Source organism: [Clostridium] aerotolerans DSM 5434 (assembly GCF_000687555.1).
Taxonomy (GTDB): domain Bacteria; phylum Bacillota; class Clostridia; order Lachnospirales; family Lachnospiraceae; genus Lacrimispora; species Lacrimispora aerotolerans.
Genome location: NZ_JHWJ01000002.1, coordinates 57,672 through 115,342 on the forward strand (window position 1 = coordinate 57,672; position 57,671 = coordinate 115,342).

Genomic DNA, 57,671 nt, shown 5'->3' on the forward strand with positions numbered 1-57,671 from the left:
ATTATATTAATACATGAAAAGGTGTGTGTCAATATCTTTTTCATATTTTTTTAAAGTTCTGCTATGGCAGCCTTCAGCTTATCAAGAGCCAGCTTTAAGGTTGACTTCGGACATGCAATGTTAATCCGCTCAAACCCTTCTCCAGCTTCTCCGAAAATAGCACCGCTATCCAGCCAGAGACCCGCTTTTGTTACAATCATTGACTCCCGCTCTTCTTCTGTGAGTCCAAGTCCCCGAAAATCAAGCCATATAAGATAAGTACCCTCCGGCTCAATCAGCTTGATCTGAGGCAGATGTTCCTTTAGATACTCCCTTACAAAGGAAAGATTTTCTTTTAAGTACTCCATCAGCTCCTCATGCCACGCTTCTCCATGGCGGTATGCTGCTTCACAAGCCGTAAGTCCCAGGGTGTTTAGCTGACTGTAGCCTGCGGCTGCGATTTCTTTTTTAAACCTTCTTCTGATATCAGCATTTGAAATAAAAATATTGGAGACCTGAAGACCGGCCAGGTTAAAGGTCTTGCTGGGAGCCGTACAGGTGATCGTTCTGTTTCTAAGCTCGTCTCCAATGTTTGCAAATACCTGATGCTTTCCGTCGTAAATAAAATCCTGATGGATCTCATCGCTGATGACAAGAATGTCGTGGCGGATGCAGATTTCACCCAGCTTTTCTAATTCCTCTCTGGAATAGACTCTTCCCACCGGATTGTGGGGATTGCATAAGAGGAATAATTTCACCTTGTTTTCCACAGCCTTTTTTTCAAAGTCTGCCAGGTCCATTCTGTAAATACCGTCTTCTGAAAGGACCAGGGTATTGTCCACGATCCTTCTGTCATTGTCCTCAATCACTTCGCTGAAGGGATAATAAACCGGCTGCTGGATCATAACTCCGTCTCCCGGCTTTGTAAAGGCCCTCACAGCCATTGCCAGGGCGAACACGACGCCAGGAGTCTTAACAAGCCATCTCCGCTCCACAGACCAGTCATGCCGCTCTTTCATCCAGTCCCTTACTGCTTCAAAATAATCCTCCTGTACCTCGCTGTAGCCGAAAATACCATGGGAAACCCGTTCCGTTATGGCATCTAAAATCTCCTGAGAGACTCTAAAATCCATATCTGCGACCCACAAGGGCAGTACATGCTCCGGTTTTCCTCTGCGCAGGGCAAAGTCGTATTTCAGACAGTTGGTATTCCTTCTCTCTATTAATTCATCAAAATCGTAATTTCTCTTACTCATGAAATACCTGCTCCAATTCTTTGATTAAATCTTCTGCATCTTCAATTCCTACGGATAACCGTAAAATCCGGTCCGTAACTCCATTAGCAGCCAGAACCTCTTTCGGTACATCGGCATGGGTCTGGGTGATGGGATAAGTAATCAGAGTTTCTACCCCTCCCAGGCTCTCCGCAAAACGGATCAACCGGACCTCCTTTAAAATCTTATGGGCCAGTTCCTTTGATTCCACCTCAAAGGTGACCATACAGCCAAAGCCTCTCGCCTGCTTTTTACAGACCTCATGTCCCGGATGATCTTTAAGCCCCGGGTAACAGACCTTTGTTACCTTCTTTTCGTTACAAAGAAAGGAAACCAGCTGCTCTGCATTTTTCTCTGCCCGGTCCATTCTAAGGGCCAGTGTCTTAATTCCTCTTAAGATCAGCCAGCTGTCAAATGGAGCAAGTCCTGAGCCCACTGTCTTAATAAGGAAGCGCAGCTTTTCAGAAAGCTCTTCGGTTGAGGCTACTAAAAATCCAGCTATGGTATCGTTATGTCCTCCCAGATATTTGGTTCCGCTGTGAACCACAATATCTGCCCCCAGCTTTAAGGGATTCTGAAAATAAGGAGACATAAATGTATTATCAACAATAAGGAGAAGTCCATGTCTTTTTGATATCTCTGCCAGCCTTTCAATGTCAATGACATTCATCATTGGATTGGTGGGCGTCTCAATAAAGATAGCTTTTGTATTTTCTCCTACCAGCTTCTCAAATTCTTCGGGAGAACATTTTGCGCAGTCCACGTTGCTGAATAAGATTCCATTTTTCTTGCTCACGTTGTCAAAAAGACGAATGCTTCCTCCATATAAATCGCAATCCGTAATGATATGGTCACCTGGACGGAATAATTCCATCAAAGCCGTAATAGCTGCCATTCCACTGGAAAATGCCAGGGCATCCACGCCATTTTCCAAAGCTGCCACTACCTTTTCCAGCTGTTCTCTTGTTGGGTTTTGGAGACGGCTGTAATCGTACCCGGTGCTTTCTCCCACACCTCTATGTGCGAAGGTAGCTGTCTGATAAATAGGGAAGCTGATTGCCCCTGAACGATCTACCGTTTCCTCTGTTCCATTGCCGTATAAACACTTTGTTGATATTCCATATTCCATACTTATCCACCGCTTTCTCATTTTATTTTCTCTTATAAGTATACCCATATGGTAGGTTGAACCGCTAATACTAAAAAACGATAGCCTGCTATAGTTTCTTTCTATGGTTCAATATCTTCTTACAATAGCTGGGCTTCATACTTTTTTAGCTCGTCAATATATTTCGTTCCAAGAACACTTAAAGGCATTTTTTTCTTTTTAATATACCCAATTCTCATCTTATCCTCTGTATCAAGAGGAATGGCACGATATTCGCCTCCGTTTAAATCCTCACAGATGATACCGCAGCAAAGAGTGTAGCCATTTAACCCCACCATGAGATTTAATAAGGTAGCCCTGTCATCTGCCTTAATGATCTGCTTATATTCATAGGTGCTGAATACTTCTTCTGCCAGATAAAAGGAATTGTTATTCCCCTGTTCAAAGGAAAGACAGGGATAATTTTTAAGGTCTTCAAATCCGATCCGGTCCATGGCTGCAAGGGGATTTCCTTTCCAAAGATACACATAGATCCCGCATCGAAACAGATCGATGAACTCTAAGTCATTGTCAGCAAGAAGTTTTTCCATGGCTTTCTGGTTAAAATCATTTAAATAAAGGATTCCCACTTCGCTCTTCTGGTTTTTTACATTTAATATAACTTCATAGGTCTTTGTTTCATGGACGGCAAACTCATAATCATCCATACCAAACTCTTTTGCCATATGAATGAAAGCCTGAACCGCAAAGGTATAATGCTGCATGGAAACACTGAACTTCTTTTTAAACTTTTCCTTTTTAACAAACCGTTCTTCCATCTGACGGTACTGCTCTAACATCTGTCTGGCATATCCTAAAAATTCTTCCCCATCCGGTGTGATCACAATGCCACGGTTGGAACGAAGAAATATGGTCAGACCTATCTCCTCCTCTAAATCCCTTATGGTGCTGGACAGGCTCGGCTGGGTGATGAATAGCTCCGCGGCGGCCTTGTTCATGGATTTCTGGTTGGCAATGCAGACGGCGTACCGTAACTGTTGTAATGTCATAGTTTCTCCTTTCCTGACACGCGCTCAACAGGCTGCCATATGGTAATGGCAGCCTGCGTGCGGTTATGTACTCCTATTCCACTGCTTTGAATGCTTCTGCTAAATCTTCAATGATATCTGCTGCATGCTCCGTACCAATGGAAAGACGAATGGTGTTTGGCTTAATTCCAGAGCCTAAAAGCTCCTCTTCCGTCATCTGGGAATGTGTGGTGGAAGCCGGATGAATTACCAGGGATTTTACGTCAGCAACATTTGCCAGTAAGGAAAACAGCTCCAGCTGGTCAATGAAATCTTTTGCTTTCTTTGCATCTCCTTTAATCTCAAAGGTGAAGATGGAACCGCCTCCATTTGGGAAATACTTCTTATAAAGCTCCTGCTGCTCTGCATCCTCTGAAATAGATGGGTGATGCACCTTCTCTACCTGAGGATGATTCTTTAAGAAGTCCACTACCTTAATGGCATTTTCTACATGGCGCTCGACTCTTAAGGATAAGGTCTCAAGTCCCTGTAAGAAAATAAAGGAATGGATGGGGGAAATGGATGCCCCTGTGTCACGAAGTAAAATAGCCCGGATCTTTGTAATATAGGCTGCAGCTCCTGCTGCCTTTGTAAAGCAGATTCCGTGATAGCTTGGATTCGGCTCTGTTAAAGTCTCAAATTTACCGGAGGCTTCCCAGTCAAATTTTCCGCTGTCAACAATCACGCCGCCAATGGTGGTTCCGTGGCCACCGATGAATTTGGTTGCTGAATGCACTACGATATCCGCACCGTATTCAATAGGTCTTACCAGATAAGGAGTCGCAAAGGTATTATCCACGATTAACGGAATTTTATGTGCATGAGCGATATGAGCAATTTTCTCAATATCCACTACGTCGGAGTTAGGATTTCCAAGAGTCTCGATTAAGATGAGCTTTGTATTCTCCTGAACCGCCTTGTCTAAAGCATCGTAATCAAAAGGATCCACGAATGTGGTCTCAATGCCATATTCCGGCAGAGTGTGTGCCAGCAGATTATAGGTACCGCCGTAAATATTGTTTGCAGCAACAACATGATCTCCATTTTTTGCAATATTCTCAACAGAATAAGCTACGGCTGCTGCTCCAGAGGCAACAGCAAGAGCTGCGAGTCCGCCCTCCAGTGCTGCAATTCTCCGTTCAAATACATCCTGGGTAGGATTTGTAAGTCTTCCGTAAATATTGCCTGCATCCGTCAGATTAAACCTTGCTGCGGCATGCTCGCTGTTATGAAATACATAAGAGGATGTCTGGTAAATAGGGACTGCTCTGGCATCGGTAACAGAATCTGCCTGTTCCTGACCAACGTGTAACTGTAATGTTTCAAACTTAAATTCTCTCTCTGCTCTATTCTTCTTTGCCATGGGAAATTCCTCCTGTTTACATCTTCTCTGGTTTGTTTGATTTCTATCTTGATCATATTATACCGTGTTTGAACCGTTAGTGTTAATATGTATAATTACTATCTGGTTATAGGCAAAATCTATAACAAACACCCAGAGCTGGCTCCTTGACCATTTACTGTTTCTTTATTATACAACACTCTTAAACAGCTTACACTATTTTTTTCTTCCTTGCTTATCCATCATATATCAGACTTACTTGAATATACATATACAAAAATGCAAAAGGATAACAGCCCATGAACGAACATTACCCATTTGTGAATCCTCCGCTTCCGTACGCCTATGACGCTCTGGAGCCTTATATTGACACACAAACCATGTATCTTCATCATGACAGGCATTTACAGAGGTATGTGGTTGAGCTCAATACAATTTTAAGAGATTATCCGGAACTGCAGAACTTATCCCTTCCGGAGCTGATTTCAAACCCGGAAAACCTTCCTGAAGAAATACGCCAAGGCATTATCAATTATGGAGGAGGCGTTTATAATCATATTCTTTATTTTAACGGCATGACCAATTCCCAGAACCGTGCCCAGGCCGAAACTCTCTATCCAGCCATTGTTCAGGATTTTGGTAGTCTGGAAGAGTTCTTTAACGAATATAAACGAAAAGCCTTATCTGTATTTGGATCAGGATTTGCCTGGCTCGTAGTCGCTCCCAATGGAAGCCTTGAATTAGTCACCACCCGGAATCAGGATACTCCACTGGCCGATGGATATTGCGTGGTAACGGGCATGGATGTGTGGGAGCATGCATATTATCTGAAACGATTTAACGACCGTGCGGCATACATCGAAGACTGGTTCCATGTAGTCAACTGGGAAATGGCAGACGAGCTTTATAAACAGTGTATGAATAACCTGGAAAATCAGCGGGCGAATGCTCCCCAACCGCCAGCTAATACGTTAGGTGCACCTACTGCTGAAGAAGAGCCTGTGCCAGCTCCTGAGACTTATACAGGACCAGGTTCCGGACTGGAAGATCTTCCGGCTGCAGGGCCAGAGACACCTGCTACTCCAGAAGAGGAAGTTGTTCCTACGGTTTGATACATAGCTTACATAGCGGTTTATGGGATTTACTTAATAAATCTAGTTGATTGTAAACGTTCGTTCAGCATGTTTCTTTTGTATATTCGTAAGAAATACGGAGCCGATATTACGGTTCCTTTTCTTTTGGTTTTTAAGCTATATTTTTCTGGTAATAAGTCCATGATATAGATGGAGATGTACTGTTTGAAAGGTATTACTTATTTTATACTTTTGTGGTAATATGAAATAAAAATAATGGAAGGAGAAACTATGGACAAGTTTTTGAAAAGTGAATGGAGCTATCTTGAAAAGAAGCTGATTGTATCAACCTTTTTCTTATCAGGAGTCGTAATTGGTTTTTTATTTGCTCCCATTAAAAAAGGGATTTATTGCGGGAACAATAACGGGGCTACTATCCATACAAAAAAGGGGGGTAAGAAGGAGCATAAATGATTTGATTTATTGGAAGCCTTTTCTATTTTGGAACTTATAATATAGACTTGCAGTTGTACAATGATCTGTTTTTTTCCAGGTTCATTAAAATTGTGAACACAGCCATTCAAGCGTCTATATTTTAAAAACTCTGTAATGGTTGACTGATTTTCAGAGATAATAAAACTGGAATTTGAAAACCACACTCATTCCGGTTGTAATCGAGAAAATCAATAAAAATATGGACTGGCTTTCTAGGAGCCAGAGGCGTTCCCGTAGCTGCGTTATTGAGTAGCCTTTCATAAAGGAAATAACAGTTCCCACGGTTTATGATACCAATAATGCTCACGGGAATGCCGAATATTTCAAAATTCCTTAAAAAAGTCTATTATTTCTCATGTGGTATTCAACTCCAGTGAATATAACCCTTTGCTTCAAAAACATTACATTCATGTACTAAATTGATCCGTAGCCTCCTCGGAAGTAAAGTCACCTACGATATAATAGTAATCAAAAACCTTATTCCATTTATTCATGGCTTTATTTTTCACCTATACTAATATAATTTTCCCACCCGTTTCTAAAAAAAGTCCATGTATCCGCCTTTATAAAAAATAAATATTGAAATCAATTTTATTAAATATTGTTTTTATGTAAGCGGGAGTTAAAGTTTTAAAATTCAACTCCCAACCAACATTTTAAATTACATAATTTGTAATCCAATCAAATGGTATACATACATAGCAATAAGAATTATACGTTACAAAACAGCCCCATACAAATCCATTTCTATCAATTCTGTCAACATACAGCCAATAGTCTCCATAAATTGTCCAAAAATATGTCCAATAATGTCTATATCTTAATAAATCATCATATGTTGGTGTCTGTGGAACAATAGGAGGGGATGGTTTTCCATTCTGCGGAAAGCCAACATTATTACATGGGTTACGATGATCACCATGCTGTCCATCTCTATTACCACGTTGAAAATATATTTCATTTTCATTTTCGTTGCCTATCATTTTTAACTCCTAGTTAATTATAATACAATGTAATATATTCAAATTTTTTTTATATGTTATATATTTTAATAAATTTTTTTATATATTAATTTAGTCCAAAAATATATTCAAAACAAAAATTACCCAAATAAATTAATAACAATGACCTTTCTATATTCTCTATAAAGTCTAAAAAAATCATACCTCCAGATCTGCTAAAAATAACTTGTGGTCTCCTACTGTGGCAACCTCTACCTTACCAGGTGATGGTAACAGAAATAACATAATGGCCAAAGGCATCATATACCATATTAACTGCTTCGCATAATCCGACGTGTACATTCTTATCTATTTACAATATAAAATGAATGTTTTTCATTTAGCACTCGTGTAACATCTTATAGCATTTATAGAATATACTTTATGATCACTTGCTATCATTTGGTTTATTTCGTATAATATATGAAATATTATATTACTGAAATAAGGGGGAACGAGATTTGTCAACATATTTTATCATGGGTGCACTTTATTTAGGAATAGGTCTATATCTTAAATCTGTTGAAAAAAGAAGGCATGTTCGCAGAAAAAACATCTCTGGTGAAGAGGAATTCAAATCCCATAGGGATTCTAAAATACAAGGCGCAATTGATTGTATAATTGGTATTGCTAGCATTTTCTTTGTTATAGGTGGTGTCACTTCTTTAATGTGTTGGTTTATGATGGTATTTCATATATTCTACAATTAAATAGATTTTTTCTCTCCAATACACGATACTGCCTTCTAATCTGTTACATATAAAATACACACCAGATACTCAATAAAATCTAAAAATAATCATATCCCCAGTTCTGCTAAAACTAACTTGTCAATGGGTGAACAATAAATACCCCCCTAGGGATTTGGTTACAAGTTTTTTTAGTTGGGTACATAGGGCCTTAGCTCAAACTATTTAATACCTTAACAAAAGGTAGCATCCCCATGAATGCTACCTTTTGTCAAAGTATTAATTATTACACAATTAATCTGAACCTTTTTTCTTGGTACTAAATTGAGCAGCCAGCATTAAACACCCAAAATCTGCTGCTAATAATATAAAGTATATAGTTCCAAGAGATGTTGAAGTTTTTGCACTGGCTAAGTCATAATAGATTTCATCATTATAAAGCAATGCATTAAACTTGTGTCCCTTTAGTCTTACAAATTTGTCGTAACCTACCGCACCCTTTACTTCATACTCCTTATTTTGATAGGCAGCGGTGACCTTTATGAATTCTTTCGCTTTTTTTCTAGAAATCTTTTTTGCAACGATATTTTTACTTACATCTAAAATTTCTACTTCTACCTTCTCGCAGTCCTCTTCCCTTACTCCGTTATTTACTTTCAGGTTTAACACTACACAAGCTACAGTTATTATTACAAATAATACCAAAAAAATATTTCTTAATTTCTTTCTCTTTGCATTGTTCAATGACTCGATCCCCTGTTCGTATTCCAAACTATCACCTGGCAGTTAAATAGATTAGATAGTACGCATACAACCATCAATTTATTGCATCTCTTTCCAGTATTTTGATAAAAAACAAAATGTAATGATAGGATTTACCAGCCCCACCATTGATGATATAATTCCCACATTATGTATTGCCACATTTAGAACCATTATTATGATTGTACAAACAACAATGGCGTAAAAAGCAATCTTCGTTTTCTTAATTAACAGCAGTACATAAGCGACACAACCAGCTGCACCAATAACAGCCAAATCAAAAAATCCTACTGTACAATTGACAATTGCAGCAAGTGCACTTAAAACGATGCAAATAATGCTCCAAATCTTAATTCCTTTTCCAAATACTAATACTTCTTCATTCATCTCATTCCCTCGCTTTTCTGTTATATTGTTACATATAGATTATCGTCCTTAATAGTTACATCTTAAATGTTTATAATGAAATATATTATATAATTGTAATTGCCTTACATTTTATACTGGAAAATGAAGACGCAAAAATGGCCACAGGGGTACCTACCATTGGGATATTACCCAATTGCAACCTGGAATTATGCGTCACACCACCTACTCATTTATTAAGAAATATGTATACTCCTTTTTGACGCATTTTCTTCCAAAGATTATCAAAAGTAATCGTGATCGTGCCTTATATCTTAAATTCAATATCCAAAATATTCTAGTTTACTTTTAGAACATATGTTCGTATAATGTATTTTGGAGGTGATCTTATGGTCGGAAAATGTATCCTGGCACCAGATATAAACAAATGCTCCTTTTTTATTGTAGAAAAAGAGGGCTGTAATAACAAGAATAAGGTATGCGGATTTTACAGAGATATTGTTCATGAAAAAGAAACGCCAAACGTTAAGGAACCCAAGTGGTTTGAAAAGTATTATAAGTAAAGAGTGATTTTGAAGAGTGGCATAAAAGAAAATTAGTTAGCAGGTCGGGAGTTGAATATTGAAGGTGTAATTACTACTATTTCATAATAAATTAAAACTACTCTGTACTTCGCCTTGTAGAAAATTTGTATGCGACATGCACAGATTATTAAGATATATTGAATTACCGTTGAAAGTTATTACATAGATTGCTTTGAGTGTGTTGTCAATTATATTCATTGGGCTATCTTTTCTGCCACTCTACGTTCCTGTATTACCATAATCAATTGAATATGGATAATATTTTTAAAGCAAGCATTGAGATTTAGATATACGCCTCTTTTTTAGTGTATACAGATAATCCCTTTGACATCTAAAATCATGTGATTTATAATGACATAATATCAAAGTAAAACAAGTATGTTACTGGAATTATACAGGAAAGGAAAAACAAGATGGGTAAATTTGAAAGTGCAACAGCAGTTGGATTAAGAAACAAAGAAACAGATAAATTAATTGCAGTATATCCTTTTAAAGCAGAAGGAAGCGATGAAGAAATTACGAAAAAAGTTTCAGATTGGTATTATATGCAGAATTGTTCCGCAGAGGAAGAACTTAGAAATGCATATGTAGATATTTTGACTGAAGCTGAAGCTAAATCTGCAAAATAAAGAATTAAAATACAATTCCAAACATTTTACACAGAAAAAGGAGCCGCAAAAACGGCTCCTCTTCTTATGATTACTTATGCGTATTTTTTCGTCTATTTATTACAATCCCTAATAAAATCAAGCTTATTTCTTAAAACTTACCAGCAGTAGCACTCTCTTCAATGCCGACAGCTACAGCCACAGTAGCGCCAACCATAGGGTTATTACCCATACCGATAAGGCCCATCATCTCAACGTGAGCTGGTACGGAAGAGGAACCTGCGAACTGAGCGTCAGAGTGCATACGACCCATGGTATCAGTCATACCGTAGGAAGCTGGGCCTGCGCCCATGTTATCTGGGTGAAGGGTACGGCCTGTACCGCCGCCGGAAGCTACGGAGAAGTACTGTTTGCCTTTCTCGTTGCATTCCTTTTTATAGGTACCTGCTACTGGATGCTGGAATCTGGTTGGGTTTGTGGAGTTACCAGTGATGGAAACATCTACGCCCTCTTTCCACATGATAGCAACGCCTTCGGTTACGTCGTTGGCACCGTAGCAGTTTACTTTTGCTCTTAAGCCTTCAGAATAAGATTTTCTGAAAAGCTCTTTTACTTCGCCTGTGTAGTAATCCATCTCTGTTTCTACATAAGTAAAGCCGTTGATTCTGGAAATGACCTGAGCAGCATCCTTTCCTAAACCATTTAAGATAACTCTTAATGGTTTCTGACGTACCTTGTTTGCCTTCTCAGCGATACCGATAGCACCTTCTGCTGCTGCGAAGGATTCATGTCCTGCAAGGAAGCAGAAGCAGTCTGTGCCTTCTTCTAACAGCATCTTTCCTAAGTTTCCGTGTCCGATACCAACGTTACGCTGATCGGCTACAGATCCAGGAATACAGAAAGCCTGAAGGCCTTCACCAATGGCTGCAGCAGCGTCTGCTGCTTTTCTGCAATCTTTTTTGATAGCGATTGCTGCACCAACTATGTATGCCCAGCACGCATTCTCAAAACAAATCGGCTGAATCTTCTTTACCTGCTCATATACATCAAGACCTGCATCTTTTGTAATCTTCTCAGCTTCTTCGATAGAAGCAATCCCATAGCTATTTAATACGGAATTGATTTTTTCAATTCTTCTTTCATATGATTCAAATAATGCCATTACCTTGTCCTCCTTATTATTGGCCAATAACTATTTTCCGGTCAGCCGATTATTCATGTCTTGGGTCAATGATCTTAACAGCATCTGCAACACGGCCGTACTGTCCTTTTGACTTTTCCCAAGCGGTATTCGGATCGTCACCCTTCTTAATAAAATCAGTCATCTTACCAAGACTTACGAACTGATAACCAATGATCTGATTTTCCTCATCAAGAGCAATGCCGGTTACATAACCTTCTGCCATCTCTAAATAACGAGGACCTTTCTTTAAGGTTCCGTACATGGTTCCTACCTGTGAACGAAGTCCTTTTCCTAAGTCTTCCAGGCCCGCACCTACTGGAAGACCGTCTTCGGAAAATGCACTCTGAGTTCTTCCGTAAGCGATCTGTAAGAATAACTCTCTCATAGCAGTGTTAATAGCGTCACAAACAAGATCTGTATTTAATGCTTCTAAAACAGTTAAACCTGGCAGAATCTCAGCTGCCATAGCAGCGGAATGAGTCATACCGGAGCAACCGATAGTTTCGATTAATGCTTCCTGAACAATTCCTTCTTTTACGTTAAGAGTCAGCTTACATGCACCCTGCTGAGGAGCACACCAACCAACGCCATGTGTTAAACCGGAGATATCTTTAACTTCTTTAGATTTTACCCATTTTGCTTCTTCCGGGATTGGAGCTGCGCCGTGGTGAACGCCCTGTGCTACTACGCACATCTCTTCTACTTCATGTGAATAAATCATGTTAAAACTCCTTTCAAATAAGTAATAATTGTGAAAAGTACTTTGTTAAATATATCACATCATACTTGATTACATTTTCTCATATTATGTCGAATTCCGCAAGTGTTTTTTATTTTATACAAAAGCCGGAAGGCAGAAATCACGGGATTTCTGCCTTCCGGCTTTTAACTATATTATGTCATTTAAACGATTCTTCTTACAGATAAAATAGTCCGGTAAGTTGCCGTACCTATCTTAATTCCTGTCCTTGGGCTGCTTGCATGAACTATCTGTCCATTGCCGATGTAAATAGCAATATGGCCTGCATAACAGATCAAATCTCCCGGCTGGGCATCTGAATAGGACACTTCACGGCCTGCGGAGCGCTGCTCCGTTGAACTTCTGGGCAGAGAATAACCGAATTTCCGGTAGACAGCCTGGGTAAAACCGGAACAATCCGCTCCGTTTGTTAAGCTGGTTCCGCCAAATACATATGGATTTCCAAGGAACTGAAGGCCATAGTCTGCCACAGCTCGTCCGGAGGCGCTGCCGCCGGTGCTCTTTGCGGCAGTAGGGCCGGAATATGTATTGTTGGCGCTTGTGGTCTTACCGGAAGTGTTCTTTGCGGCTTTCTTCCTTGCATCTTCTTCTGCTTTTTTCCTGGCTTCCTCAGCGGCTCTCCGTCTGGCTTCTTCTTCCTTCGCCTTGCGGATTTCCTCATTCTTCTTCTCTACAGTCTTAGCGTAAGCTGCAGCTTCCTGCTTTGCAACAGCAAGCTGGCCGTCAAAATTGGAAACCTCTTTTTTCTTTTTGCTGATCAAGGTCTCAAGCTGGCCCTGCTGTTCCTCATATTCCAGCTTCATGCCTTCCATCTCGGCTTTATCATCTTCCAAGTCATCCTTGTAATCGGCAACCTTTTGTTTGGTCTCCTGATATGTCTCAAGCATCTTACGGTCATATGTATAAATGCCTTCTACATACTCAGCCTTATTAAGAAGATCTGACATGTTCTTTACCTGAAGAAATATATCCAGATATTCCGTATCACCCTTTTCATACATATACTGGATTCTCTTTTTCATTGCAGAATACTGTTTTTCTTCTTCTTTCTTTGCCTCTTCATAATCCTTTTGGGCCTGTTCGATCTCGGCTTCTTTATTCGCCATATCATTTTCCAGTACCTTTATATCAGATAAAAGTTCTGTGAGATTAGAAGTAAGCTTTGACACCTGACTTTGTGCGGCACTCTTTTTATTCTCCGCATCCTTGGCCTTTTGATTGGCCTCTTCCATCTTCTTTTGAGCTTCCTGTTTTTCTTTTTCTGCTTTCGTAAGAGCATAAGCCGGTACTGTCTGGCTTACGACCAGGATACCTATGAGCGAGCTCAAAAATAACTTTCGTAATCCTTTTACATTCTTATGAATGTTATTAAATAGTAATTTTCGTTTCATCATCCGTTCCCTTTTACCATATTTTCTACTATATATGTTAACTAAAACAGGAATAAAATTCAAGTCCAAAATTATTAATTTTTTAATTTAGATGTAATAACTATGTTTTATTTTACCATTTTTAATCACTTGGAAGCTTTTTAGCAACCAGCAAAAAGCAGAGGAAGAACAAAATTCCCTTTACAATCGAGGATATGGAGAATGCCCACCAGATACCATCAAGTCCCAGAGAGGTACCGCTTAAAAGAATGGCAAGAGGGATTCTTGCGGAGGTAAATATGATGCTTATGATGGAACATAACAGTGTTTTCCCAAGGCCGGATAAAGCTCCAATGGTGGTCAGCTCCAGGCACATGAACATCTGAGAGAATCCCAATATTACTAGATACTTAACACCAATGGGAATCACATCCTGCTCATGAATAAATACTCCGAATATCTGGGAAGGGAAACATATTAAGAGAGCAGAACAGAAAAATCCCCAAACAGCCATCATTCCAATGGCCGTGGAATATCCCTTTTTCACCCGTTTAAATTGTCTGGCTCCATAGTTCTGTCCAATAAAGGAATTAATGGCAGCTGCAAAACCATCGGCTGTCATCCATGAAATGGACTCGATCTGGCCTCCAACCCTTAACACTGCAACTGCTGTATCTCCAAAACCTGCTACAAAACGGGTCAGGACCATGGAAATGCTGGTGTAGATTAAATTCTGGATTGAGGTAGGAAATCCAATTTTAACAATATCCTTTCTGTAATTCCAGGGAACCTTTTGTAAAATATGAACCTTGTCAAAAACATGTTTGTCTTTTCGGATGGCTCTTAAGAACATGACAGAAACAATAAACTGTGCCAGCACTGTAGCTGATGCGGAACCAGCCACGCCAAAGCCCTTTAATGGACCAAATCCGAAAATTAATAACGGATTTAAAATAATATTTAAAACGAGACCGACTACATTCGCATATAAAGGCGTTCTGCTGTCTCCCGTTGCAGTCATAATTCCAGTTATAATTCCATTAAAAAAAGAGAAAAAAATAAGCCCGCAGGTAATTTTTAAATATACCTGGGCATTTAAAATGATGGATTCATGATTCAGTCCAAAAAATCCAATCAATAAGCTTGCTCCAAAATAGCAAACTGCTCCAAATAAAACAGCAAATAACATTCCCATCTGCAAAGCAGCCGTAACGTATTTCCCAGCCTCCTCCGGCTCTTTGCGGCCTAAGGAGTGAGCCACTTTAACCTGTCCGCCCATTTTGGCCATTGCTGCCACTCCCTGGGACAGCCATACATACATTCCAGCTGCACCAACTGCTGCAACTGCGTCTGACCCTACCAGTCCAAGCCAGGCCATATCCGTTAAGTTATAGGCCATCTGAAGCATGGCTGTTCCCATAATAGGTAGGGCTAAGCCAGTTAGGGCTGAAAATATTTTTCCATTTAACAAATCAATTTTTCTGTTCATACATCAATTACTCCGTTTCAAAAGGGCCGCCACATGGCAGCCCTTTTCTATCTACGGATCAATCCTTGGCAGAAAGAAATTCGTGAATTCCTCTGGCACCGGCACGGCCGGCTTCCATGGCAAGAATTACGGTCGCAGCACCTGTTACTGCATCTCCGCCGGCGTAAACGCCTTCCTTGCTGGTCCTTCCAGTCTCCTCCTCCGCAATAATACATCTGCGCTTATTGATATCCAGTCCCTTAGTCGTATTGGAAATCAGAGGATTTGGTGAGGTACCAAGAGACATAATGACGGTATCTACGTCAATAACAAATTCAGAATCCTTAACCTCTACCGGTTTTCTTCTGCCGGATGCATCCGGTTCTCCAAGTTCCATCTTAATACATTTCATTCCATTGACCCAGCCCTTTTCATCGGTTAAGATTTCAGTCGGATTGGTCAGCAGGTTAAAAATAATGCCTTCTTCTTTTGCGTGATGAACTTCTTCTGCTCTGGCAGGAAGCTCTGCTTCACTTCTTCTATAAACAACATGAACCTCTGCACCAAGACGAAGCGCTGTTCTGGCTGCATCCATGGCAACGTTTCCGCCGCCTACGACTGCTACCTTCTTGCCTGCTGCAATCGGTGTGTCATAATCATCGCGGAATGCTTTCATCAGGTTGCTTCTGGTTAAATATTCATTGGCTGAGAATACGCCATTGGCATTCTCACCTGGAATTCCCATAAACATGGGGAGTCCGGCGCCGGAACCGATGAATACGGCCTGAAAACCTTCCTCATCAAAAAGCTGATCGATGGTTACAGATTTACCAATGATTACATTGGTCTCAATGGTTACGCCAAGCTTTCTTACGTTATCAATCTCAGGCTGTACCACGCGTTCCTTGGGAAGACGGAATTCAGGAATGCCATAGGTCAAAACTCCACCTGGCTCATGAAGAGCTTCAAAAATAGTCACTTCATAACCAAGCTTTGCGAGGTCCCCCGCGCAGGTAAGGCCGGAAGGGCCGGAACCGATGACAGCTACCTTTTTCCCGTTGGTCTTTTCTGGAGCCTGAGGCACGATACCGTGTTCTCTGGACCAATCCGCTACGAAACGCTCCAGCTTTCCGATGGAGACCGGTTCTCCCTTGATTCCACGGATACATACGCCTTCGCACTGACTTTCCTGGGGGCATACACGTCCGCATACCGCAGGAAGGGCAGAAGACAATGCGATGATCTTTGATGCTTCTTCGATATTACCGTCTTCTACTTCTTTAATAAATCCTGGAATATTTATGGAAACAGGACAGCCGCCCACACATCTTGGGTTTTTACACTTAATGCAGCGGGAAGCTTCCTCTCTTGCTTCTTCTTCATTATATCCAAGGCAGACTTCCTCAAAATTAGTTGCTCTTACCTTTGGATCCTGTTCTCTTACTGGTACTTTCTTTAAAACGTCCATTACTCGTCACCTCCACACTGTCCGCATCCACCGTGATGGGTATCGCCTTCACTTTCCTTTAAAACCGCACGTCCTTCTTCTGATTTGTACATCATCTGACGCTTCATGGCTTCATCAAAGTTTACCAGATGGCCGTCAAACTCTGGTCCATCTACACAGGCGAATTTCACTTCACCGCCAACAGTAATACGACAGGCACCGCACATGCCGGTTCCGTCTACCATAACCGGATTTAAACTTACAATGGTTGGAATCTCAAGCTCTTTTGTTAAAAGACAGACAAACTTCATCATAATCATAGGACCGATGGCTACACAAACATCGTATTTTTTACCCTGATTATGTACCAGATCCTTGATCACTTCTGTTACCATTCCTTTTCTTTCATAGGAACCGTCATCCGTTGTAACGTAGAGATTGCCAGCCTGTTCTCTCATGGCATCCTCAAGAATTAAAAGATTCTTTGTCTTGGAACCAACGATTACATCTACATCAATGCCATGCTCTTTCATCCATTTTACCTGAGGATAAACCGGTGCTGTACCCACGCCTCCGGCCACAAATAAGAATTTTTTCTTCTTTAACTCCTCGATATCTTCATGAACGAATTCAGACGGATTTCCTAAAGGTCCCACCACATCCTCAAAGCTGTCTCCGGCCTTTAAAACCGCCATCTTCTGGGTGCTGGAGCCAACGGTCTGGAATACAATTGTAATCGAACCTTTTTCCCGATTATAGTCACAAATGGTGAGAGGTATCCTCTCCCCTTTGTCATCCATCTTAACGATAACAAACTCTCCTGGCTGACAGGCTTTTGCGATCCGGGGTGCTTCCACATCCATCAGATAGATCTTGTCGGCCAACAATTCTGCTTTTAGAATCCTATACATCTTTATCCTCCTAATGTCTTCGTGAATATACCTGAGCACCGTTCCTGAAATCGACAAAATCCTTCAGGAGAATGCCATCAGTACCATCTTACCACCTTTGAAGGACCATGACAACATTTATAGAAAATATCAATAAAATTTTAACAAAGTTTTTTCCAGGAGCCTTAATCAGTATTTTTTTTCTGATATAACCGAAATGTATAGCAAAGATTAAAGTAGGTCTGCTCATCACTTTCCCCTGTCATCTCCCATTCCGGGTCCTTATCCAGATTTGGAAAATGGGTATCGGCACTGTATAAATAATCGATATATGTCACATGTGCTGTATTGCAGTGGGGCAGGAATTGTTCGTAAATACTCTGACCCCCGATGATGAAACAATCATTTCTATCGTATTTTTCCAGTTCTTCCATGGCTTCTTCAAAGCTGTGGCAGACAATGGCTCCCTTTACTTTATAATCAGGATTTTTTGTAAGCACTATATTAGTTCGTCCGTACAAGGGCTGCTTCCCTGGAAGACTCTCCAGCGTTTTCCTGCCCATTACAATCACTTTCCCCAGAGTCTCTTCCCGAAAGAGTCTCTTATCTTCGGGAATGGATACGAGAAGCTGGCCCTGATTGCCGATGGACCAGTTTTTATCCACTGCAACAATTAGATTCATAATTAACCCTTTCCTTTTCCTGTCTTAATCCTCTAAAAGAATCAGTTCCTTCCCATAAGGTAGGCTCTCCACCCATTGGCAGAAGGTATGCCATTCCACCAGCTTGTGGCTCTTTCTGGCAAAATACATATTGATCAGTGTTTCATAGTTTAAAGTACATGTCCGCATCTGGTTGTAGCTGGAGGGAAGAAGCTGGATCATATCATACCAGTCGTCCTTATTCTTATTCTCCAGATAACGCTGGCGGATCTTTTCAAGCTCAGCCACTACAGATTCCATAAAGACAAGTGTCTGTTCTGTCATATGATCATGGCTGAAATCAGACAGCTCAAATGGCTTACTGTGAATCTTATGCATGGTACTTGTGGAATTGGCTACGGTCGATACTTTATAGGTATCATATTCCTTCCACCAGTAAAGGGGGGCGGTGATATCCACGGATACAAAAATCTGACGAATGTATTTCCGATGATCGTTTCCTGCTTTTCTAAGACGTTTTGCCAGTCCTAAATCATTGGGCCCTAATATGTATTCCCCTTCCTCGTTGTAGCTGCTGTCCATCCGGTCCCAGCTGTTCATTGGATTTCTTGCACCGCGAATGGCATTTTCTATATTCATTACACTTGTTCTTTCACATTTTAACATGGTATCGTTCCTTTCCAGCAAAAACTATTGTTTGATTCATCGTTTATTATAGAACATATTATCGAATTCGTCCATTTCTTTGTCATTGGAATCCCTCTTTAGAAAATAAATGCTTCTCTATTGATTCCTCTCCCATCCTCTCTTATAATGACTCTTGAGAACAAAATATCCAATATATGGAAAAAGGAGGTCAAATAAATTGAATCAAAAATTTATATCGGAGAGACTGGTTCTTTTGCGCACTCAGATGGGTATCTCAGCAAAAGATTTGAGCCTTTCTCTTGGACAAAGGGAAACTTATGTGGAAGAAATAGAACAAAGCCGTTTTACACCCTGTATGGAGGACTTCCTGTCCATTTGTGAGTTTTTTAAGATTACTCCAGGAGAATTTTTCGATGAAGAAAATCTAAATCCAACGCTTCTCAATCAGCTGCTGCAAAAGCTGCTTCCACTTAGCGGGGCTGATTTAGAGGATCTGTTATCCCGCTTATCGGAAGTCAGAAACAGCGTGAAAAGAGAAACCGAAAAGTTTTCCTGATGTAATCCTATGACTCAGGAGAAAACTGATCAATATCCCAGCGGATTTTACTTCCCCTTTCACTTTTCTCCACAAGAAGCTTTTTCCCAATCTGTTCTTTTAGTTCTGTTACGTGTGAAATAATACCAATCAGGCGACGTTCTCCGGCCAGCTCTTTCAGTATGCGAACTGACTTCATTCTGGAATCCTCATCAAGGGAGCCAAAGCCTTCATCGATAAAAAGAGCATCCATGGATACATTTCCTGCCGTGCTCTGTATGATATCTGACATACCAAGAGCCATGGCAAGAGCCGCCATAAAGGATTCTCCGCCGGAAAGTGTTTTTACATCCCGTACCTTTCCGGCTGTCATACTGTAAACATCCAGATCAAGCCCAACCTCTCCCTGCCTTCCAAGGGCGTCTAACTCTCTGCATTTAAGGAGAAATTGACCGTCAGTCATATCTTTTAACCGCTTATTGGCTGCCTGGATCATCTGATTGAAATACTGGCGCTGAACAAAGGTCTGAAAATCCAGACTGACGGAAAGCTTTCCATTGGCGGTCTGAAAAAGATCGTGATAAAGCTTGTATTCCTCCTCCAGTACTTCTCTCTCCCTCCAGAGACGGTTAAGGGTTTCATAGGATTGGATCAATCGGCTTAAGATACCAGACGTTTTCGCCTCTTCTTTCTGAAGACTTTTCTGCCTTTCCGTCAATGTCTGTTCTTTTTCTCTAAATGGCTCTGGATCAATTTTTTCCCGTCCTTTTATCTGCTCCTTTAGCTGGCTGCATATGGTACGGGACTTTAAAAGCTCTTTTTCATAAGCATCCAAAGCCTTCTCCCATTGATCCATGATTTCAGGAGTTTTCCTGGCCTTTAAGTATGACTCCTCATTGTCAAACCCCATTGCTTTTAATCCTTCCAGGAATTTCTTTTCCGCCTGTTCTGCCGACAGCCTTCTCCCTTCCAGGTTTTCTATTTCTGATGCCAGACGTCCCTTCTTTTCTCTTGTTTCTTCCGAAAGCCGACGGACGTTCTCATTCAAGGTATTTAAAGATTCCTTTTGGCGCTCCAGCTGGTTTGAAATTCTTTTTCTATGAGCGTTTGCAGCTTCCTCCTCTGGAAATGGCAAACGTTCCTCCAATTGTTTGATTCGCTCCGTAAATGCAGAGGCTTTTATTTCTTTTTCCTGCAGACTGACTCTTGCCTCTTCCCTGTCAGACTCCAGTTTCTCCAGAGTCGTGCGGTCTGTCCTGATCGTCTCTAGCATTTCCTTTCGGCCTTTTTCTGCTTCTTTTGCTTCCGCTTCCCGTTCCATGGCTTCAGAAAGGAGAGTTTCGTTCTTTTTTATTTCTTCGCCCAGGCATTCCTTTAACTGAGTAAGGGTCAAGGGAGCATGAAACCACCGTTCCATATCTTTTCTGATTTGTTCCTCCTGATGCTTGTAACGTTCTGCCGCAGCAATGCTCTCTTTCGTTGCCTGAGCAAGTACATCTTCTGCCTGGCTGCGTTTAATTTTTGCCTGCTCCACCATATCCTGAGTAACCGCATCATGAGAAAGACTTGCCTTTAAAGGGTGGTGAGTGGAGCCGCACACCGGACAGGTATCTCCTTCCGACAGCTTCTCTGCCAGAATGCCGGCCTGATGAGCCAGGAACAGATCGTATCGTTCATTGTAAATATGATCCGCATCCATATATTTTTTACGTGCTCTTAAAGTACTTTCCTGGCTCTCTTCTTTAAGAACCTGCTCTTTTAAAAGCCGGGACAATCCATTTTTTAAGAGTTCTAATCCTTGCTGCCGCTCCTTAAGTTCGTTTGTTTCCTGAATCAATACAGGAAGATGCTCCGCCTTTTTCTCAAGCTCCTTCTGTTTTAACTCGGATTGAGTGAGTGTGGCTTTTCGGTCATGTATTTGGAAATCAAGCTTTTCCAATCTGGCTTTTCCATCTAGCTCTGATTGCTTTAACTCTTCCCAGATTTTTTTCTCCTGGTTCCAGGTGGCATACAGGGGCATCGCCTCCTCCAACCGATTAAACTCTGACTGAAGACGTGGAAGCTCCTCATCTGCTAGTTTCTTTTCATCTTCCGCTGCCCGCTCAGCCTCTAATAGAGACTGGTTCAAATTTTCAAGCTCATTTTTTAAGTTTTCAGACCGGAGGAGCGCCTCCTTGTATGCGCTTTCTTTTTCCAGGCGCTGACCGGCGGCTCCCTCCAGTTTTTCAGCAAGCCTGGCTTTTTTTAAATGCTCCTCTTTTTCCTTCCATCTCTCCTGTTCCTCGTTCAGTTTCTCCATGTGGTTCTCTGCTTCTTTAAGGCTGTCAAAAATCCGGTTGACCTCCTCCGCCAGGCTTAGCCAGTTCTTCACCTCAAAAAGCAGGGCCGTGCTTTCTTCCTGCTGTTCGTGAAGTGTTCCCGTTCTCTCTCTTAATTCGTCCATTGCCTGATTAAGGACCAATTGAATCTCTTCTGTTTTTGTCTCTTTAAAGCTCAAAAGCTCCTGCCAGTCTGTTACGTATTTACTATCTTCTAATAGCTCCATATGGCTTAGCTCGTGAAAACAAAGCTTTCGATTATCTTCTAACTTCTCAAGGCAAGCACTGTTCTTTTCTTTTAGTTTCATCTGGATACGTTGGAAGATTCCAGTATTAAAAATCTTTGAAAATATCTCTTTTCGTTCTTTGGAGGAAGCATGGAGAAGCCGTAAATAATCTCCCTGAGCAATCATCGCAATCTGGGAAAACTGATTCTGGTCAACACCTATGATTTCCTGTATTTTAACATTGATATCTTTAAGATTGCCGGGATACTCAGACCCGTCAGGAAGAAATAAAGAGGCTTTAGCAGGCACTTGAACACCGGTATACTCACCGCTTTTGTTCTTTCTTTTGCTCATTCTTATATAGGAAGGGCTCCTTTTTATTTCATAAATTTCTCCATGCTCCGAAAAGGTCAATGTTACATAGGTTTCCTCATCCTGGGGAGCATATTGGCTCCTCATCATGGCTGGTTCCCGCTTTTGTCCGCTGGTCTCACCAAAGAGTGCAAAGGAAACCGCATCAAATATGGTAGTCTTTCCTGCTCCCGTATCTCCGGTAATGAGAAATATTCCATGTCCGATTCGATTAAAATCTATGGTCTGGGTGGTACCGTAGGAACCAAATGCTGACAACGTTAATGTAAGAGGCTTCATAATCCTTCCTCCTCCTTTGCTTCCTGTATGATTTTCTCCATGACCTTTCTGGCCCTTGGTGTCATCTCATCATTTCTTACGGTCTGATAAAACTGAAGGAATGCTTCCATGGGATTTAAGACAGGTACCGGTTCTCCCTGATCCAAAAACATGCTCCTGGTCCGTTCATTATCTATCCGAAGCTCTAACAAGTGATCGAAAACCTCCTCCAGCCTCTCTCTGATGCGATATGGCTCTTCCTCATCTGTTATGGTCACACTGACAAAATCATGACGGTTCTCTTCCGTCGCTCTGGAAAGAATCTCATCTAATTTCCCCCGTTCTCTCCTTACATCCTGAATGCCGGAAAGAGGGAGAAATTCCAGCTGTAAAGCCTGTCCTTTTTCTTTCATGGTCACATAGGGAATGGACTTTCTATGGTACTCTTCGCTGACGGAATACTTATACGGAGTTCCGCAGTATCGAATCGTCTCTTTTAAAACCTTTTGGGAACCATGAATATGGCCAAGGGCTGCATAATCAAAGTCGGTGAGCAAAGAGGCATCCACCCGGTCCAGTCCACCTGTCATAATAACTGCCTGTTCTGATTCACAAGTTTCAGGGTCCCTTCCGCCGCCTGCATAAAACTGGTGAGACAATATGACGTTACGCTCCTCATCATCTATGTTCTCCCGTTTAAGAACTGCCCGGACAGCTTCTTCATAGCCTTCCGGCTGGTTATCCTTAAAAAGTGTTCGGACATATCCAGGCTTAAAGAAAGGCATAAGATAGAAATTCACAGGTCCAAACTCATCTTGCAGCACAACTTTTTTTAAGTACTCATCTTGATTTTTAGGAGGAAATACAGACAAATGAATGTGGTGCTTCTCTAAAAATGATCCGGCGTAGGAAAGACGTTCTGGTGAATCGTGGTTTCCCGCTATAATAAGCACAGTGATTTTGGGGCTGATTTCAGAAAGAGCCCCAAGAAAGTCTCCGAACATGGTGTAAGCTTCTCCAGAAGGAACTGTTTTATCGTAGATATCACCGCAAATTAAAATAGCATCAGGATGGAGCTTTTTTGCATATTCCACAACCTGACTTAGAACGGCTTCCTGATTCTCCTTTAAACTCCACCCATTTAACTGTTTTCCTATATGTAAATCAGACAAATGAAAAAATTTCATAGTTTCTTCCTTATCTTTTTTTCTTCATAATATCATAGTTGTCCCTAATTGAACAGGGACTGTAAAGGACCATATGTAATTAGGAAGGTGTTGTAAAAGGAAGAACATCATCAAAATATAATACTTGGCTGCTTGATTAGCAACCGTATCTTATATGAAATCTTCATTTTACAACACCCTCTTGATTATTTCTGGATTTCAATGATTCTGGCCAGGTAGTCTTCCAGACCTGGAGTAAAGCTCACTCTAACGATTTCTTCTAAATTACGGGCTTTTTCCATATCCTCCGGAGATAGCCTGGTAACAGTCACGCCCTCACTCTCCAGCTGCTGATAGATCTTTGCTTCCTCCTGCTCAATGGCTGACCGATTCCATTCAGATGCCATACGTCCCGCTTCCAAAAGTATATTTTTATCTTCCTCATTGAGCATATTCCATTTTTCTTCAGCCATGAGGACAATTCCTGGACTAAAGACATGTCCGCTTAATAAATAGTAGGGTGCAGATTCAAATAAGCGATTGGACTGGTAGGCAGTGACCGGATTTTCTCCCCCTTCAATGACGCCGCTTTTCAATGCTTCAAAAACATCAGCATAAGGAAGCGGAAGGGGGCGTGCCTGGAGAGCGGAAAAAGTATCCATCATAAGAACGGATTCCGGAACACGGATTTTCATTCCTTTTAAATCATTTAAATTACGAATCCTTCTGGTGGAAAATATATTTCGCGCACCTTCATCGGTATAAAAGAGCCCTACCATATTGGCACCTACTTCCGTGCCCTCTGACAAAAATGCCTGTCCCAGCTGCTCATCTTCCAGGACTTTCCACATACCTTCCCTGCTCTCAAAAATATAAGGAAGACCAAATAAGCTCAGCTTCTTAAACCCGTATCCAGTCAGAGCGTTCGTATTTCCCCGGTACAGCTCAATATTTCTTCCGCCCCTTCGAAGATCTCTTAGGGAAGTTCTCTCATCTCCCAGGGAATGGTTTGGATAAATTTCAATCTTTATACGGCCATTTGATAATTGATCCACGTATTCTGCAAACTTATGTCCAGTCTGCGTTACAATGTTATCTTCTCCATTTACTTCCCCATATCGAAACACATACTGGGGCGTTGTTGATGGAGTGGCTGCCTTGGCAGTAGCCTGTGCCGCCTGAGCATCATTTGTTTCCGAAGATGATTCTTCTGCTGCCTTCGTATTTCCTGAGCCAAATCTATGACTGCATCCTGTAAGGCTTACTGATAGGGAAGCCACAAGCATTAATATCAATGAACGTTTCATGATCATTCCTCCTGTATGCTAATACAGGTAGTCTTTCCATGTATCCGTTCATTTATTTGCTTTTTCAATCATTTATTCTTTTAATATCTGAAGAAACCGACTGCCGTACTTATCTACTTTAAATTCTCCCACTCCGGAAACAGAAAGCATCTCTTCTTTTGACCCGGGTTTTATCATAGCCATATGCGTGAGAGTCTTATCTGAAAATACAATATAAGGCGGAACTTTTTCTTCCTTTGCAATGGAAAGACGAAGCGCTTTCAGCTTTTCAAAAATCATTTCCTCTTCACCGGAAAGCTGAGAGGCTGCACTTGATTTTTTGATTTTTTTCGCAGATTTATCCTTGGAGCTGATTTCCTGTTCCTTTGGCATCTTCATGGTGATTGTCATTGGCTCCTCCATGACGCTTTTTGATTTTTCTGTCAGCTTTACAATGGCGTACTCATCGTTGGTGATAGCCAGATAATCATTAAGCAGCAGGTAATTCATAACCTGTCGCAGTTTATAAAGAGGGGTTTTTGAAAGGGTGCTGTAATGGGGATTTTCATCCATTCGGTAATTTCTGATTTTTACTGTACTTGCCCCATGTACGGTGTCCAGTATAACTGTGATTCCGTAACGCTGCCTGCTCGTCCCCACACATCCGATAAGATGTTTTGAAATCTCCGTCACATCCACTGTCTCAAACTGAGTCAGGCAGTTGGAACAGTTCCCGCAGTAATTTTTTCCGTATTCTCCAAAATACCGCAGTATGTAATCCCTCAGACACTCATTGGTGTATGAGTAAAAGGTCATCTTTTTCAGTCTTTCCCGGTCCCGCTCCATAACAAGATCCTTCGTCAGCGGGTCCAGTTCCTGGTTATCCTGATTGTTTTCAACAAACATCTGGTTGGTGATCACATCCTGGCCATTGTATAAAAGAATGCATTCTCCTGGTTCTCCGTCTCTTGAACAGCGGCCAATCTCCTGATAATAGGATTCCAGATTTTTTGGCATATTATAATGAATGACATATCTTACATTTGATTTATCAATTCCCATTCCAAACGCATTGGTTGCAACCATAATGGTGCTTTTATCATAAATAAAATCATCCTGGTTATTTCTTCGCTCTGCATCACTAAGTCCGGCATGGTATCTTGTTACGGAGAATCCATCTCCTCTCAGCCGGTCACTGACCTCTTCCACCAGCTTTCTGGTCAGACAGTAAATGATTCCGCACTGATCTTTGTGCAGCTCCACAAAGTTTTTCAGCGTGCCGTATTTATCCTTTGGTGCCTGCACTCCCAGATAGAGATTGGGCCTGTCGTAACCGGTTGATACGATCACAGGCTCCCGAAGCATAAGGATATCTATTACATCTTCCCGGACTTCTTTCGTTGCCGTTGCCGTGAATGCACTGACCACCGGACGGACTGGAAGCTTTTCTATAAAATCTACAATTTTTAAATAGCTGGGCCTGAAATCCTGTCCCCATTGGGAAACACAGTGAGCCTCGTCCACAGCTACCATAGAAATCCTGGCATGAAGGGCGAAATCTAAAAATTCTTCTGTTAAAAGACGTTCGGGTGCTACATAAATAATGGGATACCGCCCCTCCCGAGCATAGGACAGGGCCTTATAATACTGACTGGCCGTCAGAGAACTGTTAAGATATGCGGCGTGTATTCCTGCCTGGTTAAGTGTTGATACCTGATCTTTCATCAGGGAGATCAAAGGGGATATGACTAGCGTGATTCCTTCCATCATTAAAGCCGGAATTTGAAAGCAAAGGGATTTACCAGAGCCGGTAGGCATGATGCCAAGGGCATCTCTTCCCTCCAGAATCCCATCCATCAAAGGCTCCTGCCCTTCCCGGAAGGTGTCATAGCCGAAATAATGCTTTAATACCTGAGATTTATCCATATTCTGTTGTTTGTGCTCCTTATCTTTTGCTGGTTACATTATATCATACAGCAACAGGATTTTCCACCAATGTTCCTTTTTGTATTTATAAAATACCAAAAAATCCCCTGCCAGACTTCTCTTTTCAGGGATCCTGGCAGGGTGTAATTGAATTCTATGACGATTTTTTATTTAAACATTGGCTGATCAAAGTGTATTGTCCGGTCTGCATCATCTGCTTGAAGAAGGGTTCCTTCTCTTACCCCTTTTTCCATCAGAAAGACCTGATACCCTCTCTTTTTCGATTTACCGCTCTTGATCCGATATTTGTTTCCATCCGAAAACTCTGGCGTTGTACCGCTGGTCTTCACCTTCCCATTTCCGTCTATAACAAACAACCCGGTTCCGGTTTCACCTGCAAGATCTGGAACATATACCAGTTCATATTCGTAATTATCATCTGCAGTAACGCAAAGCCCCTTATAGTAGAGCTTTCCGTCATATACTCCGGTCACTCCCTGTCCCAGAGAGTATCCATCCTCATTTTTCTTTGAAAAATAGTAGTCATAATCGATTCCAGCTTCTTCCTTCTTTGCTTTACCGGTTCTTCTGGCTCCATCCGCGCTAAAATCGTAATAGCCTTCTTTTAACAGATTTTTTCCTTCCTTATTATATACGTATAAAAGGCCATCCACCATCTGTCCCTTGTTATCAAACAGATAGTATTTATCGTTAAACTGTCTCAGCAAAACTTTAAGTAAATCTCCGTCGCCTCCTTTCACCTTGTATTCTCCAGTGGTATCAACTTTTCTGATTTCAATCACGCGGCTCGCTCTAGACGGTGTAGCTTCTGAAGGTGAGGCCTCTGAAGGCGTGGCTTTTGACTCAGTATCAGGCATAGCCATAAATCCCTTTTTGTCGAAATAATACCATTTGTCACCTTCGTCGGGATCTCCTTCTTTTCCTGGTGGGACGACTTTCAGCCAGATATTTTTCTGAACGGCTCCCACTCCGTCTGCTCCGCAATAATAGTATCTGCTGGCATCTTCATTGTACTCGTTGATAGCTTCTGTATCTTCGTCCACATTAACAAAGGAATTATCCAATGTTTTATATGCCCAGCCATCAATCATTCTGCCCTGTGTATCAAAACAAAACTCATAGTTTCCCACCTTAGTCTTTTTATTTCTCCGGATTTTGCCGTTTCCTTCAAAATTATACCAGTAGATTTCGCCCTTATTATCTTCATCTGCCGGAGGAGCCAGTTCAAACCAGCCGCTGGCTCTTTCGCCATCTTCAAGACAATAATAGGTATCGTCGAGACTGATATCATCGGTAAGATTTTCCGCTGTCCCATTGGTATAAGTGACCCAACCAGTGAGCATCCTGCCTTCCTCAGAAAAGAAATACTTCTTATCCTTAATCTTTTGTTTTCCAGTCAGCATTTCCCCGTTTGCGTTAAAATAATACCAGTATTCGGTGCCATCTTCCACGTCATCCCAGGATTTTGTGTTAATCCACTGATTTTTCACCCGTAGACCTTCGGAGTCCACATAATACTTTTTATCTCCGTCAGCAACCCAGGAATCAGTAAGCATTTTTCCAGTTTCACCCAGATAATAAAAACCTTTATCTGCTTTTTTCCAGACAGATTTCAAATAATCCCCATTTTCTTCAAAATACCATCCATCTTTCGTTTCCGTCCACCCAGCCGCTCTTGCTATCATACTGGTATCAATCACCATGATAGCTGAGAGCATAACGATTCCCAGTTTCTTTTTCCAGTCCCTTCTCATGTTTAAGACCCCCTGTTTTTCATATTTTATTTTTCATATAAGAGCCATGCAAAATCCCCATAATTTGCACTCTCATTCCCATTTGCTGAGGCATACATTCCCATCGTGCAGCCCACAAAACCTCCAGCCCTTTCTGTTGTATAAGGAAGCAAATCTACGTTCCTGGCCACCTGGGTACGGATATCCCCCTCCGTAATCCAGATATCTGCCTCTTGTAAATTCGCCCTTATATTGATTTCCACTAAGCCAACGGGCTCAAGCTCTGTTTCAGCAATCGTCTGTTTTGTTCCATGAATATTAGTTGTGACAATGAAATATCGTCCATTTCCCCTTTTGGCAATTTCCATGAGCAGATGATTTTCATGATTCTGGTATAGAACCAAGCCTGCTGTCTCACCTTCTTTTAAAGGATTGAACTCCACCCCCGCAGACAACCGGAACTCATAACTTTTTTGACGGATCCCCAGATAAGAGGCATCAGCTTTATCACTGATTTTCTCTTTCCTGGTGTAGAGCCGTAAAAATCCCGGTCGCTCTGTAAGGGAATACATGGTTTCCCTGCACCTGTGTATGCTGACAAATCTTTCATCCAGTTTATTCCCATAAAAATGAAAGCTGTCATGCTCCAGGACCTCTTTCCCAAAGCGGCAGGGAGGAAATGGCAGCTCCACCTGGGACTCCAGTTTGCCGGTTTCTGCATTGATGACAGGCCAGCCATTTTCCCAGGTCACTTTAGCCAGGAACGTCTCACGTCCCATACTACTATGTCCCTTACATAATCTTGAAGCCAGCATGATGACATACCAGCCCCCATTGCCATCATCAACCAAATCCCCATGTCCTGTATATACGACCGGATAATTTTTCCCCAGGTTGCGGTGAGTGAAAACAGGATTACGTGGACAGCCTTCAAACCAGCTCCACAACTCCCTGCTCCTTGCCACACTGATTGCATGATCCGGCCCGGTGCCTCCTTCTGCGTGAATCAGATAATAATAATCTCCGATTTTGTAAATATGGGGTCCTTCCGGCCAGATGGCATCCTTTAAGGCGCCTTTCCAGATCGCCATACTTTTGCCCACTAGTTTCATTTCTGTGAGACTGAGCTCCTGAATCCATATCTCCCAGTCTCCGTTATGGCGGACTCCTTCCGGATTTGGCCTTGTTCCTACATAATAACATTTCCCATCCTCATCAAAAAAAAGACTCGGATCGATTCCCTGTGCCTCCTTTCCTAAATAATGCGGTACAGACCATGGACCTTCCGGGTTTTCGGCGGTTACGATAAAGTTTCCGCCATGGTTGATGTTGGTAGTGATCATATAAAACACGCCATTATGATGGCGGATTGTGGGTGCAAAAATCCCCTGGGATATTTCACTGTTCTCCAGAGGAAGCTGTTCTTCCCTGTTTAGAATGTTGCCGATCTGTTCCCAATGAGCTAAATCTCTGCTATGAAAAATAGGCACACCTGGAAAATAGGCAAAGCTCGAATTTACCAGATAAAAGTCCTGCCCTACCCTGCAAATGGAGGGATCTGGATAAAATCCAGATAAAATTGGATTGTTTGCTGTTACCATACAGTTCTCCTTGTAGTGTTTAATAAGTGTCTGATGTTACAAAATACTAACTTACATATCCAAATCCCAGTATGGTGAATTTTTTATTTTTGTCGCCCTGGGCCATTTTTATTTGAAGAATATGTTCCTGTGAATGCTTATCGTTACAAACAATAACTGGATTGCAGTGCACCCAGCCAACGATACGGGGATTGGCTGTTAAAACCTTTCTACCATCCAAAAACACGTCTGCTTTTCCTACGTCATTGGCTCCGGAATCTTTGTAGATCAGGAGCAAGGCACGACATGTTATGGTTAGCTCAAAGGTTGGATCACCTAAAGCCTTCGTACCATCATACATCCAGTTATCTGGAAACTCAGGGGTGCCAAAAAGATCTTCATCCATCTCGACCCGCTGCAGCTCTGTATCTGTTTCTGTAAAGCCTCCGCACCGAATTTTCGCTGTAGAATTATGATTCTTTTTATCCAACAGCTTCACAGAAACAAAATCATCACCAATTGCCGGCTTCTTTAAGAGCAGTTTTGGGGTGTTGTCTTCCACCTCCTTTTCCTGTTCTGTTTGTTCAAGCAAATAGGTAATGCAATCTGCCATAATCGTATGACCTGCATTGGTTGGATGAAAAATATCATAAAAAAATTGATTTTTTGATATCACCCGACCAGTCTCTTTTGTCAATGGAAACTGTGGAGATACGGCATCTAAGAGACTAACCATGGGAAGCTCATAAAGCCTGCCTACGGTCGAGAGCCGCTTTTGTAAGTTCCAATCATTGGCAAATACTGCAAACAACAGAATCACTGCCGGCTGATTAGGGAGCATGAGAACTTTTTTTACCAGACTCTCATAACAATTTCCCTTTGTTTCATCTCCTTCGTCATTGACGCCAAACTCAATTACAACCACATCCGGATAGCTTCCTTCACGCAGTACATCCCGGTCAAACCGCAGCATTCCAAGCTCAGAAGGCGTTCCGCCCACTCCTGCTTTGATAAAATGTACATTGTTTCCATTCCCGTAGCGATCTGCAAAGGCCTTATAAGACTTATAGGCATAGCATCCTGTATGAATGGGTGTTCCCCCTGCTCCCTGGGTAATAGAACCACCAATATAGGCCAGAGTCACATCCTTTCCTTCTTTGGCACGTTTGATTGCTCCTGCCAATCGTTTCGAATTCCCCAGCTGCATCAAGGAACGGGTGATCATCGTATGATAGGCTTCCGATGAAACATCGACCTCACTCTCTTCAGAAACCTCTGGTACGGAAAACCCTTCGTTTAAGTACAAACGGACATTTGCTCTTCCAAGAATTTCAGGGGTATCAAATTCAAAACGTATTTGCCCAGGCTCTTTGTCATCCTCGCTCCAATCAATATCACATAAATTAATTTTTTCTTCGATTCCGTCTCCAGTCAGGGACATCTTTAAGCTGGTGCCCCCACCATAGATGTCTTTATTCCCATACATCTGAAAGATAAATTCCACTTTACTTGAGGAGCCTTCCGTCTCGACAGATACGCCGATACTATGTACTAACGTTCGAAATCCCTGAGTCGTTTTTAAGAGCTCCAGAATATTGGGATCTGATATATTCCCTGTAATTTGCGCACTGCTTATGAGCCTTCCGTCATTTTCATAAATAAACTGAACCCCTTTTTCCTCGTCAAGCTTTGCTCCAAATATCTCTTTTTCTCTTATGATATAAAAGTATGGTTTTTTCTTTTCCGGATCTTTGGGTGCGGTAGGTCCTTTCATGTTACTCCTCCTCTCCATCCCACTGTTTTTTCATCTCTTCTGTCATGTATTTTCTTAAAACCGGCTCCATGATCAGACTGTACAGATACAGACTTATTCCCGGCATAAAGATAATCCCCACCGGAAATAGTACCATAGCACCAAATGACGCTATAAAAACTGCAATGAGTAACATTGTAATTGGTAAATGCCTGCACATGGCGATAAATGAAAATTGAATTAATTCTTTTCTTTTCATTGAAAATCTGGAAAGTGCCGGATAAGTATAAATACCCGCGGCCATCACCAGTAATAAAAATGCTGCATATATAAAAAGTTGATTGAGAGCCATGGCGGAATCTCGGGTTTCTAACGCCTGATATGCATGATAGATGTTAAAAACCAGAAATCCCTCTATGACTAGATAGAAACAATGAATCATAACTGAATCCTTAAAATTCTTTTTCAATGCTTGAATGAATTCCCGGGATAAAGTCCCTCGCTGCCTTTTTACCACTTTCATGATCGTATAATACGCCGCAGTCGTAGAAGCCCCAAAGGTAACCATGGGCAGACAGCATATAAGCCAAATGATACCAATGATACAGATATCCGATGCCCTTGACAGAAAACGTACCAAACCGCCGTCTATGTTAAAATAATCTCCCATTGTTTCCTCCATAAATAGGGCTGTAACCTTTTATTGTTTTCCGTTAGCAGTATCAATATAAGACTGCCACGTATTTCGAATTGCTTCTGCCTGCTGTGCTGGAGTGTTATCCTTGTTTATCGTCCAGTAAAGATCCTTTCCTACATCAATACCGCTTACGGCCTGCTCATACCTTGGAACACCGCTGTTAATCATAAGAGCAATGGTCTGATCCACTGATTCTGTATCGCGGAAGGATTTATAGTAACCATCTTTCCAGGATTCGTAATCTTCATATCCAGGGACCGGATCCGTATAAAGATTGTAGGCAAATGCCAGCTTCCATGCTTTATCCTTATCATAGCAGGAAGGAATTACGACGAGAGTATCCTGGGCGTAGTTTACATAATGATCCATTTTAGGTCCCATTGGAAAACAGACAAATCCAAAGTCATCCTCCATTTTTGACCAGTCACCTGCACTATAAGACTCTGCACAGGTAAATGCAGCTTCCCCGTTAGCAAATGCCGTATAGGTATAATCCCATTTGGCATCTTTTGGGTATACCATTTCATACTTGGAAATCATATCAATAGACCAGTTTAATGCTTCCATGGTTTCATCGGACTCCAAAGTGTTATAGAAACGGCCAGCCTCATCCTTTTTAATGAGACCACCTCCATTGGAAGCCATTGCTGCAGGGTAGAAGGTACTTGAAAAGTTTGTCATTGCATACTGATCAATGATGCCATCGTTATTTGTATCCTTTTGTACCTGTTTGCATAATTCCTCAAACTTTGCCCAGGTCCACTCCTTATTTGCCTGTAATTCATAAAGAGAATCCGGTTTGATTCCTGCTTCCTCCAGTAATCTTTTATTGAAGAAAATGCCGGCGGTAGCCTGATGAGGATTGCCTCTCATTCCATAGACCGAATTTCCTTTTTTCATTAATTCCATAATAGAAGGAACCCATTTGGAATCGGAAAAATTCAGGCAATCCAAGGTAGATAAATCATACATGAGCCCACTGTTCACAGCTGAGCTGAGAGCCGTTCCCTGATACAGGGTAAATAGGTAGTTTTCACTTCCGCCTGTGGTGGCATAGTTTACATAATCCTCTGGAGAGTCTCCCCAGGTGGTAATAGCCTTTTGCTGGATCTTAAAATTGTAGGTTTCCTGGATCCAGTCAATATACTCTTGTCGTGCCTCTTCATATGCACTTGCCGGTTTTTCTTCATCGCCGGAAGAATACCAGTCTGCGATTGTTATTTCCATCCCTCCAAGATCATAAGGCTTTCCGGTGTCATCCTTAAGTACGGTATACGTTCCCTCTTGTTCCGAAGATTCTGCGCCCTTAGCCTCATCCCCTTCGGATGTTTTGGCCTCTGTGCTATCTGATACTTTTACATCTGCAGCCTTACCTGTTCCCCCACAAGCGGTTAAACCGCTTACCATTGCAGATGCCATCATCAGAGCCATTGCTCTTTTCCACTTTTTCATACTTCATCTTCTCCTCTTTTTTTCTTCATTTATTTTTTTTACATTTTAATACCGGAACTGCTAAGGCTTTCTACGAATCCCTTCTGCGCAAACAGATAAAGCAGCAGAAGAGGAAATATTACCATCAGAGTGCCTGTGGATACAATACATTGGGTATATCCCACGGAGGCACCTGTCGCCTGGTTTAAGGTATGAATCATGTAGTTGCCAAGCCTTTCACCAATCTGCTGGAGCTGAACGGAAAGAAGCTTTATATTTCCTAAAAACATCTTGGAATAAAATCCGTCTGTCCACTGCCACACAAAGGCAAACAAAAAACAGGATGTCAGTATGGGCTTTGCCCCAGGCAGCATGATCCGGACAAAGGTTTTAAAGGTTCCGCAGCCATCCACATAGGCCGCCTCCTCTGTCTCCTTTGGAACATTTCGAAAGAACTGACGGATCATATAGATATATAAACCATTTTTAAGTCCCATACAGCCAGCACTCATCAGGTAGTAGGGCAATGCAGAGCCTCTTAAATTGATGGTGCTGCCGGTAAGCATCTTCGCGATACCAAATAAATCAAAGAATCTAAAATGCAAATGCAGGGAAGTGGATATGGTCTGGGGCGGAATGATAATTACCAACATCACACAGGCAAACCAGAACTTTTTAAGAGGAAACTCAAATCTTGCAAAGCCATACCCTACGATGGTGCAGACAGCAATTTGTAACATAGCAATCGTGAGGGACACAAATACTGTATTTGCCATGGTTTTCCAGTAATCCATAAACTGACCCGCCAATTGGTAATTAGCTGTAGTAAAATGCTCCGGAACCGTAATAACCATTGCATTGTATAAATCTTCCTCCGCCATGATGCTAATGGATATCTTGTTAAAGATCGGCTGCAGGATTAAAAAGCACATTCCAAAAAGCATAAAAAATCGGATGATGCGATAAGCAAAATTCTTTATACTTTTTCTCAGAAGATAGCCACCGGATTTTAAGTTTCTTCCCCAGTAGTTATCCCATCTTCTATTAGCCGCTGTCTTATTCATAGTAATAAACCCCCTTGGATATAATGAATGAGCTTATGGCTATAATGACAATTACGATTCCAAAATAAACCCATGCCATGGAAGAAGCAAATCCATAATTCAAATCTACTATCATGGTCTTACTGATTTTTTCCATTACCTTATTATCTGATCTCATACAAAAATCAATGATGGTATAAATCCAGTTTACCAAAAACAGGGGACTGATCATGGGAAATGTAATCTTCCAGAGGCTTTCCCAACGGGTGCAGCCTTCGATTGCCGCTGCTTCGTACATATTACTGGAGATGGTCTGTAACCCGGATAAAAAGATGATAATCTGGATTCCCGATGCGATTGCCACATCATAGACTCCATCAACAATCTTAAAAACAAGCTCAAATAATCTGCTTCCTATTCCGTTTATGGTGAGTATGTTCTGTATGGCGGTCGTAATAGAGGTACCTCCGGCGGACTGCTGAATGGCATCTTGCATCCCAGCAAGCAGTGTATTGTTATACTCAATCCCCAAAACAACACCGGAAGATAAAATCACCGGCAGAAAGAATATAGCTCTTACAAACGCCCGTCCTTTAAACTCCTGATTCAGTATCATAGCTGCAAAGAAACTGAACACCATGATTGCCACGGAATTATATGACATTCGAGTGATTTCTGTTGTTAAAAGCTTGTTGTATTCAATGTCTACAGTAAAGGCTCTTAGATAGTTTACCAATCCACCATATATGAGCTCAAATCCGCTGCTTCCAACTTTCACGTTGCAGAAGCTCATATAAAGAGACTGAAAGAATGGTTTTACCATAAACACCAGAAAGCCGATTATGAAAGGCATGATAAACAGATATCCTGATATTGCTTTTCTTCTTTGAAGACCTTTATATTTCTTACGCTTCATCATTTATCTATTTTCCTTTCCTAGTGAACTACCAGATAGTCTCTGGCCGGCAGTAATGTTCCATCTTGCGTGGTATAGTCCTCATAATTATAGTTGACATATACCTTTGTTCCATCCTCGTAAGCAGTAAGTGTGACCCCCTTGTCTAATCTGGCATGGTCTGTGATCCGCTGATTGAAGGTACCATTTAAACTTTTTTCATATCTTTGGCAAATAGCAAGCATGGTGTCCTTCCACGCTTCGTATCCTGCTCCGAAATATTGAGTGTAGTATGTATTCTGCAATTTTTTAGAATCCGCTGCCATAAATGTGAAGGAAAGACCGGCTCCGTATTCTGCTGATTGAAGCAATTCCTCTCTATAATCTCTGGCTAGATTCAGGGCTTCTCCCGTATAGTTGACGTAACCGTGAACGGCTATTTGATAAAAGGGAATGGTTTCGTCAATGATTGTATAGCCAGAGCCAGATAAGTCCATGTTGGTAATGAAGTCCGTTACTCCCAGCGTATAATCATTTCCCATATTGGTCATGATTCTCATTCCAGAATCATGGATCGCATTTAAGACTTCCATCTGTTGTTCTTTTGCTCCCTGGCGGGTGACAAACCTTCTGGGATTATAATCTGCGGAAAGCTGATATCCCACATCTTGAAAGGATACTCCAGATGCGTTGTAGGTTTTTGCAGCTTCCCATAGATTTTCCATGGCCTTAGTGGTTGCTTTTACGTTTAGCAGATAGTATGGATCCCGATAATCCTGTTTCCCATAATAGACCGGATCAAAGGAATAAAGTTTTACTATTACTTTGCTGGCCAATGTTGCTGCATCCCGGGACAGAAGAAAATCATCGGTTTTTTTGTTGTATGCATAATTTGTCACGCCATCGAGGTAAAGCTTCATTCCATTTTCAGACGCATAGGAAGTTAAAGCCTTTAAATCTTTTTTACTGCCAAGCCTTTTGACTAGATCAGCCTTTGATAAAATTGTCTGTTTCATTCCTCCATTCATAAAGCCGCAGAGCTTTACCGACAGATTCGTTACTCCGTTTTCATTTAACTCCTCCAAAATATTCCTTGCTTCCTTAAAGGTGGTAAGTGAAAGAGGTCTTGAGACAGGTACCCCCATCACCTGTTCCATCTTATCCACCGCTCCAATGAAGCTTACTAAGACCGGTACCGCCGAATCATTATTTGCCGTAAAACTCTGCCCATAGGTTTCTCTTAAATAGTCATGATAGGAATTTGCCATCTCCACATAGCTGCCGGAATCCACAAAACGGTATCGTTCTACTAGATTTTCTTTTGGTATTGCATCTTCATACACAAACATGGCACCATTATACTTATCTGCTACGTCACACTGTTCCCGGTGTAAGATACCAAAGCTTGCGCTGGCATAATTATAGCTGTTGCTTCTGCCGCTGATATCCGCACCGATGGAGGCATATGCTGCCCCGTCTTCCAGCATGCAGAGAAAGGAACTGTCTCCTTTCGAGATCCCAAATACGCCATAATAGTTGCGGGTTTCATGTACTAAGGATTCTCTGCCCTGTGCCATATCCCAACCATATACATTGGAATAATAGCTGCTTTGGGCAGTCTTTCCGTTATTGAAGTTTATAATAGAGCCGCCGCCCTCTGGTACGAATAAATATCCTTCCTCCAAAGAAGTACCTGCTCCAAAATATGGCAGTACATTTAAAGTCAGGAGTGGATATTTTTTCTTGTATTCAATCTCCTCCATGGGAATTTCAACCTTTAAGTCGTTTCCCTCCAGCCGATAAATAATGCTGACATTAAACACCGGTTTATCCGTAGACTGATCCGCCGTATATAGCTTTTTTCCCTCCGCATAGTCCTGAGTGGTATAGCCAGCTTCCTTAAAATATTCTTCAAACTTGGTCTTAATATTGTTTTTGACCCCATCACGCAGAACATAGATCACTTCATCTGCAAGAATTGGATATTTGGCAAGCAGGGCATCTTTATCTTCCTTTTTTCCCATATGGTTGATGTCATACATCTTGTAGTATTGTTTCACCATGCTCGCATTGGATTTGCTCATCTGAGATAGAAATTTCTCAAACTGATCTTTCAATATAACGTTAGGAACGATAAATTCCTTTTCCACCTCTCCAATGGAGTAATTTACCTTAATGGAATCTTTGGTTGCCTCTATACCATAGATTTTACTGGCTATGCTGTATTTGTAATTGTTATAAAGAGTGTCTACCCCATTGATGGTGCTGTAGGTCAAAAGAAGGGTTGACTTCAGATTCTCAATATCTGTCGAAAGCGCCACTTTATCCTCATCTGCATCCTGTGGATTGGAATACCACACCTTACCTGTGGATTTCACCTTGACCATAAACTGTGTGGTTGCAGAATCCATGGTCAGCTTTAACTTATCATTTTCCAGTATGATTTCCTGCTCTTTTCCCTCAAAAGCATTTACCCTGATTATACTTTCCGATTCCGGTTCCTTTTTGGTAAGTGTTAATACCAAAGCCACCACAAAAATCACCAATAGAAGCAGAGCAGGAGCCAGGAGATTTTTAAGCTTATCTTTTATCATTCTCATTTACCCTCCCACCCGTCACATCCGGAACATGATTTCTTTTACAATGGAAACAAAATACGAGATTCCCTGGCTGATCATGCTAAAGAACAGCAATAAGATAAATATCATGACCAGCATGGCAAACACCGATGCAATCATAAACAAGATGGTTTTCGTCATGGTGTATTCATGGATCTCCATCATGGCACAAATCATTAAGACTGCTATCCAGCCCATCATAAACACCAGTGCAAAGTTGTAAAATGCGCCTTCTTCTACCGTAATAAGATTGCTGAGTATAATCATGGGAAACCGTATGAGCGGATATGGTGCCAGTGCATAACCGGCCCCCATACAGATCTGCGACAGTTTTCCTTTTCCGTCAAACAACGTAGTAAGCCCCCAGTTTCCCACACAGAACAATACCAGGGGAAACAGGATACTGGCAATGTAGACAAAGATATTGATTCCTTCCCGGTAAACCTGCATAAACTGGAAATTGGTATATTGCAGCGACATGATTCTCGCAAGCAGGGTCAGTAATACGATTGTATTTGCTGCCGCAAGGGAACCCCTTTTTTCATGGGTTAAGTCCCAGAAGCCATCCAGCGGATGGGTAATCACATACAATGAATATTTTAATGTTGATACATAACGATTGGCCGTCATACCTTCCTCCGTTTCTGAATTACTCTTTAAAAATCTCCGCAGTATCGATTTGGTACTTGATTTTCTTTCCTCTTTCTATGAGCGCCGGGAGAACAAATAAGAGGATTACTCCTGTAAATAGTAAGCCTATATGTTCTTCCACCCACTCCTTCCGATACTGCTTAAATGCCTTGGAGTAATTCCTTGTATCCCATTTTAATTCAAAGTACTTCATGGCTTCTTTATACTTTTCCTGGCTCATGAGTGAGGTTCCGATTCCCACATATGCCAAATCATAATTTCCATTTTGCACCTTTACCTTTTCCCAGGTTTTCCCGGAAGCCTTGTAATCTCCTGCATCGTACTCTGTTATGGCCTGATAAATTAAATTTCCAAATTCCGTAGGGGTAAATACGGTAAGGCTGGCATCCTGTGAATCCAGAACAAGAAGATCATTTTCCATATGATCAATGGCAGATGGAAGCTTAAAGCTGCCGTTTATGTTGCCATTTCCGCCAAAGGCATATAGCATATGGCCTTGTTTGTCATAACCGAAGATTCTTCCTCTGACCTTATCAATGGCAAAATAGATTCCATGATCTAGTGCCGTTATATCGGTAATTAAGGAGGGGCCCTTGTAGCCTCCCCCAAGTCCCCAATAGAGATCACCCATAACACGATAATTTCCATTTTGTATGAGAATGTTCTGCCCCATCAGATTCAATCTTCGAATGGGCACATCGGATCCGGTATCCATGCCCTTATCGCTTACATTTGTGGTGCATGCAAAGATAAATCCCTCGGCATCCATATAAATATTGTCATACTCCGTGGGCACAAAGGATTCCATCGCTGCTCTCTGCGCCTTTGTTGCATACTTTTTCCAGATATAGTCTGAAAAATTGTAGGTTACCTGGCTGGCGCCGTAAAAACCAGTAAAGGTTCCGTCTGCATCGTACTTTATCATTCCTTTGTTGATATTGTCGGCAATGCAGTATACCCTTCCTGCTGCATCCACCTCCAGCTTATTCGGAAGAAATTCAGCTGATTGGTCAAAGACCACATTATCCGGCTTTTGAAACATCATCACAAAGTTTAAGTCCTGATCTAATTTTAAAATCCGGTTATTTCCCTTATCACAGATGTAGAGATATCCATCCTTTGTGACACAAATATCCGTGGGCTTTAAAAACGTCCTGACCTCCACATCTCCTTTTATTTCATCAATGACACGGATTTGTTTAAAAGCATTCTTGTTTTCTCGTTTCAACTGTACGATCCGGTTGTTACCGGTATCGCAGATATAAACATCATCTCCCTGGACATACAATCCTGACGGTGCGTTAAAGCCTTTATTTAACCCCAGATCCGTTGCGGTATAAACGTCTACGGTGCTATAGGCATCAGGGGAATACTGTACATCACCCCAATAATCATAGTTATAGGTATAGCCCCTTTCCGAGCCGTCATCTGCATAGGCCGCAACTGTGGGACCCGAAAGAAAGCTTACCGAAAAAATCAATGCTGCAAGATAATTCATGCTCCTTTTCATATCCTGTTTTCCTCCCTCTCCTTACTTCACAGATTCTTTCGTATCATTCCTTTAAACCGGAACTTGCCATGGTTTCAAGGATACGGCTTTCCGACAGGATGAAGATAGTAATTGGAACAATCATAACGACTACCGTTACCGCTGCCGCCTGACCGGTTCTTGCAATTCCACCGCTTTGTATCTGCTGCAGAGCATAGACAAGAGTCTTCTTTTCTTCGGAATAAATGAAGGTTGCCGCTTTGTTATTCCATAGGCTTTGTACGGAGAAGATGATTAATGTCAGCCACGCTGGCTTTACATTAGGCATTACAATTTGAAGAAATATCTTTCCAAGACCGGCTCCGTCTATCATAGCTGCTTCGATTAATGACATGGGAATTCCTTCCATAAACTGCTTCATCAGGAATAATCCCATAGGTGCCGCAAATGCCGGTATAATAACAGCCCAGTAAGTATCAATCCAGCCCAGCTTGCTGATAATCAGGTAATTGGGGATTGCCGTTACATATCCATTAAACATTAGTGCCGTCACAACAATGGTAAAGAACAGCTTACTGCCCGGAAACTCATATTTTGAGAGCACAAAGGCTCCAAGGGAAGCAATGATTAAATGTCCTGCCGTACCTGCTGCCGTAATAAACACGGTATTGAATATGTATCTGGAAAAGGTGACCCAGGATTTTCCCATGGTGACGAATAAATCCTGGAAGTTATCCAGAGTCGGATTCTGTGCAAATACCTTAGGGGGAAACAAAAACAATTCATCCAGGGGCTTTAGTGAACTGCTGACAGCAAATACAAGGGGAAATACCATAGCGATCGCAACCAAAAACAGCATGAAGTAAATCAGGAAGTCTCCGGTTCTGGAACGGTTTGGTTTTCTTTTTTTGATTTTAAATAATTTACGATTTATCATATCAGGTCCCTACTCTTCTTAACAGACTCTGGATTGCCTTGTTACATAAGATCATGATTAAAAACAGCAAGGTAGCAATCGCCGATGCATACCCCATCTCAAATCTTGAAAAACCATAATCAAACAAATGGGTCACAACGGTACGTGCTGCATAATCCGTACTTGGATACCCGCAAAGTGCCATGGTAACATCACAGACCCCAAATGCTTGTGTAATCGACATGACCGCACCAAACATCAGCATTGGCTTCATATTGGGAAGAGTAATATACCATAACTCCTGCCACCGGTTCTTAACTCCGTCCATATATCCTGCTTCGAACTGAGACCGGTCCACTCCCTGAAGACCTGCTACAAAGGAAAGGAACCCGGTTCCCAGACTCATCCAAAGGATAACCAGCATACATACCGTTAGCATATACTTGGGGTTGGTAAGCCATAGGACAGGAGCATTGATAAGACCTGTATTCATTAAAAATGCATTGACATAGCCAAAGGAATCCCCTCTAAAAAAGATGGAAAAAATAACAAATACATTGCCTGCTATGGATGGCGCGTAAAATATGATAACTGCAATGGTCCGAATCCACCTTGGCAGCTCATTGATGAGCCATGCAAAAAGGAAAGACATGATATATCCCAATGGTCCGGTAATTACGGCAATCATAAATGTATTTTTAACTGCTGTTAAAAAGATATCATCCTGTAAAATCAGACTGATATAATTTTGCAATCCGATAAATTTCGGAGACTCCAGAATGTTATAATAAGTAAAGCTGAAAAAAATGGAGGAACAAACTGGCAGAATGTAAAACATGGTAAATAATATTGCATAGGGTGCAAGAAACAGGTAGCACGCTTTGCTTTTTTTTGCCTTTTTCACCATGATTCCAAACTCATGACGGCGCAGCGTAACATATTTTTTTAAATACTCTCTCATCCCATCCTCCTGCTACTCGTTGGGAAGTCCAAATTCAATTCGTTTCTTCTTTAACTCCTCATTAATTGTCATCGAATACTCCAGAATCGTTTCTCTTGGATCCTCTCCGTTATTGATTACCTTTCGGACTGCGTTGGTGATATGTCTTCCGGTATAGTAGCCTCCTGCAACCTCACGGAATCCAACCGTTGACTTCCACTGCTCTCCCAGCACTTCTACATTATCCGCACTCCATGCCAGCTGACGAAACGCATCTTTGTTTGCTGTTGCATATCTTGCAGAAGATCCAAGAAGTGCTTCTAACTCACGGCCAAATCTCACCTGAGTGTCTGTCTGTGCCCACCATTTCATGAACTCCCATGCATTCTGTTTCACCTTTTCATCCTTTGTTTTTATCATCATGGTGCAGGTTCCTGTGGAGTAATCAGAACGATCGATTATCTTATTCCCGGCTGTATCCTTTTTCTCTGTGCCTGGAATCAGTGTAAAATCCCATAATCCTCTGATTTCCGGCGCCGAAACCATTAAGGTATTGTAGCTGTTGTAATTTGCAATTCCTATAGGCATCTGACCAGACCTGAAACGGCTGACAAAATCATAATCTTTCGGCATTCCATAGTCCGTAAAAAAACTGGTGTATGTGTTAAACGCTTTTACTCCAGCCTCATTATCTATGATGGTTTTTAAAGCTTTCTCATCATATACATCGCTGCCATTTTGGTATAACAAGGTATATAAGACTGATAAGTCCGGGGCGGTCGTACTGGCAGTTGTTGGAATTCCTACCTCCATATTGTTTCCCTGGATGGTGGGCAGCATATGAATCAGTTCCTCCCAGGTATTTGGCACCTGAAGATTTAGTTCCTTCATAATATCTTTTCTGTAAAACATTACATTGTAGGTCTGGGTCTCAGGAATTGCATACAGGCCGTTGTTAAACTCATACGCTCTGTAAGCGCTTTTATAAAATGAGTTAAGTACTTCTTTATGGTCCTCAAACTGTGTTAAATCCTCGACTGCATTTCTAAGGGCGTAATTAACCGGCTGATCAGCCCCTACGGACAGCACAACATTCGGCCCACGGCCTGCTACCACCGCATTTAAAAGGGCTCCAGCTTCTACGATTTCTACGTTGACCTTGATTCCGCTTTCTAAGGTAAAGGTATCATCCACCATAGTTTTTAAAATCGTTCCCTGATCACGCCCGGTTGCGATCCATACTTTTACCACCGAGTCCTTATTTTCATCCTTGCCGTAAACGTTTCCCACGGCATTATAATCCACGAAGAAAGAGGCAGTAAACGATTTTACTTCATGCCAGACTTTATCAAACACACTTGCTTTATCGGCGGATATGCTAACATCCCCACTGCTTACAATGAGATAATCCACATCTAGTTTTGTCTCCCTCATGTTGAGTATTGCAGTTCCCAATGAAGTAATATTATTTTTAAAATCAATAAAACTTACCGTTATCTTGTCTGGTCGTTCTTCAAACAGCTCAAGCTGCTGTGCCAGTGTTTGTGCCGTCGCAATCTTTTCTGCCTTTTGACCGGTATAGGCCACCACATCATCAATGATTTTGTAGAGTCGTTTTGACTCTAAGCCCATTGCTTTTATTACATCCGGATATAACTGCCCCAAATTATAATCACGGTACTTATCCGGAGCTGCGCCTGTATAAACTAAAAGCTTACGATAAATCTGATTCAGCCGATAGGTAGACTCCTCTAACTCCTTTAATATATCGCCCATGCCTCCAAGGGTCGCTTCCAGACGAATGGTATGGCTGCCTGCCTTTAAGTAAAATTCATAGGGGTTTCCTTCCTCATCGGATAACGTCTTCACATCCCAGTCATTTTCATAATCAAAGGAGATTGTCTTAACCTCCTTAAAGGGAATTTCACCATCAATCAAAAGGCTTCTGCTGGAAATGCTGCCTCTGGAATAATTCTGCCTTCCCTTGACTGTAATATGATAATACCCGTCCTCCGGTACCTCGAAGTTCCATTCGATCCATTGTCCTGCCCCATTCCATGCTTCTCCTCCCGTATAGTTAAGCACGGTTTTCGTTACACTGTTTGGCTCTGTCGTTGGAGACGACCGGTCGTATTTGGCATAGAGGGATGGCTCTGATCTCATGGAAGAATCCTCTCCCTGGATTTTTAGCTGAAAGCCTGTGAGAGGCTTTTTATTTTCAGGCTGATCTTTCTTGTATTCTATGTAGGTCTTCTTATCCTTTACTGCCGTAAGAGCCAGTTTACGTAGCACCATGGGCTCATTTACTGCGGCAAGGCTAAGAATATTATTTCCTTGTTTAAAATAAAATTGATATGGCTCCTGCATGTATCCCATATCATCTTTACAGTAGGCGCTCTGCCATTTATAAACTTCAATCTGAGACGGGCGAATCTGATTTCCCTGATTATCCGTAATGACCTTTCCTTTATCTGTCCATTGTCTTTTAAAGGTCAGATTGGCTGCACTCGTAAAAGGACTCTCACCATTAATGTAGATGGCACGTTCTGCGGCAACACCTCTGGATTCTATTGTCATATATTCCAGATACACATTGTAAAATCCCGCCTCTGGTACTTCCACATTCCACGTCACCGTTGATCCATCTCCAGTATAAAGTGCTTCTGCCTCTCCTTCATACTTTTGATACACGGAAATATTTTTGCCTGATTGATAGCTGCATACATTAATATCCACATCTGTCGCTGGATAACCAGCATCAGAGTAACTGGCTATATACTGAGAATAGGTTCCTTCGCGGTCAAGCCCATCGACCTCTGATAAAAGATCAACGCCTGCATACTTATCCGCATAGCTCTCTACTCCGGTCATCCGATTCATCAAATAAATCAGAAGTACGAATACTGCAATGACACCTAATACCACACCTGTTTTTTTAGCAGTGCTTTTCATAGTTCCTCCACCCCTCGCCCGACATCTATCTAACTATTATTTTATCAAGTTCAACGACTATCGCTTATCAGTTATTGCTAGTTACCCCTCACATATTGCCTAGTTTTCGCTTTATCTTTTTAATTTTATTGTGCAATATTTACCTTTTTGTCGTATCGTGCTAGAATTGTTTTAGTAAGAGTGTTAAACTTATTTTGTATAATATAAGCACACTGAATATTAGCAAATGGAGGAATCATGGTAGGAGATCAGATTAAATGTTCTTATTTAGACTTTTACACTCAGAACAGTGATTGGAAAGAACGTACCGTTGATGATAACTACGAGACAATAAACTTCCAAAATGGATCTACGATCCGAATCTGGTACAACTGTCAAGCGAGTAATTTCGCTCCCCACTGGCATACTGCACTTGAGATCATCATGCCAGTGGAAAATTATTATGATGCAGTATCTTCTAATAAAAAGTATCATATTCTTCCAGGTGAGATTCTTATCCTTCCTCCTGGTGAAATTCATTATTTGATTGCTCCTGATTACGGAAAGCGCTTTATCTTTCAGTTTGATATCTCAAGCATTACCAAATTGAAAGGATTTGCAGGACTTCAATCCCTGCTGAGCAGTTCCCTACATATTACAAATACAAGCTATCCCCAAATTTATGAGGATGTCCTGCAATTGCTCATGCAGATGCGTAATGAATATTTTGGTTCCAATGAATATCGGGAATTGGTAATTTACTCTCTTTTACTCAATCTTTTTGTTACCCTTGGACGAAACCGATTAAACAATATTAATCTTTTTCCAAACGTCCGTATCTACAAGCAAAAAGAATATATGCAGAAATTTAATACGGTAATTAACTACATTGACGCTCATTACAGGGAAGAGCTTTCCTTAGATGATATTGCAGCCTTCAGCGGCTTTTCCAAGTACCATTTTACCCGGTTATTTAAGCAGTACACGGACTCAACCTTTTATGATTATCTGAGTTTTAAACGAATTAAGGCTGCGGAAACACTTTTGGCTCAGCCAAACCTGTCCATTACGGAAATCGCTTTGTCCACAGGTTTTTCAAGCATCTCCACATTCAACCGTATTTTTAAACAGCAAAAAAACTGTACCCCAAGCGAGTACAGATCTTTTTGCAATCATAATTAATCTACATCGTAAATTTAGTTCTTCTGCATCATCAGCTGTGCAGTTACCAGATTGTAATAGATGCCTTTCTTTTTCATTAATTCCATATGGGTACCGGATTCTGCAATCCGGTGCCTGTCAATGACAATTAATCTGTCTGCATCCTTTAATGTGGAGAGCCTGTGAGCAATGGCAAAGGTGGTTCTGCCGTTTGTCAGTCTTTTAAGTGCCTTTTGAATGAGATATTCATTTTCCGTATCCAGGCTTGCTGTCGCCTCATCCAAAATAAGAATCTTCGGATCATTTAAAATTGCCCTTGCAATTGCCACCCTCTGCCTTTCTCCTCCGGAAAGATTGTGACCCTTTTCTCCCACATAAGTTTGATAGCCATCAGGAAGACCACAGATGAAATCATGTGCATTTGCCATTTTGGCCGCCCGGATAATTTCTTCATAAGAAGCCTCTGGTCTTGCAAACCGTATATTGTTTAAAATGGTACCTGAAAAAAGAAAGGTCTCCTGCAAAACAACTCCGATCTGAGAATGGTAATCGGAAAGGCGTATATCCATAATATTTTCCCCATCCACTCGTATTTCCCCGTCGTCCACCTCATAGAGATGCATCACAAGATTGATGAGTGTGGATTTTCCTGTGCCTGAAGCCCCTACGATTCCAATCATCTCTCCCTGCTTTACCTTAAAATCAATCTGCTCGATGACGGGTTCATATGATTTGTAACCAAAGGATGCATGATGAAATTCCACGTTTCCCTGTATCTCATGATATTTGGCATTTTCATGGTCAAAGATCTGAGGCTCCTGCTTTAATACATCTCCGATTCGTTCCATACTTGTAACCATATTCATGAGCATTCGCGGCATATTGGTCAGCCATCCTATGTACGTATACAGGAGAGTGGTGTAGGTGATAAACTGAAACAGCCTGCCTGGAGTCATTCTACCGTTTAATACGGATATTCCTCCAAAATAAATAACAAGGTAGACACCTGCTTCAAGGACAAAACCAATGAAGGGATACACCGTTGCAAAAAATACTTCATTGCTTCTTTGCACCTTAGCAAACTCTTCTGTATTCTTGTCGAAATACTCTGCTTCCCGTTCCTCCTGTCCATAGGATTTTACCACTGCCATTCCGGAAATTACATCCTGAAGCCCACTGCTTACTTTGTCAGCTTTTTCCCCCTGCATATGAAATCTTGTTCTGATATATTTTCGCAACGACAGGGAAAACACCATGGCAGCCGGAGCAAATAAAAATGCCAGCAATGCCAGTTTCCAGTCCAGAATCAGCATCAGCAGAACATCTGCGATAAAAAGAATAATGATCGTGAACAAATTACAGAAGGTTTCTCCCATGAAGTCTCTTACTCTTCCTGTATCATAAAGGATTCGGTTCATCAGCTCTCCCGGACTTCTTTCAGTGATAAAGGAAAGTGACAAAAGCTGTATTTTAACATAAAGCTTTTCCCGAAGTCCGGCACTGATTCTTGAGCCAAGCTTTGAGCAAAGATAGGATTTCCCTGCATTGATAAATACAATACCAAGGCTCATGATGAACATAAGGCTTAAGCAAAGCACTGCCTGTTTCACATTGCCTTTGTTCCCAATTAGAACATCATCCATCAGGCGCTGCTGAATGGCAGGATTTGCCAGAGTTACTGCCGTTGCAGATAACATTAGTAGAACAATAACTACAAAAAGTTTCCACTGCGGTTTTATAAGCATTAAAAAATCAGACACCAGTCCTTCCTTTTTTCCTGCACACTTGGGGCATTCCCTGGTTCCCGGTAATGCTCTTTTGCAAATCAGACAGGCGGTCTCGTATTCGCGGCTGATCACCCGTTCCTTTTCCCCTCGCTGCAAAAGCAGACAGCCTCTGGTGATATAGGAATACCTGGTCAGATGCTTTGCGGAATACCTGCCCAGGAATTCCTCTTTTCCATCCTTTACTACATAGAGAATACCACTTGAAATCTGAGGCTCACCTACTACTTTCTCAAGCTCCGAAAGCCGGTACGCTTTGGTACAGCTGCCCTCCTCTAATAGAAGTATCCTTAGATTGGTGACTACCGTATAGGAATTATCTCTGAAACTCCCCTCCCGGTCTAAATCCAGGGGAAAGCAGTAATAGATTTCTTCCCCACGGGCCAATGAGAGGAGCTCTTTATTTTTATCTGTTAATTGATACAAAAGTTCCAAGGCAGCCTCCTCTATAAAAACAGATCCAGTTTTCTGCGCTCTGCGGGTGTAAGCCGCCCTACATCCGGTATTTCAAAGCGGTTCTCATCAATATCTGAGAGAAGAATCCGTTCTTCCGTCAGATGAACCACTGCATTTCCTCCCATTTGGATTGTGAATCTGCACTCTCCATGATCCGTGATGACGTCCCAGTAAGCAAACCCATATTCTTCCTTAACCGATCGGATTTTAGTAATAACAGGTGTAAAGTACCGCAGGTTCAGCTGCTCCCTTAAAAGCTTAATCGTTTCTTTTTCCATATCTTCTAAATCTTCTATGATTCCAATTTCTTTTGACTTATCTCCTACGGAGCGGACGGACAAAAACCGGTCCTTCTCCATAAATGGGAACATTCGCATCACCTGGATTCTTAAATAGGATTCCTCTCCCACGGAAAGACTTACAAATCCTCCCTCTGTCCTTTTAAATACAGTATTATGTTTTGTCAGGTAACGGATCTTAAGCATCTCTTCTGTTTCCCGTTCCATCTGACTCAAGTTAAACTCTTCTGGCATTTTTCTCTCATCCCTCCGAACATGGCAAGTGTTCTATCGTTAATGCCTTTGTTTGTAATTCCAACAGTTTATAATAGGTCCCATGCAGTTTAAAAAGTTCGTCTCTGGTCCCCTGCTCCGTAATTTTCCCCTGTTCAATCACCACCAAATAATCTGCGTCCCGCAGCGTGGAAAGCCGGTGAGCAATAGAAATTGTAGTTCTGCCCTTTACCAGGTAGTTGATAGATTTTTGAATCAGGCGTTCCGTTTCCGTATCAACGGAAGCAGTGGCCTCATCCAAAATAAGAATCTTCGGATTTGCAAGAATTGCTCTTGCAATGGAGATCCGCTGCCGTTCCCCGCCGGAAAGCTCCCGCCCGGAGGCACCGATTCTCGTATCGTAAGCATCCGGCATCCCCATGATGAACTCATGAGCTCCGGCAAGCTTTGCTGCACGGAATATCTCCATTCGTCCTGCCTCTGGTTTTCCATATGCGATGTTATCTGCTACCGTCCCCATAAATATATACGTTTCCTGTGATACCATAGCTACGTTTTTACGCAGATCATGAAAGCAGATTTTTTTAATGTCAATTCCGTCAATTGTAATCTGCCCTTCCACGGGATCATAAAGTCTGGAAATCAGGTTCACAATCGTGGTTTTTCCAGCTCCAGAGCGTCCCACGATACCCAGCATGCTGCCTGCTGGAATTTTAAGCGTAATATCCTTTAATACCGTTTTGTTTTCTGTATATCCAAACGTGACATTTTGAAGAGAAATATCTCCTTTTGGTTTCTCCAGTCTCAGGGCATCCGGAGCCTCTTTTACCTCCGGTATGGCGTCCATGATCTCGAACATTCTCTTTGCACTATTCATACTATCTGCCCATTGGTTATACACTCTCGCAAAAAATCCCATAGGTCCACGAAGCTGTCCCACGTAGCCTGTAAATGTAATCAGCGTTCCCAGATTCATATTTTTACCGCTCATCAGAAAGTACACCCCAAGCCCCCAGACTGCAAAGGATGCGATCTCCTGGGCTCCGCCATAGATGAGATGAAACGCATTTTGCTGACGGGAAATGGCAATTTCTGCATTTAAAAGCCCCTTGTTCGGCTCCTTATAGCGTTCTGCTTCCAACCGTTCCTGACCGAAGGATTTGATGACCCTTGCCCCGGTCAGATTATCATTTACAGTACTATTTACGGATCGCTCAGCCCGATGTCTTTTACCAAACAGCACCCAGATCCTGGGCCTAAGATACCAACTGATTGCAAAAAGGGCGGGAAACAAAAGAAGGGTCACGATGGTCATCTGCCAGTTAATTCGAACCATAACCGTCACAGAAGCAAGAATGATAAAACCATTGATGAGAATATATGGCGCACAGTCAAAATAGAACCCGGTGACCCGATCCGCGTCACTCATGACACGTGTCATCAGTCCACCGGTCTGCCTGTTTTTATAAAAACTGATGGAAAGCTTTCCCATAACACGGAAGATATCTTTTTCCATATTCCGGACAACTCCCGTTACCATTTGTGCCGTAAAAACCCCTTGAATAATCTGCAGCAACAGGAGGGTTATTTTTACAGCCAGCATAGTAACCACAGCCAAAAACAGTGCTGTGACAAAATCCCCATGTGCGATTCCAAGCCTTATTAAAAAATCCTGGTTTTTTGCAAGAATCCGGTCATATAAAACCATACCAGTTAAGTAAGGCCATACCAGGTTGAGCCCAGCTCCTGCCAGAATGCAGATTAACATCAGCACCAGCTTCAGGCGATATGGCTTAAAATATTTTGTCGCCCGAAGGAAGGCGGTCTTCCGGTTGGTGCATCTGGGACATAACCTGGTGGCAGAATCCGGATACATTCTTCCACATGTTGGACAATAGATTTCCTCTTCCACCTCAAAAGGACGTCCCTCCCAGGTCATAATCAGCCTGTGTACCTGATGCTTACAGAAATTAGAAAAGGCGGCAATGCAGTAATCAATTCCCCGATACCGTATTGTCAATGTGCTGCATGCCACCTGGGGTTCTATAAACATGTTTTCTATATCCAGTACCTTATACTGACTGACTGTCCAATCTCTTTCCCAGTTCGCATACATTTCCCTGGTGGAGCCATAGCCTTTAAAGTAATGTACACGCTCTGCTCTTTTTGTCTCCTGAAAGAAAAAAAGCATCTGCTCTGTAAGAATCACAAGCCCATCCCGGTAGCTGCCTTCCGGATCCATATCCGTTTCAGCCTTATATAATATCTGGCTTTCCGTGATTTCCTCCCGCATAAGAATTGCTTTTATTCCTTCTGGAATCTTTAATTGCTTCATAGCTGTTCTCCGTTATAATATTTGAAATCATGAAATACGGCAGTTCCACCTGTATTACTTGTGGAATATAAAAACAATCCGTATCGGCAGCCTGTAAAATGGTCCAGTTTAAAGACCAGATGCTGATTTCCAGCAAGATTCCACTGGTTGTTCTGCTTATAATAAAATTCCGCCATATCCTTCATATCCCGGAAATCTGCTTTTATTTTAAGTGAAACCGAATCTCCTTCTATAGGAACCCGGTAACATTCCATTCCCGGCATACAATCCAGTGAAAGATCGCTAAGTGAGGTATCTTCCATTCTTCTGCTCCACATCACCAGATAATAGCATCCGGTCGCTCTGGTAACGCCCACCAGACCATAACACCCCTGCAGCGCACATATCCCTGCATAATCTCCATTCTGTAATTCACTCACATCTAAGGTCACTTCTGCACTGCTGACAGGATACATCATCCTTTGAGTCAGGGTATTGACCGCCTGTGTCAAATTGATACTGATTTTTCCCGTCTTTATTGCCAACCCGTTGTTATCGGTCCTCCACCACAGGCTGTCATTGGGTTCATGATTCCACTGCCACACATTTATAAGCTCTGGCTTTCCATTTTCATCTTTTTTTCCGGTAAAAAATCCGGATGCATACAAAGGCTTATACTCATAATCAGGCCTTGTGCTTTCGATGTCAAAGTGTTGCGGCATCTTTTTGCAGTCTCCGAAAACCGGCCAGTCATGGTCCCAGGTAACAGGGACCAGAACCGGAATTCTACCCACAGCCCCATGATCCTGAAACAGTATCCCAAACCATTCTCCTTTTGGTGTACTTACAATTCCACCCTGGGCGACCCCCTGGTTATAAAAACCAATGTCATCGTCAAAAATGTCTCCGCCTTTGAATTCTCCCTCCAAATGATCCGACAGAAAGCAGGCCTGGGTTCTGCGCGCCATTCCATATTTCGGCCAGTGTATAACAAAAAGATAATATTTATCATGAATCCGATAAAAATGAGAACCCTCATAGCCCAGGTAAACATCTGCCTGCTCCTCAATCAGGATTCTGCACAATCCGTTCTTTTTGGGGGCTGTCAGCTCTTCATTCATCTCTGTCATATGAATCTGGTTCATTCCCCATATGATATATGTTTTTCCATGATCAAAAAACAACGAACCATGATGGTAAACTCCCTGTACATCATGCCTCTCCCAAGGCCCCTCTGCTTGATTGGCCGTAAAAAGGTAAGTCCTTCCTGTGTCATAGGCCGAAAAGCAGATATAGAATCTTCCTTCATGAAAACGAAGGCTGGCTGCCCACATCCCTCTTCCGTAGATATTCTGCTCCCCTTCCAGACACTGTGCCGGCGTACTGTCTAATCGGCGAAATACATAGGTAACGATTTCCCAATGTACAAGATCATAGGATCTTAAAATTACACCTCCTGGAAAAAAGTGCATGGTCGTACTAACCATATAATAGGTATGCCCCACTCTGATTACATCAGGGTCTGGATAATCCGTTTTTATAATAGGATTTATTTGGTCCATATTTTCTCCCTTTATAAGCTAACTCTGGGCGGTCAAATGAATCAGACTTCCAAAGCAGTCTCCACCGGCCCATGGTGTATGAATGCGATAGCCTCCATACATCAGTTCTTCTCCCATATAGGAACGTTTTTCGCCCTCAATCTCATAGTTTCTATCCGGATGTAAACCTTTGAATCGAATCGTATGTACAAATTCTCCCGGATGAAGCAATACATGCACAAAGGAAATGATTGCTTCTTCTTTATCCTTTGACACTACCATGTAACAATCATATACGCCATTTGCGGCATAAGAAGCGATACGGTAATAATCCCCCTGCCGCACCAAATCATTATATTTATGATACATCGCGATTTGCTCCGGAATCTGGATGCGATCCTCCCTGGAGAGCTTTGTCACATCAAGCTCATATCCAAAGGTGCCTGCTAGCGCTATCTGCCCTCTTGTTTTAAATGGTGTTACACGCCCCGTGATATGATTGGGACAGTCACTGACATGAGCTCCCATGCAGGACAAAGGATACAACAATGCAGTTCCTTCCTGAATCATCAGGCGTTCCAGGGCATCTGTATTATCGGAAGTCCACACCTGTGGACCATAATACAGCATTCCCGGATCAAAACGTCCGCCCCCGCTGGAACAGTTCTCAAGAAGCAGATATGGAAATTCCTTTAAAAGCCGATCCTGCAGCTGATATACCCCGAGAACATACCGGTGCATCACTTCTCCCTGTCGATCCGAGGGCAGGCCATAGCTTCCGATATCCGCCAGTGTCCGGTTCATATCCCATTTTACATATTCGATATGAGCGCTGTGCAGTACCTTTGAGATCATATCATAAACAGCGTCCACTACTTCCTGTCTTGATAAATCCAGAACATACTGACTTCTTCGAAGAGACGGTTTTCTCCCTGGTACAGCGATGGCCCAGTCAGGATGGGCACGGTATAATTCTGAATCCAGAGACACCATCTCCGGCTCCATCCATATTCCAAATTTCATGCCCAGAGCATGAACCTCACTTACCAGATGGGATAGTCCTCCCGGCAGCTTTTCTTCATTTACAAACCAGTCCCCCAGAGAACTGGTATCATCATTGCGCACTCCAAACCAGCCATCGTCCACAACCAGCATCTCGATACCGTCTGCTGCCGCTTCTTTCGCAATGGAAAGGAGCTTTTCTGTATTAAAATTAAAATATGTTGCCTCCCAATTATTTAAAAGAATGGGACGTTTTTTATCCCGATACTCTCCCCGGATCAAGTGTTTCCGGTATAAGTCATGAAATGTTCGGGTCATTCCGCCAATTCCCTGCCTGCTGTAGACAAGCACGGCCTCTGGTGCCTGAAATTCCTCCCCGGGGTTAAGCTTCCATAAAAAGTCCTCCGGGTGTATTCCCATGATAAAGCGCAGTCCTCCTGATGGTTCCAGGGCGGTCTGGGCTAAAAAATTGCCTGAGTATACAAAATTCATCCCATAGATTTCTCCCTGATCTTCCTCTGCCCCATGTGATGCCAGGGCCATAAAAGGCTGCGACTGATGCCCTGTTTTCCCGCAGATAGAATGTACACGATGAGTTCCCATACGAAGAGGATACCGATTGATTCTGCACTCTCTGGCCCAATCCCCATGAAGCGTAATGAGATCAAAATTCCTGTTATCCATATCAAGGGATGCGCTAAGTACCTTGGTTAAGAAGATTTCCTCCTCCCCCATGTTCACAATTCGAACACTTCTGGTCATTGCATCCACATTCTCAAATACCGTGTAGAGCAGAATGACTTGCAGCCTTAAAAACGAGTCTTCGCACACCAGCTCCAAAGTAACGCATTCATCCTTTTCGCCAAAGGTTGCAGGCAGACCGTTTAGCTCCGGCTTCCCTGAATAAATCCGATGCTTTATGTAGGAAAGCTTCAGAGCTGTATGTCCGCTCTTTGTCCGTATCCCAATTGCCGATTCCCGATAATCACCAATTCCGCCAGTGGGATATTCCTTTGGAAATCCACCCAGAAAGTTCAGTCGGTCTGCAGCCATCTCATCTGCTGCATATGCCGGCTCTCCTAACCCCATTAAATAAACCAGTCTATGACTTTTCATCTTTCTTCCATAATAGATGTGAGTCACAAACTTTTCTTCCCCGATAATACCAATCATATAGCTGGTATTTGGAGTATCCAGTTTAAAAACCTGATCCTCCTCAAAATACTCAATTGCCACTTGATTCCCTCCTCACTCATTTAAATCCCCATTTGTTATAAAATACATTCGTAGTTGAACTTCATGAAATCAGCTGCCCCTCCGATTTCTTTGGTGGAATAATAGAACAGTCCAAACCGGCATCCCGTGAAATGATCTAATTGGAAACTAAGCTTGTGGGGGCCTCCGATAGGTACCCATGCGCCCTCTTCTTCATAAAAGAATAAAGCCTCATCTTTTTCATCTCTGTAATCCACCTGGCATTTTAAGGTGACAAGTGGGTTTTGTACCGGAAGTTTCTTGTGAATGACTTCTTCCTGCCCCTTATGAAGCATTACGATAAAGTAATTTCCCATTTCTCTGGTAATTGCAACAGCCCCATATCGCCCTTGAAATGCTGAAATCCCAGCAAAATCGCCATCTTTAATTGCACTGGCATCAATTGTGACACTGGCTGCGCTGACATTTTCCATTGTCCTTTGAGTCAATGTATTATAGGACTGGGTGAGATTTTTACATATTTTCCCGGAATGGAGACGTAGAACTCCTTTCCGTTCGGTTACGGACCATAAGTCATTTCTAGGGGTATGATTCCATTGCCATGCCATATTCAAATGGAGCTTTCCATTCTCATCCGGCTCATAGATAAAATCATCGGACACATATAAAGGCTTATATATATAACCTGACCTGGTAGCTACTGTCTCTACTTCGGTGGGAACCTTCCCATTTATACCAAATACGGGAGTTTCTCCTCTCCAGATGACAGGCACCAGCACAGGAATTCTCCCCACTGCACCACGGTCCTGAAATAAAACTGCATACCATTTTCCTTCCGGTGTGTCTACGATTCCGCCTTGAGCCACACCTGAACCACGAAATCCCATATCATCGCAAAGTATATCTCCCCCTGTAAATTCTCCCTCTAAGGAATCGGAAGAAAAACAGGCCTCCGTGCGAAACCACCGTTCTCTTAGGCTGTGAATAAAAAAAGCATAATATCTGCCGTTTATTTTGTAAAAGTGACTGCCCTCAAATCCTAATCCCGGGTGATCTTTATCTTCAACAAGAATACGGTCAAGGCCGCCTTTCTTGGGTCCGGTTAATGCTTCATTCAGCTCTGTTAGCCGAATCGTTTTATTTCCATAGATAATATAAACTCTGTCGTCTTCATCAAAAAACAGAGAGCAGTCATGATAAAAACCTTCTATCCTCCGCTTTTTCCATGGCCCCTCCACCCGATCCGATTCATATAAATAGGTCTTATGGGTGTCATTGCATACAAAGCATACGTAAAATACTCCCTTATGATGCCTTAAAGTGGCTGCCCACATCCCCTTACCATAAATATTCAACTCTCCCTCAAGCATCTGAGCTGGCGTATTATCAAGAGTTTCATATACGTAACCAGCCAGCTCCCAATGAATCAGATCATAAGAACGCATAATTGCACCACCTGGCATGAAATGCATGGTGGTGCTGATCATATAATAGGTGTCTACTACACGTATTACATCAGGATCTGGATAATCCTGTTTCAATAATGGATTCTGTCCCCTTATCGGATTACTTGCCATATTTCCCTCCCCTTAAGTACATAAGAAAAGCTGTGTTTATTGATTCTTATGAAACCATTGCATGCCCCCTTCTCATCTTAACGGGGAATTGCTTTCTTTTCTCACTACTTTCTGCTATGTTCTATTCAGATATTGCTAAATTTTCTGATTCGTTTCTATCAGATAGAGGTTTCTTCTGTTCTGGCTCTTCTTTGCTTTTTTTACTATATATAAGCTGCGACACCACTTAGATTATTGATAGATTTATATATGAAAAATGAATCGCTGATAGGAGTTTCTATACGTGGTATACCTGCGTCTTTGTTTTTCTTATTTTATGAGCTAGTCAAATTATACAATTATTCAAGTCAGTAAACCATATAATCTCGACTACATATAACGCATAATTCGACATTTTGTTACAATTTTAACTATTGGTCTTCTCCAAGCGTGGCTGAATTCTAGTTCTAAAAAATCAGGTTAACACTTTTTTGCTACAGCCTCACTTATAAACAGTTGTGCTTCTATGAATAAGAGACTATATTGATATAAAATGAAAATGCCCTGC

45 protein-coding genes are annotated in these 57,671 nt (G+C 41.9%); 7 read left to right on the top strand and 38 right to left on the bottom strand.

From position 1 onward, the window contains the following. Positions 1-50: 50 nt before the first annotated feature. From T546_RS0103060 to T546_RS0103075, 4 genes are all read right to left on the bottom strand, one after another. Positions 51-1,235 carry a MalY/PatB family protein gene (locus tag T546_RS0103060; RefSeq protein WP_026890350.1) on the bottom strand — a complete coding sequence of 395 codons (1,185 nt, stop codon included), beginning with the start codon at positions 1,233-1,235 and terminating at the stop codon, positions 51-53. Then, complete coding sequence (locus T546_RS0103065; RefSeq protein ID WP_278246280.1) at positions 1,228-2,403, bottom strand: trans-sulfuration enzyme family protein; 1,176 nt, start codon at positions 2,401-2,403, stop codon at positions 1,228-1,230. Before T546_RS0103065 ends, T546_RS0103060 begins: the two co-directional genes overlap by 8 nt. Positions 2,404-2,501: 98 nt before the next feature. Further along, positions 2,502-3,410 (bottom strand): LysR family transcriptional regulator, encoded by a 909-nt coding sequence (locus T546_RS0103070; RefSeq protein WP_026890352.1) that lies wholly within the window; start codon positions 3,408-3,410, stop codon positions 2,502-2,504. Positions 3,411-3,483: 73 nt separating this feature from the next. After that, positions 3,484-4,791 (bottom strand): O-acetylhomoserine aminocarboxypropyltransferase/cysteine synthase family protein, encoded by a 1,308-nt coding sequence (locus T546_RS0103075; protein WP_026890353.1) that lies wholly within the window; start codon positions 4,789-4,791, stop codon positions 3,484-3,486. 278 nt (positions 4,792-5,069) lie between these two features. On the opposite strand from T546_RS0103075, the gene T546_RS22720 reads away from it, so the two are divergent. Further along, entirely contained in the window at positions 5,070-5,882 is an 813-nt protein-coding gene (locus tag T546_RS22720; protein ID WP_084326128.1) for a superoxide dismutase, read from the top strand. 252 nt (positions 5,883-6,134) lie between these two features. Beyond that, positions 6,135-6,317: a hypothetical protein gene (locus tag T546_RS22725; protein WP_051629567.1), complete on the top strand. Its 183-nt coding sequence runs from the start codon at positions 6,135-6,137 to the stop codon at positions 6,315-6,317. A 677-nt stretch (positions 6,318-6,994) separates the two neighbouring features. Here the strand turns inward: T546_RS22725 and T546_RS0103090 are convergent. Then, positions 6,995-7,321 carry a hypothetical protein gene (locus T546_RS0103090; RefSeq protein WP_026890354.1) on the bottom strand — a complete coding sequence of 109 codons (327 nt, stop codon included), beginning with the start codon at positions 7,319-7,321 and terminating at the stop codon, positions 6,995-6,997. A gap of 479 nt (positions 7,322-7,800) precedes the next feature. Between T546_RS0103090 and T546_RS0103100 the strand changes: the two genes are divergently transcribed. Further along, positions 7,801-8,049: a hypothetical protein gene (locus tag T546_RS0103100; RefSeq protein WP_156951281.1), complete on the top strand. Its 249-nt coding sequence runs from the start codon at positions 7,801-7,803 to the stop codon at positions 8,047-8,049. Between the two features lie 273 nt (positions 8,050-8,322). Here T546_RS0103100 and T546_RS0103105 read toward each other — a convergent pair whose 3' ends face one another. Both T546_RS0103105 and T546_RS0103110 read right to left on the bottom strand, forming a co-directional pair. Further along, positions 8,323-8,772: a hypothetical protein gene (locus T546_RS0103105; protein WP_026890356.1), complete on the bottom strand. Its 450-nt coding sequence runs from the start codon at positions 8,770-8,772 to the stop codon at positions 8,323-8,325. A gap of 78 nt (positions 8,773-8,850) precedes the next feature. Continuing rightward, on the bottom strand, positions 8,851-9,177 hold the full coding sequence (locus tag T546_RS0103110; RefSeq protein ID WP_026890357.1) for a hypothetical protein: 327 nt from the start codon (positions 9,175-9,177) through the stop codon (positions 8,851-8,853). Positions 9,178-9,545: 368 nt separating this feature from the next. Here T546_RS0103110 and T546_RS25230 point away from each other — a divergent pair, with 368 nt between their 5' ends. Beyond that, entirely contained in the window at positions 9,546-9,719 is a 174-nt protein-coding gene (locus T546_RS25230) for a hypothetical protein (protein WP_156951282.1), read from the top strand. Positions 9,720-10,153: 434 nt separating this feature from the next. After that, positions 10,154-10,369 carry a hypothetical protein gene (locus T546_RS0103120; RefSeq protein WP_026890358.1) on the top strand — a complete coding sequence of 72 codons (216 nt, stop codon included), beginning with the start codon at positions 10,154-10,156 and terminating at the stop codon, positions 10,367-10,369. A 130-nt stretch (positions 10,370-10,499) separates the two neighbouring features. Here the strand turns inward: T546_RS0103120 and T546_RS0103125 are convergent, their stop codons facing one another. From T546_RS0103125 to T546_RS0103160, 8 genes are all read right to left on the bottom strand, one after another. Beyond that, the gene (locus T546_RS0103125) at positions 10,500-11,510 is read right to left on the bottom strand and encodes a GGGtGRT protein (RefSeq protein ID WP_026890359.1); all 1,011 of its coding nucleotides are present in this window, start codon (positions 11,508-11,510) and stop codon (positions 10,500-10,502) included. Between the two features lie 49 nt (positions 11,511-11,559). Then, positions 11,560-12,252 (bottom strand): iron-sulfur cluster assembly scaffold protein, encoded by a 693-nt coding sequence (locus T546_RS0103130; RefSeq protein WP_026890360.1) that lies wholly within the window; start codon positions 12,250-12,252, stop codon positions 11,560-11,562. Between the two features lie 182 nt (positions 12,253-12,434). Continuing rightward, positions 12,435-13,682, bottom strand: a complete 1,248-nt coding sequence (locus T546_RS0103135; protein WP_026890361.1) for a C40 family peptidase — start codon at positions 13,680-13,682, stop codon at positions 12,435-12,437. Between the two features lie 121 nt (positions 13,683-13,803). After that, the gene (locus T546_RS0103140; protein ID WP_026890362.1) at positions 13,804-15,150 is read right to left on the bottom strand and encodes an MATE family efflux transporter; all 1,347 of its coding nucleotides are present in this window, start codon (positions 15,148-15,150) and stop codon (positions 13,804-13,806) included. 58 nt (positions 15,151-15,208) lie between these two features. After that, positions 15,209-16,597 (bottom strand): NADPH-dependent glutamate synthase, encoded by a 1,389-nt coding sequence (gltA, locus tag T546_RS0103145; RefSeq protein WP_026890363.1) that lies wholly within the window; start codon positions 16,595-16,597, stop codon positions 15,209-15,211. After that, on the bottom strand, positions 16,597-17,487 hold the full coding sequence (locus T546_RS0103150) for a sulfide/dihydroorotate dehydrogenase-like FAD/NAD-binding protein (protein ID WP_026890364.1): 891 nt from the start codon (positions 17,485-17,487) through the stop codon (positions 16,597-16,599). The genes gltA and T546_RS0103150 overlap by 1 nt, the downstream gene beginning before the upstream one ends. 164 nt (positions 17,488-17,651) lie before the next feature. Then, entirely contained in the window at positions 17,652-18,149 is a 498-nt protein-coding gene (locus T546_RS0103155; protein WP_026890365.1) for a dihydrofolate reductase, read from the bottom strand. A gap of 24 nt (positions 18,150-18,173) precedes the next feature. Further along, on the bottom strand, positions 18,174-18,794 hold the full coding sequence (locus tag T546_RS0103160; protein WP_026890366.1) for a hypothetical protein: 621 nt from the start codon (positions 18,792-18,794) through the stop codon (positions 18,174-18,176). A gap of 199 nt (positions 18,795-18,993) precedes the next feature. Between T546_RS0103160 and T546_RS0103165 the strand changes: the two genes are divergently transcribed. After that, a complete protein-coding gene (locus T546_RS0103165; RefSeq protein WP_026890367.1) occupies positions 18,994-19,332 on the top strand; it encodes a helix-turn-helix transcriptional regulator in 339 nt (112 codons plus the stop codon). A 7-nt stretch (positions 19,333-19,339) separates the two neighbouring features. Here T546_RS0103165 and T546_RS0103170 read toward each other — a convergent pair whose 3' ends face one another. From T546_RS0103170 to T546_RS0103250, 17 genes are all read right to left on the bottom strand, one after another. Continuing rightward, positions 19,340-22,507 carry an AAA family ATPase gene (locus T546_RS0103170; protein WP_026890368.1) on the bottom strand — a complete coding sequence of 1,056 codons (3,168 nt, stop codon included), beginning with the start codon at positions 22,505-22,507 and terminating at the stop codon, positions 19,340-19,342. After that, positions 22,504-23,673 (bottom strand): exonuclease SbcCD subunit D, encoded by a 1,170-nt coding sequence (locus T546_RS0103175; protein ID WP_026890369.1) that lies wholly within the window; start codon positions 23,671-23,673, stop codon positions 22,504-22,506. The genes T546_RS0103170 and T546_RS0103175 overlap by 4 nt, the downstream gene beginning before the upstream one ends. Before the next feature lie 185 nt (positions 23,674-23,858). Continuing rightward, positions 23,859-24,959, bottom strand: a complete 1,101-nt coding sequence (locus tag T546_RS22730; protein WP_051629569.1) for a TRAP transporter substrate-binding protein — start codon at positions 24,957-24,959, stop codon at positions 23,859-23,861. Positions 24,960-25,031: 72 nt separating this feature from the next. After that, a complete protein-coding gene (recQ, locus tag T546_RS0103185; RefSeq protein ID WP_026890370.1) occupies positions 25,032-26,864 on the bottom strand; it encodes a DNA helicase RecQ in 1,833 nt (610 codons plus the stop codon). A 167-nt stretch (positions 26,865-27,031) separates the two neighbouring features. Beyond that, complete coding sequence (locus T546_RS0103190; RefSeq protein WP_026890371.1) at positions 27,032-28,639, bottom strand: N-acetylmuramoyl-L-alanine amidase family protein; 1,608 nt, start codon at positions 28,637-28,639, stop codon at positions 27,032-27,034. Between the two features lie 26 nt (positions 28,640-28,665). Further along, positions 28,666-30,219: a glycoside hydrolase family 43 protein gene (locus T546_RS0103195; RefSeq protein ID WP_026890372.1), complete on the bottom strand. Its 1,554-nt coding sequence runs from the start codon at positions 30,217-30,219 to the stop codon at positions 28,666-28,668. Between the two features lie 46 nt (positions 30,220-30,265). Beyond that, on the bottom strand, positions 30,266-31,972 hold the full coding sequence (locus T546_RS0103200; protein ID WP_026890373.1) for an SGNH/GDSL hydrolase family protein: 1,707 nt from the start codon (positions 31,970-31,972) through the stop codon (positions 30,266-30,268). A gap of 1 nt (position 31,973) precedes the next feature. After that, entirely contained in the window at positions 31,974-32,621 is a 648-nt protein-coding gene (locus T546_RS0103205; protein ID WP_026890374.1) for a YesL family protein, read from the bottom strand. 30 nt (positions 32,622-32,651) lie between these two features. Beyond that, the gene (locus T546_RS0103210; protein ID WP_026890375.1) at positions 32,652-34,100 is read right to left on the bottom strand and encodes an ABC transporter substrate-binding protein; all 1,449 of its coding nucleotides are present in this window, start codon (positions 34,098-34,100) and stop codon (positions 32,652-32,654) included. Between the two features lie 38 nt (positions 34,101-34,138). After that, positions 34,139-35,143 (bottom strand): carbohydrate ABC transporter permease, encoded by a 1,005-nt coding sequence (locus T546_RS0103215; RefSeq protein WP_026890376.1) that lies wholly within the window; start codon positions 35,141-35,143, stop codon positions 34,139-34,141. Further along, entirely contained in the window at positions 35,136-36,041 is a 906-nt protein-coding gene (locus tag T546_RS0103220) for a carbohydrate ABC transporter permease (RefSeq protein ID WP_034597726.1), read from the bottom strand. The genes T546_RS0103215 and T546_RS0103220 overlap by 8 nt, the downstream gene beginning before the upstream one ends. 17 nt (positions 36,042-36,058) lie before the next feature. Beyond that, entirely contained in the window at positions 36,059-38,617 is a 2,559-nt protein-coding gene (locus tag T546_RS0103225) for a DUF5696 domain-containing protein (RefSeq protein ID WP_156951283.1), read from the bottom strand. A gap of 15 nt (positions 38,618-38,632) precedes the next feature. Continuing rightward, a complete protein-coding gene (locus T546_RS0103230) occupies positions 38,633-39,265 on the bottom strand; it encodes a YIP1 family protein (RefSeq protein ID WP_026890379.1) in 633 nt (210 codons plus the stop codon). A gap of 19 nt (positions 39,266-39,284) precedes the next feature. Next, positions 39,285-40,796: an NHL repeat-containing protein gene (locus T546_RS0103235; RefSeq protein ID WP_026890380.1), complete on the bottom strand. Its 1,512-nt coding sequence runs from the start codon at positions 40,794-40,796 to the stop codon at positions 39,285-39,287. 43 nt (positions 40,797-40,839) lie between these two features. Further along, positions 40,840-41,712: a carbohydrate ABC transporter permease gene (locus T546_RS0103240; RefSeq protein ID WP_026890381.1), complete on the bottom strand. Its 873-nt coding sequence runs from the start codon at positions 41,710-41,712 to the stop codon at positions 40,840-40,842. 1 nt (position 41,713) lies between these two features. Further along, complete coding sequence (locus tag T546_RS0103245; RefSeq protein WP_026890382.1) at positions 41,714-42,652, bottom strand: carbohydrate ABC transporter permease; 939 nt, start codon at positions 42,650-42,652, stop codon at positions 41,714-41,716. Positions 42,653-42,664: 12 nt separating this feature from the next. After that, the gene (locus T546_RS0103250; RefSeq protein ID WP_026890383.1) at positions 42,665-45,583 is read right to left on the bottom strand and encodes an extracellular solute-binding protein; all 2,919 of its coding nucleotides are present in this window, start codon (positions 45,581-45,583) and stop codon (positions 42,665-42,667) included. A gap of 237 nt (positions 45,584-45,820) precedes the next feature. On the opposite strand from T546_RS0103250, the gene T546_RS0103255 reads away from it, so the two are divergent. Further along, complete coding sequence (locus T546_RS0103255) at positions 45,821-46,744, top strand: AraC family transcriptional regulator (protein WP_026890384.1); 924 nt, start codon at positions 45,821-45,823, stop codon at positions 46,742-46,744. Positions 46,745-46,758: 14 nt separating this feature from the next. Here T546_RS0103255 and T546_RS0103260 read toward each other — a convergent pair whose 3' ends face one another. The 6 genes from T546_RS0103260 to T546_RS0103285 are packed head-to-tail and all read right to left on the bottom strand — an operon-like array spanning position 46,759 to position 57,124. Next, on the bottom strand, positions 46,759-48,942 hold the full coding sequence (locus T546_RS0103260) for an ABC transporter ATP-binding protein (RefSeq protein WP_051629570.1): 2,184 nt from the start codon (positions 48,940-48,942) through the stop codon (positions 46,759-46,761). Positions 48,943-48,953: 11 nt separating this feature from the next. Further along, positions 48,954-49,496 carry a DUF1854 domain-containing protein gene (locus T546_RS0103265; protein ID WP_051629572.1) on the bottom strand — a complete coding sequence of 181 codons (543 nt, stop codon included), beginning with the start codon at positions 49,494-49,496 and terminating at the stop codon, positions 48,954-48,956. 7 nt (positions 49,497-49,503) lie between these two features. Continuing rightward, the gene (locus T546_RS22735; RefSeq protein ID WP_051629574.1) at positions 49,504-51,810 is read right to left on the bottom strand and encodes an ABC transporter ATP-binding protein; all 2,307 of its coding nucleotides are present in this window, start codon (positions 51,808-51,810) and stop codon (positions 49,504-49,506) included. After that, positions 51,807-53,351, bottom strand: a complete 1,545-nt coding sequence (locus T546_RS0103275; RefSeq protein WP_026890387.1) for a glycoside hydrolase family 43 protein — start codon at positions 53,349-53,351, stop codon at positions 51,807-51,809. The genes T546_RS22735 and T546_RS0103275 overlap by 4 nt, the downstream gene beginning before the upstream one ends. 18 nt (positions 53,352-53,369) lie before the next feature. Then, positions 53,370-55,568, bottom strand: coding sequence for an alpha-galactosidase (locus T546_RS0103280; RefSeq protein WP_026890388.1), 2,199 nt, complete (start codon positions 55,566-55,568; stop codon positions 53,370-53,372). 35 nt (positions 55,569-55,603) lie between these two features. Then, positions 55,604-57,124 (bottom strand): glycoside hydrolase family 43 protein, encoded by a 1,521-nt coding sequence (locus T546_RS0103285; protein WP_026890389.1) that lies wholly within the window; start codon positions 57,122-57,124, stop codon positions 55,604-55,606. Positions 57,125-57,671 lie beyond the last annotated feature (547 nt).

Bases quoted from the DNA above. Each gene is read 5' to 3' on its own strand.
- T546_RS0103060 (WP_026890350.1), bottom strand. From the start codon at position 1,235: ATGAGTAAGAGAAATTACGATTTTGATGAATTAATAGAGAGAAGGAAT.
- T546_RS0103065 (WP_278246280.1), bottom strand. From the start codon at position 2,403: ATGAGAAAGCGGTGGATAAGTATGGAATATGGAATATCAACAAAGTGT.
- T546_RS0103070 (WP_026890352.1), bottom strand. From the start codon at position 3,410: ATGACATTACAACAGTTACGGTACGCCGTCTGCATTGCCAACCAGAAA.
- T546_RS0103075 (WP_026890353.1), bottom strand. From the start codon at position 4,791: ATGGCAAAGAAGAATAGAGCAGAGAGAGAATTTAAGTTTGAAACATTA.
- T546_RS22720 (WP_084326128.1), top strand. From the start codon at position 5,070: ATGAACGAACATTACCCATTTGTGAATCCTCCGCTTCCGTACGCCTAT.
- T546_RS22725 (WP_051629567.1), top strand. From the start codon at position 6,135: ATGGACAAGTTTTTGAAAAGTGAATGGAGCTATCTTGAAAAGAAGCTG.
- T546_RS0103090 (WP_026890354.1), bottom strand. From the start codon at position 7,321: ATGATAGGCAACGAAAATGAAAATGAAATATATTTTCAACGTGGTAAT.
- T546_RS0103110 (WP_026890357.1), bottom strand. From the start codon at position 9,177: ATGAATGAAGAAGTATTAGTATTTGGAAAAGGAATTAAGATTTGGAGC.
- T546_RS25230 (WP_156951282.1), top strand. From the start codon at position 9,546: ATGGTCGGAAAATGTATCCTGGCACCAGATATAAACAAATGCTCCTTT.
- T546_RS0103120 (WP_026890358.1), top strand. From the start codon at position 10,154: ATGGGTAAATTTGAAAGTGCAACAGCAGTTGGATTAAGAAACAAAGAA.
- T546_RS0103125 (WP_026890359.1), bottom strand. From the start codon at position 11,510: ATGGCATTATTTGAATCATATGAAAGAAGAATTGAAAAAATCAATTCC.
- T546_RS0103130 (WP_026890360.1), bottom strand. From the start codon at position 12,252: ATGATTTATTCACATGAAGTAGAAGAGATGTGCGTAGTAGCACAGGGC.
- T546_RS0103135 (WP_026890361.1), bottom strand. From the start codon at position 13,682: ATGAAACGAAAATTACTATTTAATAACATTCATAAGAATGTAAAAGGA.
- T546_RS0103140 (WP_026890362.1), bottom strand. From the start codon at position 15,150: ATGAACAGAAAAATTGATTTGTTAAATGGAAAAATATTTTCAGCCCTA.
- gltA (WP_026890363.1), bottom strand. From the start codon at position 16,597: ATGGACGTTTTAAAGAAAGTACCAGTAAGAGAACAGGATCCAAAGGTA.
- T546_RS0103150 (WP_026890364.1), bottom strand. From the start codon at position 17,487: ATGTATAGGATTCTAAAAGCAGAATTGTTGGCCGACAAGATCTATCTG.
- T546_RS0103155 (WP_026890365.1), bottom strand. From the start codon at position 18,149: ATGAATCTAATTGTTGCAGTGGATAAAAACTGGTCCATCGGCAATCAG.
- T546_RS0103160 (WP_026890366.1), bottom strand. From the start codon at position 18,794: ATGTTAAAATGTGAAAGAACAAGTGTAATGAATATAGAAAATGCCATT.
- T546_RS0103170 (WP_026890368.1), bottom strand. From the start codon at position 22,507: ATGAAGCCTCTTACATTAACGTTGTCAGCATTTGGTTCCTACGGTACC.
- T546_RS0103175 (WP_026890369.1), bottom strand. From the start codon at position 23,673: ATGAAATTTTTTCATTTGTCTGATTTACATATAGGAAAACAGTTAAAT.
- T546_RS22730 (WP_051629569.1), bottom strand. From the start codon at position 24,959: ATGAAACGTTCATTGATATTAATGCTTGTGGCTTCCCTATCAGTAAGC.
- recQ (WP_026890370.1), bottom strand. From the start codon at position 26,864: ATGGATAAATCTCAGGTATTAAAGCATTATTTCGGCTATGACACCTTC.
- T546_RS0103190 (WP_026890371.1), bottom strand. From the start codon at position 28,639: ATGAGAAGGGACTGGAAAAAGAAACTGGGAATCGTTATGCTCTCAGCT.
- T546_RS0103195 (WP_026890372.1), bottom strand. From the start codon at position 30,219: ATGGTAACAGCAAACAATCCAATTTTATCTGGATTTTATCCAGATCCC.
- T546_RS0103200 (WP_026890373.1), bottom strand. From the start codon at position 31,972: ATGAAAGGACCTACCGCACCCAAAGATCCGGAAAAGAAAAAACCATAC.
- T546_RS0103205 (WP_026890374.1), bottom strand. From the start codon at position 32,621: ATGGGAGATTATTTTAACATAGACGGCGGTTTGGTACGTTTTCTGTCA.
- T546_RS0103210 (WP_026890375.1), bottom strand. From the start codon at position 34,100: ATGAAAAAGTGGAAAAGAGCAATGGCTCTGATGATGGCATCTGCAATG.
- T546_RS0103215 (WP_026890376.1), bottom strand. From the start codon at position 35,143: ATGAATAAGACAGCGGCTAATAGAAGATGGGATAACTACTGGGGAAGA.
- T546_RS0103220 (WP_034597726.1), bottom strand. From the start codon at position 36,041: ATGATGAAGCGTAAGAAATATAAAGGTCTTCAAAGAAGAAAAGCAATA.
- T546_RS0103225 (WP_156951283.1), bottom strand. From the start codon at position 38,617: ATGAGAATGATAAAAGATAAGCTTAAAAATCTCCTGGCTCCTGCTCTG.
- T546_RS0103230 (WP_026890379.1), bottom strand. From the start codon at position 39,265: ATGACGGCCAATCGTTATGTATCAACATTAAAATATTCATTGTATGTG.
- T546_RS0103235 (WP_026890380.1), bottom strand. From the start codon at position 40,796: ATGAAAAGGAGCATGAATTATCTTGCAGCATTGATTTTTTCGGTAAGC.
- T546_RS0103240 (WP_026890381.1), bottom strand. From the start codon at position 41,712: ATGATAAATCGTAAATTATTTAAAATCAAAAAAAGAAAACCAAACCGT.
- T546_RS0103245 (WP_026890382.1), bottom strand. From the start codon at position 42,652: ATGAGAGAGTATTTAAAAAAATATGTTACGCTGCGCCGTCATGAGTTT.
- T546_RS0103250 (WP_026890383.1), bottom strand. From the start codon at position 45,583: ATGAAAAGCACTGCTAAAAAAACAGGTGTGGTATTAGGTGTCATTGCA.
- T546_RS0103255 (WP_026890384.1), top strand. From the start codon at position 45,821: ATGGTAGGAGATCAGATTAAATGTTCTTATTTAGACTTTTACACTCAG.
- T546_RS0103265 (WP_051629572.1), bottom strand. From the start codon at position 49,496: ATGCCAGAAGAGTTTAACTTGAGTCAGATGGAACGGGAAACAGAAGAG.
- T546_RS22735 (WP_051629574.1), bottom strand. From the start codon at position 51,810: ATGAAGCAATTAAAGATTCCAGAAGGAATAAAAGCAATTCTTATGCGG.
- T546_RS0103275 (WP_026890387.1), bottom strand. From the start codon at position 53,351: ATGGACCAAATAAATCCTATTATAAAAACGGATTATCCAGACCCTGAT.
- T546_RS0103285 (WP_026890389.1), bottom strand. From the start codon at position 57,124: ATGGCAAGTAATCCGATAAGGGGACAGAATCCATTATTGAAACAGGAT.